Annotated in this window: 49 protein-coding genes and 3 pseudogenes (2 of these 52 running past the window's edge); 30 read left to right on the forward strand and 22 right to left on the reverse strand. The window is 72.6% G+C overall.

Features of this window, described 5'->3' with window-relative positions; genetic code table 11:
- A protein-coding gene (locus MOTC310_RS26645; RefSeq protein WP_331289365.1) for an aldo/keto reductase crosses the window boundary here: on the forward strand, window positions 1–750 show its 3' portion. It extends 294 nt beyond the left edge of the window; only the last 750 of its 1,044 coding nucleotides appear in the window; the start codon falls outside the window, past its left edge; the stop codon is at window positions 748–750.
- Between the two features lie 187 nt (window positions 751–937).
- Here MOTC310_RS26645 and mtnA read toward each other — a convergent pair whose 3' ends face one another.
- A complete protein-coding gene (gene mtnA, locus MOTC310_RS26650) occupies window positions 938–2,041 on the reverse strand; it encodes an S-methyl-5-thioribose-1-phosphate isomerase (protein WP_331303923.1) in 1,104 nt (367 codons plus the stop codon).
- 168 nt (window positions 2,042–2,209) lie between these two features.
- Here mtnA and MOTC310_RS26655 point away from each other — a divergent pair.
- The 7 genes and pseudogenes from MOTC310_RS26655 to MOTC310_RS26680 form a co-directional block, all read left to right on the forward strand.
- Window positions 2,210–4,372: pseudogene (locus MOTC310_RS26655) on the forward strand (DNA translocase FtsK); the annotation flags it as partial.
- Window positions 4,373–4,388: 16 nt separating this feature from the next.
- Window positions 4,389–4,985 (forward strand): annotated as a pseudogene (locus MOTC310_RS32930) (DNA translocase FtsK); the annotation flags it as partial.
- A 481-nt stretch (window positions 4,986–5,466) separates the two neighbouring features.
- Window positions 5,467–5,949, forward strand: a complete 483-nt coding sequence (locus MOTC310_RS26660; protein ID WP_331289367.1) for an Hsp20 family protein — start codon at window positions 5,467–5,469, stop codon at window positions 5,947–5,949.
- Window positions 5,950–6,066: 117 nt separating this feature from the next.
- A complete protein-coding gene (locus tag MOTC310_RS26665) occupies window positions 6,067–6,582 on the forward strand; it encodes an Hsp20/alpha crystallin family protein (RefSeq protein WP_331303924.1) in 516 nt (171 codons plus the stop codon).
- A gap of 129 nt (window positions 6,583–6,711) precedes the next feature.
- A complete protein-coding gene (locus MOTC310_RS26670) occupies window positions 6,712–7,131 on the forward strand; it encodes a hypothetical protein (protein ID WP_331303925.1) in 420 nt (139 codons plus the stop codon).
- 16 nt (window positions 7,132–7,147) lie between these two features.
- Window positions 7,148–7,492, forward strand: a complete 345-nt coding sequence (locus MOTC310_RS26675) for a hypothetical protein (RefSeq protein WP_331303926.1) — start codon at window positions 7,148–7,150, stop codon at window positions 7,490–7,492.
- Window positions 7,493–7,528: 36 nt separating this feature from the next.
- Complete coding sequence (locus MOTC310_RS26680; RefSeq protein WP_331303927.1) at window positions 7,529–8,245, forward strand: NADH dehydrogenase ubiquinone Fe-S protein 4; 717 nt, start codon at window positions 7,529–7,531, stop codon at window positions 8,243–8,245.
- A 117-nt stretch (window positions 8,246–8,362) separates the two neighbouring features.
- On the opposite strand, the gene MOTC310_RS26685 is transcribed toward MOTC310_RS26680, so the two are convergent.
- On the reverse strand, window positions 8,363–9,403 hold the full coding sequence (locus tag MOTC310_RS26685) for an aldose epimerase family protein (RefSeq protein ID WP_331303928.1): 1,041 nt from the start codon (window positions 9,401–9,403) through the stop codon (window positions 8,363–8,365).
- A 4-nt stretch (window positions 9,404–9,407) separates the two neighbouring features.
- Window positions 9,408–9,779, reverse strand: a complete 372-nt coding sequence (locus MOTC310_RS26690) for a thermonuclease family protein (protein WP_331303929.1) — start codon at window positions 9,777–9,779, stop codon at window positions 9,408–9,410.
- Between the two features lie 358 nt (window positions 9,780–10,137).
- On the opposite strand from MOTC310_RS26690, the gene MOTC310_RS26695 reads away from it, so the two are divergent.
- Window positions 10,138–10,419: a hypothetical protein gene (locus tag MOTC310_RS26695; RefSeq protein ID WP_331303930.1), complete on the forward strand. Its 282-nt coding sequence runs from the start codon at window positions 10,138–10,140 to the stop codon at window positions 10,417–10,419.
- 193 nt (window positions 10,420–10,612) lie between these two features.
- On the opposite strand, the gene MOTC310_RS26700 is transcribed toward MOTC310_RS26695, so the two are convergent.
- Window positions 10,613–11,485, reverse strand: coding sequence for a hypothetical protein (locus tag MOTC310_RS26700; RefSeq protein ID WP_331303931.1), 873 nt, complete (start codon window positions 11,483–11,485; stop codon window positions 10,613–10,615).
- A 298-nt stretch (window positions 11,486–11,783) separates the two neighbouring features.
- On the opposite strand from MOTC310_RS26700, the gene MOTC310_RS26705 reads away from it, so the two are divergent.
- The 3 genes from MOTC310_RS26705 to MOTC310_RS26715 are packed head-to-tail and all read left to right on the forward strand — an operon-like array spanning window position 11,784 to window position 14,306.
- Window positions 11,784–12,737, forward strand: coding sequence for a lipid kinase (locus MOTC310_RS26705; protein WP_331303932.1), 954 nt, complete (start codon window positions 11,784–11,786; stop codon window positions 12,735–12,737).
- A complete protein-coding gene (locus MOTC310_RS26710; protein ID WP_331303933.1) occupies window positions 12,734–13,504 on the forward strand; it encodes a TerC family protein in 771 nt (256 codons plus the stop codon). Before MOTC310_RS26705 ends, MOTC310_RS26710 begins: the two co-directional genes overlap by 4 nt.
- Before the next feature lie 16 nt (window positions 13,505–13,520).
- Window positions 13,521–14,306, forward strand: a complete 786-nt coding sequence (locus MOTC310_RS26715) for an ABC transporter substrate-binding protein (RefSeq protein ID WP_331303934.1) — start codon at window positions 13,521–13,523, stop codon at window positions 14,304–14,306.
- Window positions 14,307–14,666: 360 nt separating this feature from the next.
- Here the strand turns inward: MOTC310_RS26715 and leuS are convergent, their stop codons facing one another.
- Entirely contained in the window at window positions 14,667–17,252 is a 2,586-nt protein-coding gene (gene leuS, locus MOTC310_RS26720; protein WP_331303935.1) for a leucine--tRNA ligase, read from the reverse strand.
- A 452-nt stretch (window positions 17,253–17,704) separates the two neighbouring features.
- Here leuS and MOTC310_RS26725 point away from each other — a divergent pair, with 452 nt between their 5' ends.
- Complete coding sequence (locus MOTC310_RS26725; protein WP_331304121.1) at window positions 17,705–18,412, forward strand: YggS family pyridoxal phosphate-dependent enzyme; 708 nt, start codon at window positions 17,705–17,707, stop codon at window positions 18,410–18,412.
- 3 nt (window positions 18,413–18,415) lie between these two features.
- On the opposite strand, the gene MOTC310_RS26730 is transcribed toward MOTC310_RS26725, so the two are convergent.
- Window positions 18,416–18,973 (reverse strand): L,D-transpeptidase family protein, encoded by a 558-nt coding sequence (locus MOTC310_RS26730; protein ID WP_331289375.1) that lies wholly within the window; start codon window positions 18,971–18,973, stop codon window positions 18,416–18,418.
- A 373-nt stretch (window positions 18,974–19,346) separates the two neighbouring features.
- On the opposite strand from MOTC310_RS26730, the gene MOTC310_RS26735 reads away from it, so the two are divergent.
- From MOTC310_RS26735 to MOTC310_RS26780, 10 genes are all read left to right on the forward strand, one after another.
- Window positions 19,347–20,033, forward strand: a complete 687-nt coding sequence (locus MOTC310_RS26735; protein ID WP_012321031.1) for a response regulator transcription factor — start codon at window positions 19,347–19,349, stop codon at window positions 20,031–20,033.
- 65 nt (window positions 20,034–20,098) lie between these two features.
- Window positions 20,099–20,590 (forward strand): cyclic nucleotide-binding domain-containing protein, encoded by a 492-nt coding sequence (locus tag MOTC310_RS26740; RefSeq protein WP_331303936.1) that lies wholly within the window; start codon window positions 20,099–20,101, stop codon window positions 20,588–20,590.
- Between the two features lie 51 nt (window positions 20,591–20,641).
- The gene (gene dapD, locus MOTC310_RS26745; protein WP_331289549.1) at window positions 20,642–21,487 is read left to right on the forward strand and encodes a 2,3,4,5-tetrahydropyridine-2,6-dicarboxylate N-succinyltransferase; all 846 of its coding nucleotides are present in this window, start codon (window positions 20,642–20,644) and stop codon (window positions 21,485–21,487) included.
- A 26-nt stretch (window positions 21,488–21,513) separates the two neighbouring features.
- Window positions 21,514–22,368, forward strand: coding sequence for an alpha/beta fold hydrolase (locus MOTC310_RS26750; protein WP_331303937.1), 855 nt, complete (start codon window positions 21,514–21,516; stop codon window positions 22,366–22,368).
- A 173-nt stretch (window positions 22,369–22,541) separates the two neighbouring features.
- Complete coding sequence (locus MOTC310_RS26755; protein WP_331303938.1) at window positions 22,542–23,420, forward strand: acid phosphatase; 879 nt, start codon at window positions 22,542–22,544, stop codon at window positions 23,418–23,420.
- 130 nt (window positions 23,421–23,550) lie between these two features.
- On the forward strand, window positions 23,551–25,794 hold the full coding sequence (locus MOTC310_RS26760; protein ID WP_331303939.1) for a TonB-dependent siderophore receptor: 2,244 nt from the start codon (window positions 23,551–23,553) through the stop codon (window positions 25,792–25,794).
- Between the two features lie 107 nt (window positions 25,795–25,901).
- Window positions 25,902–26,861: an AEC family transporter gene (locus tag MOTC310_RS26765; protein WP_331303940.1), complete on the forward strand. Its 960-nt coding sequence runs from the start codon at window positions 25,902–25,904 to the stop codon at window positions 26,859–26,861.
- A gap of 168 nt (window positions 26,862–27,029) precedes the next feature.
- Entirely contained in the window at window positions 27,030–27,575 is a 546-nt protein-coding gene (locus MOTC310_RS26770; protein WP_331289381.1) for an LPS assembly lipoprotein LptE, read from the forward strand.
- Window positions 27,576–27,581: 6 nt separating this feature from the next.
- Window positions 27,582–28,619 carry a DNA polymerase III subunit delta gene (gene holA / locus MOTC310_RS26775; protein ID WP_331303941.1) on the forward strand — a complete coding sequence of 346 codons (1,038 nt, stop codon included), beginning with the start codon at window positions 27,582–27,584 and terminating at the stop codon, window positions 28,617–28,619.
- A gap of 366 nt (window positions 28,620–28,985) precedes the next feature.
- Window positions 28,986–29,297 (forward strand): peptidase associated/transthyretin-like domain-containing protein, encoded by a 312-nt coding sequence (locus MOTC310_RS26780; RefSeq protein ID WP_331303942.1) that lies wholly within the window; start codon window positions 28,986–28,988, stop codon window positions 29,295–29,297.
- Window positions 29,298–29,549: 252 nt separating this feature from the next.
- Here the strand turns inward: MOTC310_RS26780 and MOTC310_RS26785 are convergent, their stop codons facing one another.
- From MOTC310_RS26785 to mnmG, 4 genes are all read right to left on the reverse strand, one after another.
- Complete coding sequence (locus tag MOTC310_RS26785; protein ID WP_331304122.1) at window positions 29,550–30,443, reverse strand: ParB/RepB/Spo0J family partition protein; 894 nt, start codon at window positions 30,441–30,443, stop codon at window positions 29,550–29,552.
- 61 nt (window positions 30,444–30,504) lie between these two features.
- The gene (locus tag MOTC310_RS26790; RefSeq protein WP_012321019.1) at window positions 30,505–31,362 is read right to left on the reverse strand and encodes a ParA family protein; all 858 of its coding nucleotides are present in this window, start codon (window positions 31,360–31,362) and stop codon (window positions 30,505–30,507) included.
- Window positions 31,359–31,994, reverse strand: coding sequence for a 16S rRNA (guanine(527)-N(7))-methyltransferase RsmG (gene rsmG / locus MOTC310_RS26795; protein WP_331303943.1), 636 nt, complete (start codon window positions 31,992–31,994; stop codon window positions 31,359–31,361). Before rsmG ends, MOTC310_RS26790 begins: the two co-directional genes overlap by 4 nt.
- On the reverse strand, window positions 31,991–33,892 hold the full coding sequence (gene mnmG, locus MOTC310_RS26800) for a tRNA uridine-5-carboxymethylaminomethyl(34) synthesis enzyme MnmG (RefSeq protein WP_331303944.1): 1,902 nt from the start codon (window positions 33,890–33,892) through the stop codon (window positions 31,991–31,993). The genes rsmG and mnmG overlap by 4 nt, the downstream gene beginning before the upstream one ends.
- A 419-nt stretch (window positions 33,893–34,311) precedes the next feature.
- Between mnmG and MOTC310_RS26805 the strand changes: the two genes are divergently transcribed.
- On the forward strand, window positions 34,312–34,461 hold the full coding sequence (locus tag MOTC310_RS26805) for a hypothetical protein (protein ID WP_331289385.1): 150 nt from the start codon (window positions 34,312–34,314) through the stop codon (window positions 34,459–34,461).
- 149 nt (window positions 34,462–34,610) lie between these two features.
- Here MOTC310_RS26805 and MOTC310_RS26810 read toward each other — a convergent pair whose 3' ends face one another.
- Together MOTC310_RS26810 and MOTC310_RS26815 are read right to left on the reverse strand one after the other, a co-directional pair.
- Complete coding sequence (locus MOTC310_RS26810) at window positions 34,611–34,832, reverse strand: heavy-metal-associated domain-containing protein (protein ID WP_331303945.1); 222 nt, start codon at window positions 34,830–34,832, stop codon at window positions 34,611–34,613.
- Window positions 34,833–34,899: 67 nt separating this feature from the next.
- A complete protein-coding gene (locus MOTC310_RS26815) occupies window positions 34,900–35,772 on the reverse strand; it encodes a MipA/OmpV family protein (protein ID WP_419539070.1) in 873 nt (290 codons plus the stop codon).
- Between the two features lie 240 nt (window positions 35,773–36,012).
- On the opposite strand from MOTC310_RS26815, the pseudogene MOTC310_RS32935 reads away from it, so the two are divergent.
- Window positions 36,013–37,507, forward strand: a pseudogene (locus tag MOTC310_RS32935) (EAL domain-containing protein).
- Window positions 37,508–37,534: 27 nt separating this feature from the next.
- Here MOTC310_RS32935 and MOTC310_RS26825 read toward each other — a convergent pair.
- The 5 genes from MOTC310_RS26825 to bla form a co-directional block, all read right to left on the reverse strand.
- Entirely contained in the window at window positions 37,535–38,821 is a 1,287-nt protein-coding gene (locus MOTC310_RS26825; protein WP_331303946.1) for an OprO/OprP family phosphate-selective porin, read from the reverse strand.
- A 174-nt stretch (window positions 38,822–38,995) separates the two neighbouring features.
- Window positions 38,996–39,844, reverse strand: a complete 849-nt coding sequence (panC, locus tag MOTC310_RS26830; RefSeq protein ID WP_331303947.1) for a pantoate--beta-alanine ligase — start codon at window positions 39,842–39,844, stop codon at window positions 38,996–38,998.
- A gap of 122 nt (window positions 39,845–39,966) precedes the next feature.
- Window positions 39,967–40,323: a hypothetical protein gene (locus tag MOTC310_RS26835; RefSeq protein ID WP_331289391.1), complete on the reverse strand. Its 357-nt coding sequence runs from the start codon at window positions 40,321–40,323 to the stop codon at window positions 39,967–39,969.
- A 67-nt stretch (window positions 40,324–40,390) separates the two neighbouring features.
- Window positions 40,391–40,876, reverse strand: coding sequence for a YbaK/EbsC family protein (locus MOTC310_RS26840; RefSeq protein WP_331303948.1), 486 nt, complete (start codon window positions 40,874–40,876; stop codon window positions 40,391–40,393).
- 11 nt (window positions 40,877–40,887) lie between these two features.
- Window positions 40,888–41,766, reverse strand: a complete 879-nt coding sequence (gene bla / locus MOTC310_RS26845; RefSeq protein WP_331303949.1) for a class A beta-lactamase — start codon at window positions 41,764–41,766, stop codon at window positions 40,888–40,890.
- Between the two features lie 123 nt (window positions 41,767–41,889).
- Here bla and mnmE point away from each other — a divergent pair, with 123 nt between their 5' ends.
- The gene (mnmE, locus tag MOTC310_RS26850; protein ID WP_331303950.1) at window positions 41,890–43,215 is read left to right on the forward strand and encodes a tRNA uridine-5-carboxymethylaminomethyl(34) synthesis GTPase MnmE; all 1,326 of its coding nucleotides are present in this window, start codon (window positions 41,890–41,892) and stop codon (window positions 43,213–43,215) included.
- A gap of 78 nt (window positions 43,216–43,293) precedes the next feature.
- Here the strand turns inward: mnmE and MOTC310_RS26855 are convergent, their stop codons facing one another.
- Both MOTC310_RS26855 and MOTC310_RS26860 read right to left on the reverse strand, forming a co-directional pair.
- A complete protein-coding gene (locus MOTC310_RS26855) occupies window positions 43,294–43,773 on the reverse strand; it encodes a hypothetical protein (RefSeq protein ID WP_331303951.1) in 480 nt (159 codons plus the stop codon).
- Window positions 43,774–43,968: 195 nt separating this feature from the next.
- Complete coding sequence (locus MOTC310_RS26860) at window positions 43,969–45,591, reverse strand: ABC-F family ATP-binding cassette domain-containing protein (RefSeq protein ID WP_331303952.1); 1,623 nt, start codon at window positions 45,589–45,591, stop codon at window positions 43,969–43,971.
- A 195-nt stretch (window positions 45,592–45,786) separates the two neighbouring features.
- On the opposite strand from MOTC310_RS26860, the gene MOTC310_RS26865 reads away from it, so the two are divergent.
- A complete protein-coding gene (locus MOTC310_RS26865) occupies window positions 45,787–46,047 on the forward strand; it encodes a hypothetical protein (protein WP_331289397.1) in 261 nt (86 codons plus the stop codon).
- 361 nt (window positions 46,048–46,408) lie between these two features.
- Here MOTC310_RS26865 and ypfJ read toward each other — a convergent pair whose 3' ends face one another.
- Together ypfJ and MOTC310_RS26875 are read right to left on the reverse strand one after the other, a co-directional pair.
- A complete protein-coding gene (ypfJ, locus tag MOTC310_RS26870; protein WP_331289398.1) occupies window positions 46,409–47,320 on the reverse strand; it encodes a KPN_02809 family neutral zinc metallopeptidase in 912 nt (303 codons plus the stop codon).
- A gap of 155 nt (window positions 47,321–47,475) precedes the next feature.
- Window positions 47,476–48,240, reverse strand: coding sequence for a uracil-DNA glycosylase (locus MOTC310_RS26875; RefSeq protein WP_331303953.1), 765 nt, complete (start codon window positions 48,238–48,240; stop codon window positions 47,476–47,478).
- Window positions 48,241–48,510: 270 nt separating this feature from the next.
- On the opposite strand from MOTC310_RS26875, the gene MOTC310_RS26880 reads away from it, so the two are divergent.
- The 3 genes from MOTC310_RS26880 (at window position 48,511) to MOTC310_RS26890 (ending at window position 54,332) form a co-directional block, all read left to right on the forward strand.
- Window positions 48,511–50,184, forward strand: coding sequence for an electron transfer flavoprotein-ubiquinone oxidoreductase (locus MOTC310_RS26880; protein WP_331289399.1), 1,674 nt, complete (start codon window positions 48,511–48,513; stop codon window positions 50,182–50,184).
- Window positions 50,185–50,370: 186 nt separating this feature from the next.
- Window positions 50,371–52,239: a tetratricopeptide repeat protein gene (locus MOTC310_RS26885; RefSeq protein WP_331289400.1), complete on the forward strand. Its 1,869-nt coding sequence runs from the start codon at window positions 50,371–50,373 to the stop codon at window positions 52,237–52,239.
- A gap of 419 nt (window positions 52,240–52,658) precedes the next feature.
- On the forward strand, window positions 52,659–54,332 hold the full coding sequence (locus MOTC310_RS26890) for a formate--tetrahydrofolate ligase (RefSeq protein WP_331289401.1): 1,674 nt from the start codon (window positions 52,659–52,661) through the stop codon (window positions 54,330–54,332).
- Between the two features lie 171 nt (window positions 54,333–54,503).
- Here the strand turns inward: MOTC310_RS26890 and MOTC310_RS26895 are convergent, their stop codons facing one another.
- Window positions 54,504–55,587: the 3' portion of an 8-oxoguanine deaminase gene (locus tag MOTC310_RS26895; RefSeq protein ID WP_331303954.1), read on the reverse strand. It continues 287 nt past the right edge of the window; the window shows 1,084 of its 1,371 coding nt (coding positions 288–1,371); its start codon lies off the right edge, out of view; the stop codon is at window positions 54,504–54,506.

The following is a 55,587-nucleotide window of genomic DNA, read 5'->3' on the forward strand; positions in this document are numbered from 1 at the left end:
GCCAACGCCAAGGGCGCCTCGCGCCTGCACCTGATCGACGCCTGCAAGGCGAGCCTCAAGCGGCTCCAGCTCGACCATATCGACCTCTACCAGATCCACGGCTTCGACCCGGCGACGCCGATCGAGGAGCAGGTGCGGGCGCTCGACATCCTCGTCCAGCACGGCCACGTCCGCTACGTCGGCGTCTCGAACTGGGCGGCGTGGCAGGTCGTGAAGGCGCTGGGCATCAGCGCGCGGGCCGGGCTCGCCCGCTTCGAGACCCTGCAGGCCTACTACTCCATCGCCGGCCGCGACCTGGAGCGGGAGATCGTCCCGATGCTGCGCTCGGAGGGGCTCGGCCTCCTGGTCTGGAGCCCGCTCGCCGGCGGCCTGCTCAGCGGCAAGTATTCCGGCGGCGCGGGCGAGGGCCGGCGGGCGAGCTTCGACTTCCCGCCGGTCGACCGCCCCCGGGCCGAATCCTGCATCGACGCCATGCGGAGTGTCGCGGAGGCGCGCGGCGTCTCGGTGGCCCAGGTGGCCCTCGCCTGGCTCCTGCACCGCAGGGCGGTGACCAGCGTCATCGTCGGGGCCAAGCGCCTCGATCAGCTGGAGGACAACATCGCGGCGACCGCGCTCAGCCTCACCGGCGACGAGCTCGACGCCCTCGACGCGGTGAGCGCGCTCCCGGCCGAGTATCCGGGCTGGATGTTCGAGCGCCAGGGCGCCCGGGCGCAGCAGCTCGCGGAATCCGGCCGGCCCGGCGTGCGCTGAGGCGGCCGGCTCGCGCGAGACCCTCCGACTCGCATCCTCATCCTAGGTGCCCGCGCCGGCGGGCCTCGCAGGCGGGTTCCAGGGATCGCGCGGCCGGCTGGAGCCCTCCTACGAGGCCTCCGCCGCGCTCCGGGGCCTCAGGATGAGGGTTCGGGTCGGAGGTCCGGACCAGCGCCGGACCGGACCCTCACGCGGCGTTCCGGCGCTCCGGGTAGAGCCCGTACAGGCCCTCGGGGCTCGCGTCGCAGACGCCGCGCTCGGTGATGATCCCGGTCATCAGCCGGGCCGGCGTCACGTCGAAGGCGGGGTTGGCCACGGGGCTGCCGGGCGAGACGACCTCGATCGTGGCGAAGCCGCCGTCGGCGAGCCGCCCGGTCATGTGGGTGACTTCGCGCCCGTCGCGCTCCTCGATCGGGATCTCCTTCACCCCGTCGTCGAGCGTCCAGTCGATCGTCGAGAACGGCAGGGCGGCGTAGAACGGCACGCCGTTGTCGTGCGCGGCCAGCGCCTTCAGGTAGGTGCCGATCTTGTTGCAGACGTCGCCGCTCGCCGTGGTCCGGTCGGAGCCGACGATGCAGAGATCGACTTCGCCGTGCTGCATCAGGTGGCCGCCGGCATTGTCGGCGATGACCGTGTGCGGCACGCCGTGGCCCTTCAGCTCGAAGGCCGTGAGCGCGGCGCCCTGGCTGCGCGGCCGGGTCTCGTCGACCAGGACGTGGACCGGCACGCCCCGCTCGTGGGCGGCGTAGATCGGCGCCAGCGCCGTGCCCCAGTCCACCGTGGCCAGCCAGCCGGCGTTGCAGTGGGTCAGCACGGTGACCGGCCGGTCGCCGCCCCTTGCCGCGTGGAGGTCGGCGATGATCCGGCCGCCATGGGCGCCGATCGCGCGGCAGCTCGCCACGTCCTCCTCGGCGATGCGGCCGGCCTCCGCGAAGGCGCGGGCGAAGCGCTCGTCCGGCGCGGTCTGGCGCAGGTTGGCGGAGACCCGGTCCAGCGCCCAGCGCAGGTTGATCGCGGTCGGGCGCGTCGCCGCGAGCGTCGCCGCCGCCCGGTCGATGCCGTCGTGGGAGGCGTCGGCCCGCATGGCGAGCGCCAGCCCGTAGGCGGCCGTGACGCCGATCAGGGGCGCGCCCCGCACGATCATCGTGCGGATCGCCACCGCGGCATCCTCCAGCGTCGCGAGCCGCTTCAGCTCGAACGCGAAGGGCAGGCGGGTCTGGTCGATCACCTGGACGCTGACGCCGTCCGGGTCCGGGAAGATCGTGCGGTAGGGCTGGCCGTCGATGTTCATGGCCGCTCCTGTGCCACAGCGGGGCGGCTTTTGCATCCTCCCGCGCGGGACCGCGACGGGCCGGGGAGGCCCGACCGGAGGCCGGTGAGCCTTCCTCAACCTTAGCGGGTCGTTAAGAGGGTCGTGCCTAGCCTCGGGGGTAAGTTCCCGTTCCGCGTCCGGTCCCGCATGCGCTCGCTTCGCCGTCCCGCATCGCCCTACGAGACATTCGTCGACAGCGTTCGCCCCTTCCTGGGCAAGCGCCTGACGGAGCTCGGCGGCTTCGTGCTGTTCACCGGCGCGGTCGCCCTGACCGTGGCCCTGGCCACGTGGTCGATCGACGACCCGAGCCTGAACCACGCCACCGACCACGCCGCCCACAACGTCCTCGGCCAGCCGGGCGCCGTCGTGGCCGATCTCGCCATGCAGATCCTGGGCCTGGGCTCCCTGGCCTTCGTGCTGCCGCCGGTCCTCTGGGGCATCCGGCTGATGCGGGAGCGCGATCTGCCCGAGGGCGGCCTGCGCATCGCGCTCTGGATCATCGGCTTCTGCGCCGCCAGCGCGGTGGCGAGCGCGCTCCCGCCGACGACCCGCTGGCCGCTGCCCACCGGCCTCGGCGGCGTGGCCGGCGACGGCCTGCTGTCGATGGCGCGGGTGATCGTCGGCGCGGTCTCGTCGGCGGCGGCCCACCTGGTCGGCTTCGGCTACGCCGCGGTGGCGATCCTCAGCCTGACCGGCGCCTGCCGGTTCGGTGCCGTCGAGGAGGAATCCCCCCACGACGACCCCTACCCCGTCCGCCGCGCCCCGGCGCGCGGCCGGGATTCGGGCCGCGACGAGCGCGAGGATGCCGACGACGAGCCGAGCCTCGGCCTCGTGGGTGTCGGCGCCCTGGCGCAGGGGCTGATGGGTCTGCGCGTCGCCGCGGCGGACCGAATCGCGGCGTGGCGCGCGGGCCGGGCCGAGCCGATCGACAGCGCGTCGCCCGCGCTCGCGGCCCGGCGGGCCTTCACGGACGCGGATCTCCCCTGGGCCGACCACCTGCCCGAGGGGCGGCCGACCGGCGCGAGCCGGCGCGAGCCCGTCTTCGACGCGGGCGACGAATCCCCCGCGGCCCCGGACCGCCGTGCGGTGTCCCCGCAGGCCGATGCCGAGGATGATCCGGAGGATCTCGCGGCGCCGCAGCGTCCGGTCCCGCCGCGGTCCGAGCCGACCGCGTCCCGGGTCGCCCCGCCGCCCGCCGCGCCTGTGCCGGCCCGCCGCGCGCCCGCGCAGCCCGTCCGCCCGGAAGATTACGCCCTGCCCGCCCTCGACCTGCTGGCGGCCCCCCGCGGCCCATCCCAGGCGAGCCTGATCTCGGCCGACGCCCTGGAGCAGAACGCCACGCTGCTGGAGGCGACGCTCGGCGATTTCGGCGTGCGCGGCGACATCCTGGCGGTGCGGCCGGGCCCGGTCGTGACCCTCTACGAGCTCGAGCCCGCCCCCGGCACCAAGTCCAGCCGCGTGATCGCGCTGGCGGACGACATCGCCCGGTCCATGTCGGCGGTCTCGGCCCGCGTCGCGGTCGTGCCCGGCCGGAACGCCATCGGCATCGAGCTGCCGAACGCCAAGCGCGAGACGGTGTACCTGCGCGAGCTCCTGGCCTCCACGGATTTCGCGGAGAGCAAGCACAAGCTGGCTTTGTGCCTGGGCAAGAACATCGGCGGCGAGCCGATCATCGCCGACCTCGCGCGCATGCCGCACCTCTTGGTCGCCGGCACCACCGGCTCGGGCAAGTCGGTGGCGATCAACACCATGATCCTCAGCCTGCTCTACCGGCTGAAGCCGGAGGAGTGCCGCCTGATCATGGTCGACCCCAAGATGCTGGAGCTGTCGGTCTACGACGGCATCCCGCACCTGCTCTCCCCCGTGGTCACCGACCCCAAGAAGGCGGTCATCGCCCTCAAATGGGCCGTGCGCGAGATGGAGGAGCGCTACAAGAAGATGGCCAAGATCGCCGTCCGGAACATCGACGGCTACAACGCCCGGGTCGCCGAGGCCGCGGCGCGCGGCGAGGTGCTGACCCGGACCGTCCAGACCGGCTTCGACCGCCACACCGGCGAGGCGGTGTACGAGGACGAGGCGATGGACCTGGCGCCTCTGCCGTACATCGTGATCGTGGTCGACGAGATGGCCGACCTGATGATGGTGGCCGGCAAGGACATCGAGGGGGCGATCCAGCGGCTGGCGCAGATGGCGCGGGCGGCGGGCATCCACCTGATCATGGCGACGCAGCGGCCGTCGGTGGACGTGATCACCGGCACGATCAAGGCGAACTTCCCGACCCGGATCAGCTTCCAGGTGACGAGCAAGATCGACTCGCGCACCATTNATCCACCTGATCATGGCGACGCAGCGGCCGTCGGTGGACGTGATCACCGGCACGATCAAGGCGAACTTCCCGACCCGGATCAGCTTCCAGGTGACGAGCAAGATCGACTCGCGCACCATTCTCGGCGAGATGGGCGCCGAGCAGCTTCTGGGCCAGGGCGACATGCTGTTCATGGCCGGCGGCGGGCGCACGACGCGCGTGCACGGGCCGTTCTGCTCGGACAGCGAGGTCGAGACGGTGGTCGCCCACCTCAAGCGCCAGGGCCGGCCCAGCTACCTCGACGCCGTCACCGCCGACGACGAGGAGGGCGCGCCCGAGAAGGGCGCGAAGGGCAAGGCCGGCGCCGCGGAACTCGAGCTCGACGGCGCGGTGTTCGACCAGGGCTCCTTCGGCGAGGCCGGCGGCGACCTCTACGATCAGGCCGTGCAGGTGGTGCTGCGCGACCAGAAGGCCTCGACCAGCTACATCCAGCGCCGGCTGCAGATCGGCTACAACCGCGCCGCCTCCATCATGGAGCGGATGGAGATCGAGGGCATCGTCGGCCCGGCCAACCACGCCGGCAAGCGCGAGATCCTCGTGGAGGAGGCGGTCGGCTGAGAGCGGGGCCTGCCGCGTCCGCGGCACCGCCTTCCCCCTTGCGGCCGACACGTGTCCGCGGTGCGGCCTGCGACGGAGCGCGACGCGCCCCCTCTCCCGAGCGGGAGAGGTTCGGAGTGAGGGATGGGAAGTCTCCGGACAGGGCCCGCGTTTGACGCGCAGGGGGGGCACGCCGTGTTCTGAACGTTCGCGTCCCTCACCCTGTCCCCATCCCGCATGGGAGAGGGGACCCGCGCTCTCAATCGGATGGACGGACCGAAACCGCGAGCGCGTGCAGCCGGCAGCTCAGTGGGAGAGGCCGCGCGGGTCGGATCACCGCAGCCGGCCCGCGGCCCATCCCGAAAAAATTTCGCTCGTCGCGGAACGCCCTCTTCGCCCGCGCGTTACGCGCGTGCGAGGCCCGGGAAGGGCTCGCGGTGAGGGCGCCGGACACGGTGTCCGGCGTCGCTTGTAGTCACGTTGCTCGTCGGAGGATGTGGTTATGAGGACGTACGACGTTTCGCCCCTGTTCCGGTCGTCCATCGGGTTCGACCGTCTGTTCGAGCTGCTCAACCAGGCCGACCGCGTCGAGCCGTCGGCTGCCTGGCCGCCCTACAACATCGAGAAGGTGGCCGAGGATCAGTACCGCATCACCATGGCGGTCGCGGGCTTCACGCCCGACGAGATCGAGCTGACCCAGCAGGACACCACGCTCCTCGTCTCGGGCCAGAAGGCCGCCCAGGAGGGCGAGAAGCACTACCTTTACCGCGGCATCGCGGCCCGCACCTTCCGCCAGACCTTCAATCTGGCCGAGCACGTGAAGGTTGTGGGCGCGTCCCTGGAGAACGGCCTGCTCACCGTCGCGCTGAAGCGCGAGGTGCCGGAGGCGCTGAAGCCCCGCCGCATCGCGATCGGCGGCACGACGGCCACGTCCGGTCAGGACAACGCCCCGGCGCAGATCGCCCGCGAGGCCAAGGCGGCCTGATCGGCGGCCCGGGCGAGCGGCCCGGGCACCCCTGTCGACACGGATGACATCCCTCGCAGGTCCGCGGACCCGCGGGCCTGTTCCCACGACTGCACCGCACTCGATGGAGCGAGGACCATGAGCGTGAGAGATCTGATTCCCTGGAACCGCACCGCCGCGGCGCCGGCCGCCCTCCCGCAGGAGCCGGCCAGTCCCTTCCTGACGCTGCACCGGGAGATGAACCGCCTGTTCGAAGACGTGTTCAGCGGGCTCGGCGGCGCGCCGAGCCTGGCGAGCTGCGGCTTCGGCTGGCCGCAGGTCGAGCTGGTCGAGTCGGACGGCGCGCTGCGCGTCTCCGCGGAGCTTCCCGGGCTCGACGAGGAGGACGTCGAACTCCTCATCGCGGACGGCGTCCTGACCCTGAAGGGCGAGAAGCGCGCGGAGACCACCGACAAGGGCCGCGGCTATTCCGAGCGCAGCTACGGCCGGTTCGAGCGGTCGATCGCCCTCCCCGTGCCGGTGGAGGAGGACAGGGCCGAGGCGACGTTCCGCAACGGCGTCCTCACCGTGACGCTGCCACGCGCCGCCGAGGCGCCGGAACGCCGCCGGCGCATCGCCATCAACGGCGACGGCGCGCCGGCCGCCAAGCACTGAGCCGGGTCTGAGCGGGCAACCGCGCGGCCGCCTCCGCGGCCGCGGACCTGAACGCATGACGCGGCGGCCGGCGCGGCCCGACCGGGCGTGCCGGCCGCCCCAGCCTTTGCTCACGATGAGGAGGGTCGCATGCCGCCGATCGATACGAACCACGTCCACCCTGAGATCGAGCGCCTCGGTCCGGTGGCGACCGCCAGCCTGAGGCCGCAGGCGGTCGAGCCGTTCGAGGCCTTCGTGGCGCCGGGCGACGTCTTCCGGCATCCCCGGGAGGTGCTGCGCTATCCGGGCCTGTCGCGGGCCGAGAAACGGGCCATCCTGGCCTCCTGGGCCTCGGACGCCCGCGCGGTCGATTCCTGCCCGACGCTGCGCTGCCTGCCGGGCTGCCGGGCCGAGCCCGTGCCGCTGAGCGCGATCCTGGAGGCGCTCCAGGCTCTCGATGAAGGCTCGGCGGCGCCCGCGGCCCCGGCGCCGCGCAGGCCGCCTTTCCCGGCGGCGTTCATCCGCCGCTGGCGGCGCGGCCCGGCCGCCCCGGAGCCCCTGCTGAACTGAGCCGGGGAGGCGCGCGATGGCGACCTTCGACCTGCGGGGCGACTCCAGGATCCCGGCCCGGTCGCGGCGCGGCCGGCGCGGATGGCCTGCGCGGACCACCGACGGCACCGTGCTGGGCCGCTGGCTCCTGTCCGCCGCGCTGTGCCTGGCCCTGGCGGCGCCCTGCCCGGCGCCCGCCCTGCCCTGGGTGCTGGCCGCTCTGCTGAGCCTCTCGGGCATCGCGTGGCTCGGCCTGGCGATCACGCAGGCCGGACCGCCGGCCGATGCCCCGCACCTGACCGCCTGGGACGCGGCCCTGCTCTCCTTCGCGGCGAGCTTCGGCGTGCAATCGGCGGCGCGTCTCGGCCTCTTCGGCGGCTGAGCGCGCCCCTACAGGGAGGCAACCATGCAGGATTGGATGATCGGAATCGGACACAACAACCCGCCCGGTCCGGCGGGCGCGCCGTGTCTCGCGGGCCACCGGGCACGGATCCGTCGCCGCGGGCGCTCCGTCGACACCGCCGGCCGCGCCCGGGCCGGGACGTGGGATCTCACCTTCGAGCGCGAGACACCGCCGGAGATCGAGCCGCTGATGGGCTGGACCGGCGGGACCGACACCCTCGCCACGGAGGTGGCGCTGACGTTCCCGACGCGGGCGCAGGCGGTGGCGTATGCCGAGCGCCAGGGCCTCGCCTACAGGGTCGAGCCCGACCCGGCCGACCGCGCGCGGCCGGGGACCCTGCGGGTCCGGCGCTCGGACCGGGCGCCCCGCGCGGAGCCCCCGCGCCCCTCCGCGCCGGCGCAGGATCGGGGCGCGGAGGCTCCGCGCTCCGCGCACCTGCCCGACCTGGAGCGCGCCCTGGTCAACCCGGCGGCGGTGTTCGACACCCCGGCCGCGGTGCGCGATCATCCCCGGCTGCTGCCGAGCTGCAAGCGCGAGATCCTGCGGCGCTGGGCCTGGGACGAGTACCTGAAGGAGGTCGCCGCCGCCGAGGGCATGGCCGAGGGCGAGCCGTCGCGGCTCGACGCCGTGAAAGCCGCCCTTCTCTCCCTCGGCGAGACGTGGCGTCCCCATCCCGCCGCGCCGGCGGCCGCGATCCCGGCTCCGCGGGCGGTCGAGCGCGCGGCCGCGTGAGGGAGCGCGCGAGGGCGGGTGACCGGGCCGGCCCTCCTCCGGGGCCGGCCTCCGCCGGACCGGAGGCCGGCCCGGCTCCCGACCCTGACGGCTCCGCGACCTCGGGGCGGTGCAGTCTCACACGACCGAGAACCGGAACTCCGTGGCGGCCGCGAAGGTCTCGCCGGGCCGCAGGACCGCGGAGGGGAAGCTCGGCCGGTTCGGCGCGTCCGGAAAGGCCTGCGTCTCGAAGCAGACGCCGTCGCCCGAGCGGTAGATCCGCCTGGACGGCCCGATCAGTCGCCCGTCCAGGTTGTTGCCGCTGTAGAGCTGCAGCGCCGGCTGCGTGGTCCAGACGTCGAGCCGCCGCCCGCTGCCGGGATCGACGCAGCTGGCGGCCGGCCGCAGCGTCCCGGCGGGGCCGCGCAGCGCGAAGGTGTGGTCGTAGCCCTTGGCGTAGGCGAGCTGGGGATCCCCCGCGCGGATCCGCGCCTCCAGGGCCCGGGGCGTGCGGAAGTCGAACGGCGTCCCGGCGACCGGCAGGAGCGCGCCGGTGGGGATCTGGGTCGCGTCGGTCGGCGCGAAGGTGTCCGCCTCGACCTGCACGACGTGGCCGAGGACGCTGCCCGCCCCCTCGCCGGCGAGGTTGAAGTAGCTGTGGTTCGTCAGGTTCAGGACCGTGGGCCGGTCGGTCACCGCGGCGTAGTCGATGCGCAGCACGCCGTCCTCCGGCAGGCTGTAGGAGACGCGGACGTCGAGATTGCCCGGAAACCCCTCCTCCCCGTCCGGGGAGCGGCGGCTCAGGACGACGCGCGCCGCGTCGGAGAGCTCCGCCCGCCACAGGCGCTTGCCGAAATTCTCCGGGCCGCCGTGGAGGGTGTTGGGCGGCTCGTTCACCGGCAGGCGGTAGGTGTGGCCGTCGAGGCTGAAACGGCCGCCCGCGATGCGGTTCGCGTAGCGGCCGACGGTCGCGCCGAAGCTTGGGCTCACGGTCTCGTAGCCCGCCAGCGTCTCGAGGCCGAGCACGACATTGGCCGGATGGCCGGCGCGGTCGGGCACCTCGATCGCCGTGACGGCCGCGCCGTAATCGATCACGACGACGCGCAGGCGGCCCCGGCTCAAGGTGTGGCGGCTGACCGATCGGCCGTCCGCCGTCGTGCCGAACGCTGCGGCCGGCATCCGGCTAGCGCTTCCAGACGCCGAGCCGCTCGCTCCGGGCGTGATCCTCGGCCGCGACGAGTTCGGGGCTCGCCTCCGGAGAGGCGCGACCGCCGCCGTTGAACAGCACCACCTCGGACAGGTCCCGACCGTCCACGAGGCAGTTCATGGTCGCGCTGCCGGGGGCCGGCTGGCAGGTCACCGGCCGGCTGCCGATGTACCGGGCCAGCTCCTCCGCCTGACCGCCCCGCACCCACTCGACGCCGAACAGGTGCACGACCTTGCCGCCGACCTTGAGGGTCGCGGTATCGATCACCTGGGCCTGCCCCGTCACCGCGTTCGGCGGCAGCGGCGCGTCGGGCTCGGAATCGCCGCCGGTCTCGGGCGGCGGCGTCACCGTGTCGGGGGCTGAGGCCGGCGGGCTCGCGGGCGGCGTGTTCGGCGCGGCGCCGCTCGGGGCCTNCCGGGCCCGGCGCGGCTTCCGCCTCGGCGGGGGCGCCCGCCGGGCGGGCAAAGCGGCCGCGCAGGTTCGTCCGCAGGTTGGCGAACCGGCCGGCGGCGTTCTGCGCCAGCACCCGACCCTGCTCGGAGGAGCGCTCCGCCAGGGAGCGCGCCCGCTCGGACTGGGTTCCGACGAAGCGGGCGGTCGCGGCCTTCATCTCGTAGGCGCCGCTGAGCAGCGACGAATCCCGGGCCTCCTCGGCGGTCCGGGGCACCGGTTCGGCCTCGGGCTCCGGCGGCAGGAACAGGGCGGGATGGCGCGCGCGCAGCTCCGCGACCAGGTCGGCGAGGGTCATCGGCTCGGCCGTGTCGTCCCGCCGGCGCACGGCTCCCTGGCGGTCGACGACGCGGAGACCGGTCCCGGCCTCGTCGGGGGCGCAGGCAGCCTCGGCCAGGAGCTCGAGGGTCCGGACCGCGACGGGGCGCGGCCGCGCGCGCGCGATCTCGGCCCGGACCGTCTCGCGCAGGGCGAGGCGGTCGGGACTGTCGAGGACCGGCCGGGCCGGCTCCGCCTCCTGTTTCTCCATCACCGTTGAAGACGTCATTCACCCGATCCCGGCATCACCGACGCGCGGCGCGGAGGAGGCCGAACAAGCCTCCCGACGAAGCCCGCCCGCGGGCGCCGCACGGAACGCCCGATCGCCGGGATCGATCCCACGACACGCCCCCGCGCGCCTCTCGCACACCCCGTCCACGCCCCTGCCCGTTGCGGGACGTGACGTGGGGCTCTTACGCCTTGCCGGGCGAGGCGGCCAGGGTTCCGGCCTGGATGCTGCGCCGCAGGACACGGCCGGTCTCGCCGAGGATGTAAGGCCGCGTGCCGGCGAAGCCCACCTCCAGGATCAGCTCGGCCTCGCCGCTGGAGACGGCGCCCCGGCCCGGATTGGCGGTGCGGAAATCGACGATCGTGCGGATCGTGCAGGTCTCGACATCGCAGGCGGCGCGCATCGACCGCGGCTCGTAGCGCCGCTCGGGCCAGCGCTGGACGAAGCTGCGCTTCTCGGCGACGAGGGCCGCGGTGGTGATCGGCCGCCCGTAGAAACGCACGCGGGTCGCGTAGAACTGCGTCGCGGCCCCGACCATGGTGTCGCTCGAGCCCGAGACGGTGGCGAGGTAGCTCGCGGTCAGCGCCCGGGCGGCGGCGGCGCGCTCCGCCGACGCGCCCGGCGCCGGGGCGATGGCGGCCGGCGTCTCGGCGAGCCGGTGCGGGTGGCGCACGGTGTGGTGCAGGGGCTCCCGGACCGGCGGACGCTCCAGGGCGGCCGGCACCCGCGTCGCCGCCGCCTTCGGCAGGGCATCCTCGCCCGGTTCGGGCCTGGCGGCCTGCCGGACCGGCCCGGCGGCGCGCCCGCCCTCGGGCTGCGCCTTCGCCTGGGCGGCCACCGTGTCCTGCCCCCGCGGCTCGGCGGCCTTCGCGGGCGCCTTCGCCGCCTCCTTCGTGGAGTCCTTCCCCGTAGACTGCGCCGAACCCTGCGCCGGTGCGGCGGCCCGGGGCGGCGGGTCCACCCAGGCGCTCTGGGCGGCGGCACCGCCCGCGAGGGCGAGCGGCAGGATCACGCCGAGGGCGAGGGCCTGGGGACGGACGGGACGTGTGGCGGACATCGGTGCCTTCCTGGCGGCCGGGGCGGGCATCATGGAGAACGCGCCTGCGCGGGTTCGGGGTTCCACGAAGGTCTCGGGCGCGCCCACATCCTGCCGAACTCTGCGGCGCCGACCAGCCCGGGATTGCGGGGATGATGGGGTTGCGTTCGTGCGTTTGGGTACCAAGTCGGGGACAGTCTTGGCCTTTGGCCAGTCCCGGGTTCCGATACCGCGTTCCAGCCCCCCCGCCGTGCACCGAGGATCCCTTGGCCCGACCTCAGACCGCGTCGCCCTCCCGCCCGCTTTCCGGGAGCGCGCGATGAGCACGCACCCGCGCCGGGCCCTGCTGATCTGCAACGCCAAGGCGCGCAACGGCGCCCTGGATCTCGAGGAGGTGCGGGGAATCCTGCGGGCGGGCGGCATCGAGCCGGAGGAGCCGCCGCCGGAGGCCGATTGCCGCGACGTGATCCGGGACCGGGCCGGTGCGGTCGACCTCGTGATCCTCGGCGGCGGCGACGGCACCATGAACTACGCCGCGCCCGCCCTGGTGGAGAGCGGCCTGCCCTTCGCGATCCTGCCGCTCGGCACGGCCAACGACCTCGCCCGCTCCCTCAACCTGCCGCTCGACCCGCTGGCGGCGGCCCGCTTCATCCCGACCGCGCAGGCGCGGCCGGTGGATCTCGGCTGGGTCAACGGCCACTACTATTTCAACGTGGCGAGCATCGGCTTCTCGGCGGAACTCGCGGGCGAGCTGACCGCCGAATCGAAGAAGACCTGGGGCGTCCTCGGTTACGCGGTGGCGGCGGTGCGCGTGCTGCGCCGGGTCCGGCCCTTCACGGTGACGATCGAGCACGACGGGGTGGTGGAGAAGGTCACCACCATCCAGGTCTCGGTGGGCAACGGCCGGCACTACGGCGGCGGCATGACCGTGGCCGAGAGCGCCTCGGTCGATGACGGCAAGCTCGATTTCTACAGCCTCGAGATCAATCACTGGTGGCGGCTCCTCGCGCTGCTGCCCGCCCTGCGGCGCGGCACTCAGGGGCGGGCGGCCGACGTGCGGGCGTTCCACGCGCAGGAGATCCGGCTCTCGACCCGCAGGCCGCGGCCGGTGAACACCGACGGCGAGTTGACCACGCACACGCCCGCCCATTTCAAGGTCTTCCCGAAGATCCTGCAGGTCCTGGCCCCCGAGCCAGTGCGCGGTCCGAGCCCCTTCGACCTCACGTCCCTGGGGAGCCGCCTGTTCCCGACCAGCGAGGCGCCCCGCCCGTGACCGACCTGATCCAGCTCGCCAGTCAGCCCGCCGTCTGGGCCGCGCTCGCCACCCTGGTGGTGATGGAGGTGGTGCTCGGCATCGACAACCTGATCTTCATCTCGATCCTGACCAACAAGCTGCCGGCGGAGCAGCAGACCCGGGCGCGGCGCATCGGGATCGGGCTCGCGCTGATCCTGCGGCTGGGGCTGCTCGGCACCGTGGCGTTCATCGTGCACCTGACCGAGCCGGTCTTCTCGGTGCTGGGCCAGTCCTTCTCGTGGCGCGACCTGATCCTGATCGGCGGCGGCCTGTTCCTGCTCTGGAAGGCCACCAAGGAGATCCACCACACGGTGGATCCGGAGCCCGCGGCCGAGGGGGTGACCGGGGGCACGATCGGTTTCGGCGCGGCGATCGGCCAGATCCTGCTCCTCGACCTCGTCTTCTCCATCGACTCGATCATCACGGCGGTCGGCATGACCGAGCACGTGCCGGTCATGATGGTGGCGGTGGTGGTCGCGGTGGTGGTGATGCTGGTCGCCGCCGAGCCGCTCTCGGCCTTCATCGCCCGCAACCCGACCGTCGTGATGCTGGCCCTCGGCTTCCTGATCATGATCGGCATGACGCTGATCGCCGAAGGGTTCGGCGCGCACGTGCCGAAGGGCTACATCTACACCGCCATGGCGTTCTCGGCGGGCGTCGAGGGCCTCAACATGCTGGCCCGTCGGCGCCGCCGCACCAACCGGGACGGTGCCCCCGTGCCGGGCGGGCCGGCGCGGCGCGCCTGAGGGCGGAGCGACCGCCATGCGGGTCCGCGCGGCCCTCCTCCTCCTGCTCCTCCCCGCCGCCGCATACGCGGAGCCGAACGCGATGGCGCCCGACCCGAAGGTCCTGCACGACCTCGCCCCCACCGGCACGCTCCGGGCGGCGATCAACCTCGGCAACCCGGTCCTGGCCCAGGGCGGCGCCGGCAGCCCGGCGGGCGTGTCGGTGGATCTCGCGCGGGCTCTGGCGACGCGGCTCGGCGTGCCGGTGGCGTTCGTGACCTTCCCGGGGGCCGGCGCGGTCTCGGGCTCGGCGGGCGCCGGGACCTGGGACATCTGCTTCCTGGCGATCGACCCGAAGCGGGCCGAAGGGATCGCCTTCACGGAGCCCTACGTGCTGATCGCCGGCAGCTACCTCGTGCCGGCCACCTCGCCGATCCGATCTCCGGAGGCGGTGGACCGCGACGGCGTGCGCGTCTCGGTGGGGCGCGGGAGCGCCTACGACCTGTTCCTGAGCCGCGCCCTGACGCGCGCGACCCTGGTGCGGGCGCCGACCTCGGCCGAGGCGGTGGCGGTCTTCGCCCGCGACGGGCTCGACGTCGCGGCCGGGGTGCACCAGCCGCTCGCGGCCTACGCGGCGGCGCATCCGGAGGTGCGGCTGCTGCCGGGGCATTTCATGGCGATCCCGCAGGCGATGGGAATGCCGGTCGGGCGTCCGGCCGGGGCCGCCTACCTCGCCGATTTCGTCGCGCAGGCGAAGCGGGACGGCTTGGTGCGGCGCGGCCTGAAGGCCAGCGGGCAGGATCCGGATCTGGCGGCGCCGTAGGTCGGCGGCGGATCTCCGAGGCCCCCCTCATCCTGAGGTGACCGCGTGCGCGGGCGTCGAAGGAGGGCTCCAGCCGGCCGCGCGCTCCCTGGAGGGCTCCTTCGAGGCCTGCGCTGCGCGCCGGCACCTCAGGATGAGGGCGGAGGGTGGGACGGGTGGCACCACACGGGCCCTGCGCGTCGCACCGGACCGGAACCAGCCCCGTCCGGCCTTCGCGGGGCCGTCCTCCGATCCACGCCCTCATCCTGAGGTGACCGCGAAGTGGGCCTCGAAGGAGGGCTCCGCTGCGCGCCGGCACCTCAGGATGAGGGCCGAAGGTGGGCTGGCGTGAATTTCGAGTGGTGTGAGCCGATCGACGCCTCACACCACCAGGTTCACGATCCGCCCCGGCACGACGATCACCTTGCGGGGCGCCTTGCCCTCCAGAATCTTCTGGACGGCCTCCAGCGCCAGGGTCGCGGCCTCGACGGCCTCGGCGTCGGCGTCCCGCGGCACCGTGACGTCCGCGCGCTTCTTGCCGTTGATCTGGACCGGCAGGGTGATCTCGTCCTCGACGAGGAGCCCCGCCTCGGTCTCGGGCCAGGGTGCCTGCGCCACGAGCCCGCCGCGGCCGAGGACGGACCAGCACTCCTCGGCGAGGTGCGGCATCATCGGGGCGATGAGCTGCACCAGGATGCCGGCCGCCTCCTTGGCGGCACCGGAGGAGACCGGCCCGCGCAGGCCGTCCTCCAGGGCGTTGGCCAGGGTGTAGATGTGGGCGACGCAGCGGTTGAAGCGCAGGCGCTCGATATCGTCCTGCACGGAGGCCAGGGCCCGGTGGGCGGCCTTGCGCAGGGGCAGGTCCGCGGCGCCGTCGCCCGCGGCGTGGCACGCGGCGTTGACGAGGCGCCAGACCTTCTGGACGAACCGGGCCGCGCCCTGCACGCCCTCCTCGGTCCAGATCACGTCGCGCTCGGGCGGCGAGTCGGACAGCATGAACCAGCGCGCCGTGTCGGCCCCGTAGCTCGCGATGATGTCGTCGGGGTCGACCACGTTCTTCTTCGACTTCGACATCTTCTCGATCGCGCCGATCGCGATCGGCGCCTGAGTTTTCACGTGAAACGCGCGGCGCTCGCCCTCCTCGGTGGCGAAGCGGATCTCGGCCGGGGGCACCCAGGCGCCGGCCGCGTCCTTGTAGGTCTCGTGAACGACCATGCCCTGCGTGAACAGGCCGGCGAAGGGCTCGGCGACGCCGGCCCAGCCGGTCTCGCGCATCGCCCGCATGAAGAACCGGGCGTAGAGCAGGTGCAGGATCGCGTGCTCGATGCCGCCGATATACTGGTCCACCGCCAGCCAGTGATCGACCACAGCGCGGTCGGTGGGCGCGTCCGCCAGCCAGGGCGCGGTGAAGCGGGCGTAGTACCAGGACGAGTCGACGAACGTGTCCATCGTGTCGGTCTCGCGCCGGGCCGGCGCGCCGCATTGCGGGCAGGGCACGTTGCGCCACGCCGCGTCGCGCTCCAGCGGGTTGCCGGGCTGGTCGAACGACACCTCCTCCGGCAGCTTCACCGGCAGGTCGGCCACCGGCACCGGGACCGGGCCGCAGCTGTCGCAGTGGATGATCGGGATCGGGCAGCCCCAGTAGCGCTGCCGGGAGACGCCCCAGTCGCGCAGGCGGAACTGCACCTTGCGGCTGGCGACCCCCTCCCCTTCGAGGCGCCGGGCCACGGCCTCGAAGGCCTCGTCCGTGCTCATCCCGTCGAGGAAGCGCGAGTTGATCATCCGCCCGTCCTCGACATAGGCGGTGTCGGTGATCACGAAGGTCGCCGGATCCTGGCCCTCCGGGCAGACGACGGGCGTGTTGCCGAGCCCGTACTTGTTGGCGAAATCGAGGTCGCGCTGGTCGTGCGCCGGGCAGCCGAACACCGCGCCGGTGCCGTACTCCATCAGCACGAAATTCGCCACGTAGACCGGCAATTCCCAGGACGGGTCGAGCGGATGGCGCACGGTGAGGCCGGTGTCGAAGCCGTGCTTCTCGGCGGTGTCGATCGCCGCCTGGGCGGTGCCGGTGCGGCGGCACTCCTCGATGAAGGTCTGCAGGTCCGGGCGGTCCGCGGCGAGCGCGGCGGCGAGCGGATGGTCGGCCGCGATCGCCAGGAACTTGGCGCCGAACAGCGTGTCGGGCCGGGTCGTGTAGACGGTGACCGAATCGGCGGCGTCGGCCACCGGCCGGGCGAGGCCGAACCGGACCTCCAGGCCCTCCGAGCGGCCGATCCAGTTCTTCTGCATCAGCCGGACCTTCTCGGGCCAGCGGTCCAGCCCGTCGAGGGCGGTCAGCAGGTCCTCGGCGAAGTCGGTGATCTTGAAGAACCACTGGGTCAGCTCGCGCTGCTCCACCAGGGCGCCGGAGCGCCAGCCGCGGCCGTCGATCACCTGCTCGTTGGCCAGCACCGTGTGGTCGACCGGGTCCCAGTTCACCTTCGCGGTGCGGCGGGTGACGAGGCCCTTGGCCAGGAAGTCCAGGAACATGCGCTGCTGGTGCTTGTAGTAGTCGGGATCGCAGGTCGCGATCTCCCGGCTCCAGTCGAGCGACAGGCCCATGGCCTTCAGCTGGTCGCGCATCGACGCGATGTTGGCGTAGGTCCAGTCCCGCGGGTTGACCTTGCGCTCCATGGCGGCGTTCTCGGCCGGCAACCCGAAGGCGTCCCAGCCCATCGGGTGCAGCACGTTGAAGCCGCGGGCGCGCTTGTAGCGGGCGACCACGTCGCCCATCGCGTAGTTGCGAACGTGGCCCATGTGGATGCGCCCCGACGGGTAGGGGAACATCTCCAGCACGTAGTATTTCGGGCGGGGGTCGGAATTGTCGGTCTCGAACAGCCGCTGCTCGGCCCACGCCTCCTGCCAGCGCGGCTCGGCATCCTTGGCGTTGTAGCGCTCGACGGGCTGGGGGGCGGTGCTGGTGGTCATGGATCCGGCTGGGTCAGGGGCTCGTCGGTCATTTTGAAGGATGACCACGGCACGGTCGCGCCGCGATAGCATATCTGCGCCGCAGCCGGTCAACGCGGCGCGCGATTCGGGCTTGCGCGGGGCGCGCGAACGCATAGGTCCTTTGGCAGCAGACACGGTACAGGGGAGCGGCCAGCTCTGGCTGATCCCACCCCCCTCATCCTGAGGTGCCCGCGTCAGCGGGCCTCGAAGGAGGGCTCCAGGGATCGAAGCGCTTTCTGGAGGGCTCCTTCGAGGCCTGCGCTGCGCTCCGGCACCTCAGGATGAGGGGTTTGGATTGGACAGCCGGTCGCCGGGAAGGTGCCGCCAAGGTGTCATGGACCGCGGGGCGCCGGGTTCGGCGTCCGGCAGCGATAGGACGGGCCGCTATGGACGACGCGATCACCGACCCGAACCCGCCCGCGACGGACGGGATGGGCCAGCGGACTGACAAGCTCCCCGTGGGCCAGGCCGACGTCGCCGCCGGCCTCGCCGAGGTGCGGGCGGCCATCGCCCGCGCGGCCGAGGATTCGGAGCGCGACCCGGCCGAGATCCAGCTCGTCGCGGTCTCCAAGACCGTGCCGGCCGCGGGCATCCTGCCCGCGCTCAAGGCCGGCCACCGGGTCTTCGGCGAGAACTACGTCCAGGAATCCGTGGCGAAGTGGCCCGACCTGCGGGCCCGCTACCCGGACGTGGAACTGCACCTCGTCGGGCCGCTGCAGTCGAACAAGGCCCGGGAGGCGGTGGCGCTGTTCGACGTGATCCACTCCCTCGACCGGCTGTCGCTCGCGGCAGCTTTGGCCAAGGAGATCGAGCGGTCCGGCCGGACCCCGAAGCTGCTGATCCAGGTCAATACCGGCGCCGAGCCCCAGAAGGGCGGCGTCCTGCCGGACCAGCTCGAGACCCTGCTGTCCGAGTGCCGCGAGACCCACGGGCTCGCCATCCAGGGGCTGATGTGCATCCCCCCGGCCGACGACCCGCCCTCGGCCCATTTCGCCCTGCTGGCCCGGCTGGCGAAGGCGCACAACCTGCCGATCCTCTCCATGGGCATGAGCGCCGACTTCCCGGCGGCCATCCAGCTCGGGGCCACCCATGTCCGGGTCGGGACCGCGATCTTCGGGGCGCGGACCCGGAAGGCCTGAGCCTCAGCCGATCCGCAGATGCGTCCGCGGCCCGAGGCGGCGGAGCAGCCGCAGCAGGTCGGCCCGGGCCAGGGCGACGCAGCCCTCCGTGGGGCGGTAGCCGTCCCGGGCGATGTGCAGGAAGATCGCCGAGCCCCGCCCCTTCCGGATCGGGGCGCGGTTGTAGTCGAGGTCGATCACCACGTCGTAGAGCCCGTCGCCCCGCCACATCGACTCGGCGCTGACCCCCGGGGCCGGCAGGCGGATCGGCCGGTTGTAGCGGCGGTCCCGGCTCTCGTCGCACCAGCCGTCATCGGGCCGTGTCGCCCGCAGGGGGAGCAGCGTGCGCGGCCGGATCTTGAGATGATCGGGCCGGTAGGCGCCGCCGCGCAGGCGGAAGCGGCCGCGCGGCGAGCCGCCGTCGCCCTCGCGCTTGTCGCCGACGATCCCGCCCGCCCCGAGGGCGCAGGGAATGACCGCCGGACCAACGAGGAGCTGTCCGCGCCGCCGGTCCCCGACGAGGGCGCGCACGCGGATATCCCCCAGCGTCAGGCGGACGGGTCCCCTGCTCGGCCGCCCCATCTCCGTCCTCCCGATTCCGTCCGGTCCGGCGCGCCTTATGCCCGAGATCCGCACTCCGAACCGGGAAAAATTGCGCACAAGGCAACTTCCGGCCACAAAGCGCGCCCTATCTCCTGCGCGAACCCGGGCCGCCGAGCCGGGATTCGGGAGCCAGCCCACCGCCTCGCCGCGGGGTCCGACGCCCTGATCCTGGAGCGGCGCGCCCCGATCGCGCAGCCCGTTCGTCGGCGTGCTTGTCACGGCGGCGAAAGGATGCGGAAACACAAGCCTGGGTAGGGTCGTCGCGCGATCCTGCCGCGATCTGACATTATCGCATGCTGCACCCGGCAGGCGGCCCCTCGCCCCTCCCGCAGCACGCACTGGGGCCCGGACGATGCCGAACGCCTACCGCCTGCTGATCTGCGACGACGACGCGATCCTGCGCGATACCCTGACCGAGCAGCTCGACCTCTGCGACGAGTTCACCGTCTTCACCGAGGCGAACGCCGCGGACGCGATCCGGCGGGTCGCCGCTGAGCGGATCGACCTCGCCGTGATGGATGTCGGCCTGCCCGACCTCGACGGGCGCGAGGCCGTGCGCCGGATGCGCGCCGGCGGCTTCCGCGGCCCGGTGATCATGCTGACCGCCCAGGATTCCGAGGCGGACCACGTCGAGGGGCTGGAGGCCGGCGCCAACGACTACGTCACCAAGCCGTTCAAGTTCGGCATCCTGCTGGCCCGGATCCGCGCGCACCTGCGCAGCCACGAGGCCTCCGAGGACGCGGTGTTCCAGATCGGGCCCTACACGTTCCGCCCGGGGGCCAAGCTCCTCGTCGGCGAGCGCGGCTCCAAGCTGAAGCTCACCGAGAAGGAGACCGCGATCCTGCGCTTCCTCTACCGGGCGGGCCGGGCCGTGGTGAACCGCGACACGCTGCTGGCCGAGGTCTGGGGCTACAATGCCCAGGTGACCACGCACACGCTGGAGACGCATATCTACCGGCTGCGCCAGAAGATCGAGCCGAACCCCGCCACGGCGGCGATCCTCGTGACCGAGGGCGGCGGATACAAGTTGCTGCCCTGACGAATTGAAGCTTTACGTGTAGGCGATCCGGCGGGTTCGCGTATGCGCAGGGTGGTGAGGCGTTCTTGGGGCTCGACGACGACATCGCGATCCTCGCGGCCGCGCCGCTGTTCGGCTTTCTCGACCGGGACGCCCTGCGCCTGCTGACCTTCGCGGCCGAGCGGCGCGACTTCGCGGACGGTGACCTGCTCTTCGCCCGCGGCGACCCGGCCGATGGCGGCTTCGTGGTGATGGCCGGAACGATCCGGCTGGCCCCCCGGGTCCCGGGGGCCGAGCCGGTCCGGGCCGGGCGCTCGGCCCTGATCGGCCAGCTCGCCCTGTTCGTGCGCGGGACGCGCCCGACCGAGGCCCGGGCCGAGGGGAGCGCCGCGGTGATGCGCATCACGCCGATGCTGATGCGCCGCGTGCTGGAGGAATTTCCGGCGGCCGCGCGGGCGGTCCACGACACCCTGGCCGACGACCTCGCCGGGCTGGTGGCCGATCTCGATCAGGTGCGTGAACTCCTCGAGGTCATCGACGGCATCTCCTCAGGTGACAGCTCCGGTGGCCGCTTGTAAGCACGGTCTCCCGCCGCAAGAGTTCTGACCCGTTCCATGTCCCAGGCCGGCCTGCCCCATTCCGATCTCGCCCAGACCATCGAAGCGGCCTGGGACGACCGCGCCAACGTGTCGACCGCCACCAAGGGCGCGGTGCGCGAGGCGGTCGAGGCGGCCCTGGATCTGCTCGATTCGGGCGAGGCCCGCGTCGCCGAGAAATCCGGAGGCCACGATTGGGTGGTCAACCAGTGGCTTAAGAAGGCGGTGCTGCTCTCCTTCCGCCTCAACGACATGGCGACGATCGAGGGTGGCCCCGGCGGCGCGCCCTGGTGGGACAAGGTCGCCTCCAAGTTCGCCGGCTGGGGTGAGGCCGAGTTCCGCGCCGCGGGCCTGCGCGCGGTGCCGGGCTGCTTCGTCCGCCGGGGGTCCTACATCGCCCCCGGCGCCGTGCTGATGCCGAGCTTCGTCAATCTGGGCGCCCATGTCGGCGAGGGCACGATGGTCGACACCTGGGTGACGATCGGCTCCTGCGCGCAGGTCGGGAAGAACTGCCACATCTCGGGCGGTGCCGGTATCGCGGGCGTGCTGGAGCCGCTCCAGGCCAACCCGGTGATCATCGAGGATGACTGCTTCATCGGCGCCCGCGCCGAGGTGGCGGAGGGCGTGATCGTCGGCCAGGGCAGCGTCCTGTCGATGGGCGTCTATATCGGCGCCTCCACCAAGATCGTCGACCGGACCACCGGCGAGGTCATGTACGGCCGGGTGCCGCCCTACTCGGTGGTCGTCTCGGGCACGATGCCCGGCAAGGCGCTGCCGGACGGCACGCCGGGCCCGGGCCTCTACTGCGCGGTGATCGTCAAGCGCGTCGATGCCGGCACGCGGTCCAAGACCGCCATCAACGAGCTGCTGCGCACCTGATTCGGCCGGGACTTGGTGGGAGCGCGATGGAGACGCCGGAGCTGAACCTCACCGTGGCGGGCCGGCCGGTGCCGACCGCCTGCGACAGGATCGGGGCGGGGCCGGACGCGCTCCTGCTCCCGGCCCTGTCGACCATCTCGGCGCGGGCCGAGATGCGGGCCCTCGCCGCTTCTCTCGGGACGGAGTATCGCTGCCTCGTCCCCGACTGGCCGGGCTTCGGCGCCCGGCCCCGGGTGCGGGTGCCGCTCGCCCCGGAGACCCTCCACGCCTTCCTGGATGCCCTGCTCGCCGCCGCGCCCGGCCCCTACGCCCTCGGCGTCGCGGCCGGTCACGCCGCCGGCTACCTGGTCGCGGCGGCGCGGCGCCGTCCCCGGGCCTTCGAGCGGCTGGTCCTGGTGGCGCCGACCTGGCGGGGGCCGCTGCCCACGGCGATGCCGGGACGGGCCCACTGGTTTCCCCGCATCCGCCGGGCCGTGGAGGCCCCGATCCTCGGCGAGGCGCTCTACCGGATCAACATCAGCCCGCCGATCATCGGCCGGATGATGCGCGCCCATGTCTACGCCGACGCGGCCCGCGTCACCCCGGCGATGATCCGCGACAAGCACGCGATCACCCGCCAGCGCAACGGCCGCTTCGGCACCGCCGCCTTCGTCACCGGCGGCCTCGACCCGGTCGGCAGCCGCGAGGCCTTCCTGGCCCTGTTCGGCGACGGCCTGCCGCCCACCCTGGTGCTGCGCCCCGCGGGCGCGCCGCGGCGCTCGGGCGCCGAGATGGACGCCCTCATCGCCGCCGGCCCCGTGACCGGTGCCACGATCCCCGGCGCCCTGAGCCCGCACGAGGAGTATCCGGACGCCGTGGCCGCGGCGATCCGGGCGGCGTGACCGCGGCGCGCGACCGGCGCGCGGACCGGCGCACGCGTGACACGCGGGCCGGATTGCCGCCCGCACCCTGGACAGGAGATTGCGCCTGTGCAGGGACTGGACGGGCCGGCTGAGCCGTTCGTCCGGCAGCGGGCCGCGCCCCGCAGATTCCGTCCGACAGAGCCCCGGATCCGATGCTGCGCACGCCGTCCCTGCCCTTCCTCGCCCCGGCCGCCCTCGCCCTCCTCCTGACCGTCGCGGCCCGCGCCGAGGAGCCCGCCCGCCCGGTCCCCCCCGGAACGCCCGCGGCCCCGTCCCTCGGCGCCGACACGCTGAAGCCCGGCAAGCCGGCCGTGAAGCCCTACCTGGCGGACGCGGCGGTACCGGACGCCGTCCAGATCCTGCCCTCCCCGCCGGCCCACGACGCGCCCCTCGACAAGGCCGACCGGGCGGCCTTCAACAGCACCCGTGCCCTCAAGGGGACGCCCCGCTGGGAGCTCGCCGCCAACGACGTGTCGGAGGGCGCCGCCGCCGTGCTGGAGAATTTCGCCTGCGTGCTCGGCACCCGGATCGATCAGGCGCGGGTACCGGCGGTGATCAACCTCCTCGAGCGCGCCCGCCTCGATCTCGCCCGGGCGACGCGGGGGCCCAAGGTCCATTACCGCCGCCTGCGCCCCTTCGTGGGCAACGAGGCGCCGATCTGCGTGCAGCGCAGCCAAGCCCTGGCCGACAGCTTCAGCTATCCGTCCGGCCACGCGACCCAGGGCTGGGCCTACGCGCTGATCCTCGCCTCCCTGGTTCCCGAGAAGGCGACCCCGATCCTGGCCCGCGGCCGCGCCTACGGCGAGAGCCGGATCGTCTGCGGCGTCCACTGGCTCAGCGACGTGGCGGCGGGACGCCTGACCGGTACCGCGGTCTTCGCCGCCCTGATGGGCGACGCGACCTTCCGCGCCGATCTCGACAGGGCCCGGACCGAGCTTCGCGGCGCCCTCTCAGGCCCCGGGACAGCCCCCGATCAGGCCGCCTGCACCCGGGAGGCCACCGCCCTGCGGGAGCCGCCGCTGGAGTTCTAGGCTCGAACCGTTCCAGATTTGAACACTTCTAAGTGTGTGATTTACAACACGTTTTCGGCTTGATCGAGGGACCGTGAACGGTGGTACCTGAGCCCCAGGCGCCGCGTCGAGGCGCGTTTCGGGGTCTCCGATGTCGTCTCGTTCCGCCCAGTCCGGCCTGCTCCTCGCCACCACCGCTCTGACCACCGTCGCCTTGGTTCAGGCCGCCGCCGCGCAGGGCGCCGCCGTCCAGCTCAACGAGATCTCCGTGGAGGCTTCCCGGCCGGCCGTCGCGGCCCCGACAGGCTCCGGCAGCGGCGGCGGCAATGTCAGCGGCGGCGACGGCGGCACCGCGGCCACCAGCGGCGGCGGCGGCGGGCCCTCCGGCGTCACCGGCTACGTGGCGCGGGTGAGCCCCACCGCGACGAAGACCAACACGCCCCTGCTCGAGACCCCGCAATCGGTCTCCGTGGTCACCCGCGAGCAGCTCAACGACCGCAACGTGCAGAGCCTCAACGAGGCGGTGGCGTACACGCCCGGCGTGTCGAGCAACGTGTTCGGCTTCGACCCGCGGGCCGACGCGTTCTACATCCGCGGCTTCGCCGAGACCTATGACGGCATCTTCCGCGACGGACTGCGCCAGACCGGCGTCGGCTTCGCGGTGCCGCGAATCGAACCCTACGGAACGGAAGCCCTGACGATCCTGCGCGGGCCGGCCTCGGGCCTCTACGGCCTGGGCTCGCCCGGCGGCATCGTCGACGTGACCAGCAAGCGGCCGGTCTTCGCCCAGTTCGGCGAGGTCTGGTTCCAGGGCGGCAACTTCGACCGCTACCAGGGCAATTTCGACATCGGCGCCCCGGTGGAGGGATCCGACGGCACCATGGCCTTCCGGCTGACCGGCGTGGCCCGGCAATCCGACACGTTCCTGCCCGGCCCCGGCGTCCGGGACGACCGCTTCACGATCGCGCCCGCCTTCACGTGGCGCCCCACGGCCGACACGACCTTCACGCTGCTGACCGAGTTCCAAGAGTCGAACGTCCCGGGCAACGCGAGCTTCTACAATTTCCCGGGCTTCCGTGTGTCGCGGATCTACTCGGGCGACGGCGCGCTCAACACCTACCGGACGGACCAGCACCGGATCGGCTACGCCTTCGAGCACCGCTTCTCGCCGGACCTGATCCTGCGGCAGAACTTCCGCTACTCCGGCGTCGACGCCAATTTCTCGTACACGCAGGTCGACGGGGTGACGGGGCTGAGCGCGCAGCGCTCCACAGGCCTGTTCAAGCAGTCGCTGGCCTCCTTCGCGGTCGACACCCAGCTCGAGGGCCACCTCTACACCGGCCCGGTCGCCCACACGCTGCTGGCGGGCATCGACTACTACCACTACGACTTCTCGAGCGTCGCCGGTTTCGGCGTCGCGCCCGACCTCAACCTGCTCACCTTGAACTACGGTCGCCAGCCGATCGCGCGCCCCAGCATCGATCGCTCCTCGCGGCAGGCGCAGGATCAGGTCGGCGTCTATTTCCAGGAACAGGCGAAGTGGGGGAAGTTCGTCCTGACGCTGACCGGGCGGCAGGACTGGGTCGCCTCCGACACGGCGAGCGTTACCCGGGGCGTGGTCGCCGGTCCGCAGAGCCAGAACGACAGCGCCTTCACCTACCGGGCGGGCCTGAACTACGAGCTCGCGCCCGGCCTCGTGCCCTACGCGAGCTACGCGACGACCTTCACCCCCCAGGTCGGCGTCAACACCGTCACCGGCCGCCCCTATCGCCCGGCCACCGGCGACCAGATCGAGGCGGGTGTGAAGTACCTGATCCCGGGCACGAACATCAGCGCCGGTATCGCCGGGTTCGACATCAATCAGACCAGCATCCTGCGCCAGGATCCGACCAACTTCGCCAACCAAGTCGCGACCGGCGAGGTCAACTCGCGCGGCTTCGAGATGGAGGCGACGGCGAATTTCGCGCCGGGGACCAACCTGACGGTCGCCTACACCCATCTCGACTTCCGCTTCGTGAAGCAGACCTCGGCCGTCACCGGCGCGGCGATCGACGGGAACCAGCTCTCCGGCATCCCGGGCGACACCTTCGCGTCGTTCCTGACCTACCTGTTCCCGCCCTCCTCCGCGCTGCGCGGCCTGACGATCGGCGGCGGCATCCGGTTCAACGCCAACAGCTTCGCCGACGACGAGAACACGGTGCGCAACCCGACCGTGACGCTGTTCGACGCCCTCGTCGCCTACGACTTCGCGGCGCTCGACCCGAAGTACAAAGGCTTCCGGGCGCAGATCAACGCGTTCAACATCTTCGATCGTGACTACTACAATTGCCAGGCCGGCTTCTGCTATCGCGGCGCCCCCGCGACCGTCATCGGCAGCCTGATCTACCGCTGGTAGTTTCCGGGCCGGGGGGCCGCGGCATGGCAGGTCCCCGCCCCGAACACTGGAGCCGGGATCGGAAACCGTCCTAAGGCCGGAGGATCGTCCTCCGACCCGGACCCGCCATGCTCTCGACCCTGCTGGTCGTGCTGCCGATCTTCGCGCTGATATTCGCCGGATGGCTCGCCCGGCGGATCGGCGTGCTCGGGGCTGCCGCCACCACCGAACTCAACCGGTTCGTGGTCTTCCTGGCGCTGCCGGCGCTCCTGTTCGACGTGACCGCGCACGCCCACTGGAGCGCCATCTGGAAGCCCGGCTTCATCGGCGCCTTCGGCCTCAGCAGCCTCGCGGTCTTCGTCCTCACCGTGCTGATCCGGCGCGGGGCGGGGCGAGCGCTGGCCGATGCCGCGGTCGACGGGCTCAACGCCGGTTACGCCAATACCGGCTTCATGGGCTTCCCCCTGGCGCTGGTCGCCTTCGGGCCGGAGGCGCTCGCGCCCACCACGGTGGCGGCGATCCTCACGGTCTGCGGCGTGTTCGCGGTGGCCATCGTGCTGATCGAGACCGGCCTGCGGCGCGAGGCGGTCGCGTCGGGCCGGGGCGGCGAGAGCCGCAGGCCCGTCTGGTGGACGGTCGCCCGCTCGCTCGTGCGCAACCCGCTGCTGGTGGCGCCGGCGCTCGGCGCCCTGGTGCCGAGTGCCGGGCTGACCGTGCCGGAGGCGGTGGCCACGTTCCTGAAGCTCCTCGGCGGCGCGGCGGCACCCTGCGCCCTGGTGGCGCTCGGCCTGTTCCTGGCCCAGACCCGCCACACGGGAGGCGGGCAGGGGCGGACCGCCGCGCTGCTCGTGGGCCTCAAGCTCGCGCTCCATCCGCTGCTGGCCTACGGGCTCGGCCACTACCTGTTCGACCTGCCCCCGCTCCTGCTGCACACCGCGGTGCTGATGGCCGCCCTCCCCACCGGTACCGGGCCGTTCATGCTGGCGGAATTCTACCGGCGCGAGGCCGACCTGACCGCCACCGTGGTGCTGGCCTCGACGGTGCTGGCGGTGGTCACGGTCTCGGCCTACCTCGCGGTGATCGCTTGAGCGCGCGGCCGGTCATCGGGCACCCCTCCGGCCGCCGCCCAACATCCGGAAACCGGACGACCACGCTCTCGCCGCAGAGGAATCGTAACGTTTGATCCGTAGCGTCGTGGCGCGGCGGGCCGTGTCCGCGCTAGAACGATCCGGCAGGTGAGGGCGGAACGACGGCGGATGGTGGGTTCGGGAGTTTCCATCGCGGGGCGGATCGCCCGCCTCGCCTGCGCGACCGGCCTGGCGCTGAGCCTCTCGGCCTGCTTCCGGCCGCTCTACGGGCCGACCGCGTCGGGGCAGTCCGTCCAGGCGCTGCTCGCCTCGGTCCAGGTCGACGACGTGGCGATGGCCCAGGGGCAGGAACGCCTCGGCCACTACCTGCGCAGCGAGCTGGTCTTCGACCTCGACGGGTCCGGTCATCCGGCGACCAAGCAGTACCGGCTGAAGCTGTCGGGCTCCGAGATCGTGCAGACCCCGATCGTCTCCTCGACCACTGGCCGCGCCGAGGCCGGCACGCTGGTGGCCAACATCAAGTACAGCCTCGAGGATATGGGCGGCACCAAGGTCTACACCGAGGGCGTCGCCACCTCGACCGCGACCTACGACCGCTCGGTCCAGCGCTTCGCCAGCCAGCGGGCGGCGCGGGACGCCGAGATCCGGCTGGCCAGCGTCCTGTCCGATCAGATCAAGAGCCGCCTCGCCGCCGTGCTCTCGACGAAGCCGTAACCCGACGTGACGGCAGTCAAGGCCGGCGAGATCGAGGGGCTGATCCGGCGCGGACCCGATCCGCGCATTCCCGTCATCCTGGTCTTCGGGCCGGATACCGGTCTGGTGACCGAGCGGGCCCGGAAACTCGCCGAGGATTTCGTCGACGACCCGGCCGACCCCTTCGCGCTGGTGCGGATCGACGGCGACGCCCTGGCGGCCGATCCGGGCCGGCTGTGCGACGAGGCCGGGACGATGGGCCTGTTCGGCGGCCGCCGATCGATCTGGGTGCGGCCCGGCACCCGCAACTACGCGCCCGCCGTCGAGGCGGTGCTGGGCGCGACCGTCGCCGACGCCCGCATCGTGGTGGAGGCCGGCGACCTCGCCAAGAGCAACCCGCTCCGCACCCTGTGCGAGCGGTCGCCCAAGGCGCTGGCGATCCCCTGCTACGCCGACGACGAGCGGACCCTCTCGGACCTGATCGAGCGCACCCTCCAGGAGCGCGGCCTGCGCATCGACCGCGCCGCCCGGGAGGTTCTGGCCCGCAGCCTCGGCGGCGACCGCCGGGCGAGCCTGATGGAGATCGAGAAGCTCGCCCTCTACGCCGCGGGGGAGGGGGACAAGATCGTGACCCTCGAGCACGTGGAGGCCGTCACCAGCGACGTCGCGGCGAGCGTGCTCAACACCCTGATCGACGCCGCCTTCGACGGTCGCCGCGACGCGGTGGAGCGCGACTACCGCCGCTTCCGGCACGAGGGTCTCGACCCGGGGGTGGTTCTGGGCTCGGCGCTGCGGCACGCCCTGACGCTGCTCACCACCCGCCTCGACAATCCCGAGAAGACGCCCGCCATGATGGTCGCGACGTGGCGGGGCCTGCATTTCAAGCGCAGGGCCAGCATCGAGGGCCAGCTCGGCGCGTGGCCGCCCGGCACCCTCCGGCAGGCCGTGGCGGCCCTGCAGGAGGGCGTCCTCGCCTGCCGGCGGGCCGAGCCCGACCTGGCCCACGCGCTGGCCTCGGCGGCCCTCCTGCGGGTCGCGGAGGCGGGGGCGCGGCGGCGGCGCTAGGTCGCCTCGTCGGGGAGGGCAGCCGCACATTGCCCGCTGGCCGCGGATACAGGGCGAGATGGCGCGAGGCTCTATCGCCAGGTCCGGACCGTCGGCCCTCATCGAGAGACCGGCCCTTTCCCACCTCGCGCGGCGGCATGCTGGCCGTCCCCGGCGCTTCCACGAGGATGGGCCTCGTACCGGCCCGCGCCGCGCTTCGCCCGGGACAGACCCGGCGCTCGCCTGCCGAGGCCGCAGGCAGTCGAGGACCCGTTCTCCCGGGACCCGAAGCCCGCGCGCCGAGACCCGCGCGAATTGCCCCGGCATCCCGCTGCTGCTCGCCCTGCGGATGGTTGAGGCGGGGCCTGCGCACCCTTGCCGAGACGCATGTTGACTTCGTTTGGCACCGCGACGCTCAGGGCGGTATCCCGGCTGCCCGGGGCAGGGGCGGCGGGAAACGTCGACACGACCGGCCGGACCGTCCTGCGCGGCAGCCAGACGACCGGCCCGGAGGGATGGGTCCGGCTCGAGACGATCTATCCCGGCCGTTACGCGGCTTGCGCCACGCATGTCCCCGTCAAGGCGTTCCTGGACGGGCGCACAATGCTCACCGGGCAGATCGACCTCCCCGACGCGCCGAGGAGTTCCGCTCCACGCAGGTCCCGGCCGATCGCGGTCGCAGCGGCGAACGCCTCGTGATCAACGCCGACGCCCCTCGCGGCCGAGGATCCCGACCGGAGGGCCTTCTGCGCCGTTCAGGAGAAGCGCGACCGGTACCGCACCGCGCTGGTGCTCGGAGTCGATCCCGGCCGGGACGCGGCGGGGCCGGGGCCCGGCGGCCCGCCGCCGGGATCGTCCAGACCGGATAGCCTCCGCCGGGCGGCCGGCCTCCCGGTCTGTCGCCCTCGTGCCGGGCCCGCCGAGGCGGCCCCTTCGGCCGGAGGCGGTTCTTCAGGCGTCCGAGACCTTGAAGCGGTTGAGCAGGGCCTGCAGCTCGTCCTGCGTCTCGTAGCGGATGCGGATCTCACCGGAATCGGCGTCCTTGGGCTTGTAGGAGACCGGGACGCCGAGCGCCCGGTGGATCCGCAGCTCCAGGTCGCGCACCGTCGCGGGGCGCTCGGCCGAGAGGCGGGGCCGCCCCGGGCGCGGCGTCTCGGCCGGCGCGGCCTCGGCGGAGGCGATGGCCTCCACGTCGCGGACCGACAGGCTCTCGGCCACGACCCGACGCGCCGTCGCCTCGGGGTCGCGCACGGCCAGCAGCGCGCGGGCGTGACCGGCGGTCAGCTCGCCGGCGGTGACCCGCTCCTGCACGGACAGCGGCAGGTTGAGCAGCCGGAGCGTGTTGGCGAGGTGGCTCCGGCTCTTGCCGAGGATCTCGGCCAGTTCCTTCTGCGTGTACGAGAAATCCTTCATCAGGCGCTCGTAGCCGGACGCCTCCTCGATCGCGTTGAGGTCGGTGCGCTGGACATTCTCCAGGATGGCGAATTCCAGGGAGCCCCGGTCGTCGATCTCGACCACCACCACCGGCACCTCGTCGAGGCCGGCGCGCTGGGCGGCCCGCCAGCGCCGCTCGCCGGCGACGATCTCGAAGGTCCCGGGCACGTCGCCGATCGGGCGGACCACGATCGGCTGGATGATGCCCCGCTGGCCGATCGAGGCCGCCAGCTCGGACAGCTCCGTCTCGGCGAAGCTCCGGCGCGGGTTGCGCGGGTTGGCGCGCAGAAACTCGATCTGGACCCTGCGCTGCTCCTCGGCCTTGGCCGAGGCCTTCCCGGCCTCGTTGAAATCACCGATCAGCGCCGCGAGCCCGCGCCCCAGTCGAGGCTTCGCCCCCTCCTCCGCCATGATCGCCACCCGTGTCACGCTCCACACTCGCCCCTCGAACCGGGAGGGGGACTCAAACCCGTCAGGCCGCGGCCGGTACTCGGCCCTCGCGCTGGATCACTTCCGAGGCGAGGCGCAGGTAGGCCTGACTGCCGGCGCATTTCAGGTCGTACAGCAGCGCCGGCTTGCCGTGCGAGGGCGCCTCGGAGATCCGGACGTTGCGGGGGATCACGGTCTCGTAGACCTTGTCGCCCATGAACCCGCGCACGTCCGCCACGACCTGGGCGGAGAGGTTGTTGCGCGGGTCGAACATCGTCAGAACGATGCCCTGGATCGTCAGCTTCGGGTTCAGGGCGCCGCGGACCTGCTCGACGGTGCGCAGCAGCTGGCTGAGACCTTCCAGGGCGAAGAACTCGCACTGCAGCGGCACCAGCACCGCGTCGGCCGCCGCCAGCGCGTTGATGGTCAGCAGGTTGAGCGAGGGCGGGCAGTCGATCAGGACGTAGCTGATCCGGCTCAGGCTCGGCGCCTGGGTCAGGCTCTTCAGCACGCCGCGCAGCCGGTGCGCCCGGTCGGGGAGGGTGGCCAACTCCAGCTCGAGGCCGAGGAGGTCCATGGTCGAGGGCGCCAGCGACAGCCGCGGCACGGCGGTGGGGACCACGGCCTGCGCCAGCGAGGCCTCGCCGGCCATGACTTCGTAGGTCGAGACCCGGCGCTTGGCGCGGTCGATCCCGAGACCGGTGGAGGCGTTGCCCTGCGGGTCGAGGTCGATCACCAGCACGTCCTCGCCGATCGCCGCCAGGGCGGTGCCGAGGTTGATCGCCGTCGTGGTCTTGCCGACGCCGCCCTTCTGGTTGGCGAGCGCCAGAACGCGCAGAGGGCGTCGCATGGATGAATCCATGGACCGGTCGGCGGGATCGCCGAGGATCGCTTCGCTCATCGGTGGCTCGGGGCGGCGAGGGCAGTGACGCGCACGATCCGGGCATCGGAATCGGTCCGGCTCGGCACGAGGTCGTTAACGACTCTCCACTGCGCGCCGGCCTGGGTCAATTCGGCTTGTACGTCCCGGCCCTTCGGAAACAGGCCGGTGGTGCCCGTTTTCAACAGAGGCTCGGTCCAGGCGAGGAGCTGCGCCATCGGGGCGAGGGCGCGGGCGCAGACCACGTCGGTCCCGGCGTAGTCGCCGATCACCGCCTCGATCCGGGCATTGCGCACCCGGGCCTGAGCCCCGGTCAGCCGGGCGGTCTCGGTGAGGAAGGCGCATTTGCGCGCGTTGCTCTCCACGAGGTCGACCCGGACGCCGCGCTCCCGGCCGGCGATGGCCAGGATCAGGCCCGGGATGCCGGCCCCGGAGCCGAGATCGAGCCAGGTGCGGGCCTCCGGCGCGAGGTCGAGGAGCTGCAGCGCGTCGTCGATATGGCGGCTCCAGACCTCGGTCAGCGTGGCGGGGCCGACGAGGTTCTTGATCGGCTGCCAGCGCCGCAGCTGCGCCACGTAGAGGTCGAGCCGCTCGGCTGTTTCACGTGAAACACCGGAAGCCGCGAGGATTCGGGCGCGATCCGGATCGCTCATGCCGGGATCTGGTCCGCGGGAGCGGACACGGCGCGCGCGCCGCGGCGCGCGTGGGCCGCCAGCAGGGTGAGGGCCGCGGGGGTCACGCCCTCGATCCGCGCCGCCTGCCCCAGGGTCCCGGGGCGCACGGTCTCGAGCTTCGCCCGCATCTCGTTCGAGAGGCCGCTGATCGCCGCGTAGTCCAGCCCCGCCGGCAGGCGCACCGCCTCGTCCCGGCGGAAGGCCGCGATGTCGGCGTTCTGGCGGTCGAGATAGACCGCGTAGGTCGCGTCGGTCTTCATCCGGTCGGCGATCCGCGGGGCGACCTCCGCGAGGTCCGGCCACACCGCCGCCAGGTCGGACCACCCGATCTCGGGATAGGCGAGGAGCTGGAAACCGGTGCGGCGGATGCCGTCGCGGTTCAGGCTGATCCCGTGGGAGGCGGCCTGGCTCGGCGTCAGGCTCACGGATTCGAGCCGGGCGCGGGCCGCGTCCAGCGCCGCCTGCCCGGCCGCGAAATGGGCCGCCCGGTGCCCTCCGACGCAGCCCAGCGCGATCCCGCGCGGGGTGAGCCGGGCGTCGGCATTGTCGACCCGCAGGGACAGCCGATACTCCGAGCGCGAGGTGAACATCCGGTAGGGCTCGCTCACCCCCTGGGTCACGAGATCGTCGATCATCACGCCGAGATACGACTCGGCCCGGTCGAAGCCCGCGATACCGAGTCCGCCCGCGTGCCGGGCGGCGTTGACGCCGGCCACCAGACCCTGGCCCGCGGCCTCCTCGTAGCCCGTCGTCCCGTTGATCTGGCCGGCCAGGAACAGGCCCGGCAGGCGCTGCACCTGAAGGCCGGCATCGAGTTCCCGGGGATCGACGTAGTCGTACTCGATGGCGTAGCCCGGGCGCAGGATCGCGGCCCGCTCCAGCCCGGGGATCAGGCGGACGAGGTCGCCCTGCACATCTTCCGGCAGCGCCGTGGAGATGCCGTTCGGGTAGATCGTCGGGTCGTCGAGACCCTCGGGCTCCAGGAAGATCTGGTGCCCCTCCCGGTCGCCGAAGCGCACGACCTTGTCCTCGATCGACGGGCAGTAGCGCGGACCCCGGCTGGCGATGCCGCCGGAATACATCGGCGAGCGGTGCAGGTTGGCGCGGATCAGGTCGTGGACGGCCTGGGTGGTCCGGGTGATGCCGCAGCGGATCTGCGGCGTCGTGATCCGCTCGGTCAGCGTCGAGAACGGCACCGGCTCGGGGTCGGCCTCCTGCATCTCCAGGCCGGCCCAGTCGATGGTCCGCCCGTCGAGGCGCGGCGGCGTGCCGGTCTTCAGGCGCCCGAGGCGGAGGCCGAGCCGGTCGAGGGTCCGCGCCAGCCCGATCGCCGGCGCCTCGCCCACGCGGCCCGCCGGGATCTGCCGCTCGCCGATATGGATCAGGCCGCGCAGGAAGGTGCCGGTGGTCAGCACCACCGCGGCGCAGGCGAGGGTGCGCCCGTCCGCCAGGACGAGGCCGCTGAGCCGGCCGTCCGCGTCGAAGGCCAGATCCTCGCAGGCGCCCGCGACGACCGTCAGCCCCTCGGTCTCGGCCACGGCTGCCTGCATGGCCGCCGCGTAGAGCTTGCGGTCGGCCTGGGTCCGGGGACCGCGCACCGCCGGCCCCTTGCGGCGGTTGAGCAGGCGGAACTGGATGCCGGCCGCATCGGCGACCCGGCCCATCAGCCCGTCCAGGGCATCGACCTCGCGGACGAGGTGGCCCTTGCCGAGGCCGCCGATGGCCGGGTTGCAGGACATCGCCCCGATGGTCGCCGGATCGTGGGTGACCAGCGCGGTGCGGGCGCCGCAGCGCGCCGCCGCCGCGGCAGCCTCGACGCCGGCATGGCCGCCGCCGACGACCGCGACGTCGAACCGGACGGAGGAGGGGGTGAGCATCGGGTACCGAGCAGCCTTTCGCAGACGTCCCGCCGCGGGTGCGGCGGGCGCGTACGCGCCGACCCCGGCGCTGGGCGCGGGGGACCGGCGGATCTGCCGGGAGGTCTAAGCGCGCGCGGGCGCGGCGGTCAACGCGTCCTCGCCCTCGTCCGGCCGGAACGGTATCCCGCCCGCGTCGCCGCCCGGCAGGACAATCTGGATGCTGTATTCACTGCCCGCGCGGCGAGAAGATCTGGTATTCCCGCGCGGGTTTCTTGCGGAGGCTGGGCGAGGACTTGGCCGTCATCCTTGCCAGTCTCTCCGGACCGTGCGAATCTCGCGCCGTGACGCGATCCTGACCGGACAGAGCCGTCCGACAGGCCCACGAGGGGAACTGTTTTCGCCGCGCCGCGGAGCGACGCGCGAAGAGGAGACTCGAGATGTCGTCGCTGACAATCGGCCTGGGCGCCGCCTGTTGCGCGGCCGGCGCCGCCGCCCATTTCCTCGACCACACCCAGCGCAAGGAGGGCCTGTTCGGCCTCGCGGGCTTCGCCCTGCTCCTGACCGGGATGTTCCTGAGCCGCTCCTGAGAGCGCTCCCTCGGGGACGGCAACCCGGCCCCGGAGCAGCCTCGGCCGGCGCGCCCCGCGCCTGCCCGCGCGGCAGCGTCACCCAGACGGTGGGGCGCTCCGGCCGCCGCGGCCCTGACAGCGCGCGAATCCGGAACGCCGGGCCGGTCTCAGCCGGTCATGGCCGTCGCGGTGTAGCCGGCCTTGGTCAGGGCCTCGGCGATGGTCAGCGCCTGCGCGGCGGTGCGGATCGCCACGCGCGCCGCGTCCCGGTCGACCTGCACGTCGGCCGCGGGATCGATCCGCCGCACCGTGCGCGTCACCGCGGCGGCGCAACCGTCGCAGGTCATGCCTTCGACCCGCATCAGCAGGTCGGCGCGCGTCTCATCCATCCGGGCCTCCATCGCGTGTCGCCCGAATGTCGGGGGCCGGTGGGGCCGGCGCAAGCCGGGGCGCGGCTCAGAACAGTGCCGGCATGCGGAAGGCGTAGTCGATCCGCAGGCCGAACTGATACTGGTTCGGGTTGCCGAACGGCCGCCGCACCAGCGGGCTGTCGCCCGAAGCGCCCAGGATCCGGGTGTAGCCGGCATAGGCCGAGTAGGCCCAGGTCTCGCTCTGCGTGTAGGTCACGCCGCCGAGAACGCCCGCCGAGTAGAAGCTGCGCGGGTCGTAGGGGGTGACGCGCCCGTTCAGCGCCGCCTCGATCGGGGAGACGCCGAAATACTTCCGGGCGTAGCTGGCATCGCCGATGTTGAAGCGCGGTCCGATGGAGAACAGGAACTTCTCCGCCGGGATCAGGTAGTCGGCCGCCACCGAGCCGACGGTGCCGTGATGGCCGTAGATGCCCTGACGCGCCTCGACGCGGGTCCGGATGAACGAGACCGGGTAGAACTCGGCGAACACGCCCGGCTCGACGGCGAAGCGCGCGTCGCGGAAGCCGAACAGGTGGCGCCGGTCGTCGCCGTAATAGCGCCCCGGCACGAAGCGCGCGGTCGGGCCGATCCGGAAGGATTCGGTGTCGAACAGGGACAGGCTGAACCCGTCATCCGGCGTCGAGAAGCGGCGCGGCTCGCCCACCCGGCGGATATCGATCGAGGGGTAGCCGACGGCCGTGTAGTCGCTGGCGCCGGGATAACGGGGCACGGCTTGGATCGAGCCGCTCAGCGTGACGATCCAAGTGTTGGGATCGATCATCGCGAAGGTCGGTGTGGTGCGCGGAAGATCCGCGCCGAGATCCGCGGCCCGCGGCGCCGTCGTGCCGAAAGTCGCGAGGAGGGCGCCGGCGCCGAGAACGGCGCGAAGTCGGGGAGTACGCGGGGGCACGGACGTCATGGCCACGCTTTATGATCCTTTTTCATCCCGTCCGCATTCGCAAGCCGCGCAACCCTCCCCGGAACGCCCCGCAATCGGGGCCGCCGTGATGATTCCGCAACGTTCCAGCGGGCGCCGGCGTCACACCACCCGGAATTAACAGGCGTCGGCGCACCATCGGGGTCCCTGAGCCTTGCCGGACGGGGTGCGCGCGGCCAATGATCCTGCGATTCGGTTCGCGCCCGGTGGGGTTCGCTCGGGATGTCCCCCGGCGGCCGGCGCGCGTTCCTGGCAGGTGTTCAGACGATGGTCCCGGTCCTTGGCCGGTACGCGGGGCTGTTGACGGTCGGCCTTCTCGGGCTCGTCGTGTTCGGGCCGCTCGCGGTGTTCCTGCCGCTCTGGAGCGCCCTGACGCTCGGTGCCGTGGCCGCCGCGGCGGGCGGTCTCGCCCTGACCCGTATCGCCACCCTCAAGGCGCGCTGCGAGAAGCTGTCCGGCGAGGTCGATCTCCTGTCCCGGCGCCTGCTCAAGGTCGAGACGGCCGCCGCCGCCCCGGCCGCCCAGCCGCGACCCGAGACCGCCGAGGCCGCGCTGCGGGCGCAGATCGAGGAGCTGACCGTCGAGTTCGGCCTCCTCAGCGGGATCGTCCGTGACCTCACCACGGTGGTGAGCGCCCAGGATTCCGAGATCGCGGGCCTCAAGGCCCGGCCCGCGGCCCGCGCCGCGGAGACGCTCCGGCTCCCGCCCGAGCCCGAGCCGGCCCCGCCGCCCGTGCCGGAGCCNGGAGCCGGCCGCCCCCATCGAGCGAAGCCCGCCCCGACCGCAGCCGGTTCCGGCGGACCGCCAACCCGCGCCGAACCCGGCACCGTCCGTCCCGGCGCGGTCGATCCCCCCGCGGCCGATCCCGCCCCGGCCGGCGGTCGCGCCCGCCGACGAGGCCGCGATCATCGAGGCCTTCGAGGGGGAGGGCCTGGAGATCCACCTGCAGCCGGTCGTCACCCTGCCGCAGCGAAAGGTCGTGGCCTACGAGGCGCTGGCCCGGCTGCGGATCGGCGGCCCCGGCGCGCCGCCGGCCGAGCCCGAGGTCTTCCTCCCGGTGCTGGAGCGCTACGGCCGCACCACCGAACTCGACCGCCGGATGCTGCAGCGGGCCACCATCGTGGCGCGCCACCTCGCCCGGCGCGGCAGCGAGACCCTGCTGACCTACGGGCTGTCGCCGCTGTCGCTGTTCGAGCCCGGCCTGCTGCGCGAGCTGGCCCGCACGGCCGCCGACGATCCGGCCCTGGCCGGCCTGACCATCGCGCTGCCGCAGGAGAGCTGGCGCCGCCTCGATAGCGGCCAGCGGGGCCTGCTCGCGCCCCTCAAGGGCCGGGTCGGGTTCAGCCTCGACCGCCCCGACGACCTGCGCTTCGACGCGGCCGAACTCGCGGCGCTCGGCATCGCGCAGGTCAAGGTGCCGGCGGAGATGCTGCTGCGGCCCGGCGCGCATCGCGGCAGCCTGGCGGACATCGCCGTCGAGGACACCGCACCGGCCCTGGCCCGGGCCGGGATCCGCGTCATCGCCACGGGCGTCGCCGACGAGGCCGACGTCCCGGACCTGATCGACCTCGACGTGCCGTTCGCGCAGGGGACGGCCTTCGCGGCCCCGCGCCCGGTGCGCGCGGAGGTCCTGGCGACCCAGGCCGCCGAGGAGCCGACGCCGCCCCCGGAGCCCGAGCGGCGCCCGTTCCGGTCGGTCCTGCGCCGGGCCGTGTGAGGGCTTCGGCCGGTCCGCCGAGCCGCGTCACCAGTAGATCTGCAGGCGCGCGATCACCGTGTCGACTGAGAACGGGCGGGTGCCCAGGGTCTCGGATTGCGCCGTTCCCGGCTGCACCCGTCCGTGAACGACGTTCCCGATCAGCCGGAGATTCGGCTCGGGATACCAGCTCAGACCGAGGGTCACGTCCCGCTCCATGCCGCCGCGGAAGCCGCGGGCGTCCAGGTCGACGGCGCTGTAGCGCGCCGCCACCTCGAACACGCCGATCCCGCCCCGGGAGAGCCGCTGCGCTTCCGGAACGGCCACACCCTGGAAGGTCGCGTAGGTGGTGCCGCTCTGCGGCGCCAGCGCGTAGGCCCGGCCCTCGCCGTTGAGCACCAGGGCCGCCTCGACATAGCCCCCCTGGAAACCGAGCGCGGCGCCGGGCTGGCCGGGTGTGCGGAACGGCTGCAGCTCGGCCCTGATATACTCCGCCTGCACCAGGAACGGGCCGCGGCGATAGGCCAGCTCGGCCCCGAGGCGCGACACGCCGGCGGCGTCCGGGAGATCGCCGGTATCCACCAGGGGACGCTCGAACAGGAAGGCGCCCGCGGGGCTGGAGAAGCTGAAGGCCCCGTCGGACCGGGACCGGCGGCGGACGACCCCGGCGAGGCCGAGATGCAGGGTCTCGCCGACGGTCATGATCGGCGCCAGGGTGGCGCGGGCCGCCACCGCGACGCCGTCCCCGTCGATGCCGCTGCTGGCGGCGTTGCCGAACACGCCGGCCACCGCGGTCAAGTTCTCCCCGTGATGTCCGGCCGCGAAGCCGAAGCGGCGCTCCGGCACGAGGGCGTTGGCCACCGAGCGCTCGGCGAACAGGGTGTCGTTGTTGCTCTGCAGCCATTCCAGGCTGAAGGGCTCCTTCATGTTGCCGAGCGTCAGGATCGTGTCCGGCAGCCCCTTCCAGGCGACCAGCGCGTCGTTGATCGGCAGCATCGGGTCGGCGAAATCGTACTGGAAGGCGATCACCCAGTCGCGGCCGACGGTGAGCGTCGGCTCGATCCAGCCGCGGCGCACCGCGAGGTTGTCGGGAAAGGCCTCGGGCAAATCCGGTCGGTTGAAACCCGCCGCGCCGCCGTCGATGTGCAGCCGGCCGCCGATCTGGAGCTTCACGTCGGGCTCGGGGAATGTGAGGGTCAGCCCCTTCGCGTCGTAGCGCAGGCGCTCGCCGTAAGGGCCGGCCATCCCCTCGACCGTGTCCTCTCCGGCGCCGGCAGGGGCCGCCAGGGCGAGGGACACGGCCAGGACGGCCGGTGCGGTGCGCGTTCCGATCACGGTGCCAGCAGAGAACAGGTCGACCGTGCGGCGCCAGTCACTTGGCGCAGCGAAACCCCAGAACCTCGCGGGCCGTGGCCGGGCGGCCACGCTCCCGCCGGTCGGCGGGGTGAGGGGCGAGGGGGATCGACGCGCCTCCGGGCGCGCCGCCCGCCGCGCCCGTGCGCGCCCGGCCTAGACGGCGCGATTGTCGATCAGCCGTGTCCGACCCAGGAAGGCGGCGACGAGCACGCGGGCCGGGCCGTCCACCCGCTCCACCGGCACCAGGGTCCGGGCGTCGCAGACCGCGAGATACTGGACGCGGAACCCCGCCGCTTCCAGCGCCGCCCGCCCGGCGGCGATCCGGCCGGCCACGGGGGTGCCGTTGCGGGAGGCGGCCGCGATCTCGGTCAGGACGGCCTGGAGCTTCGGGGCGACGGCGCGCTCCTCGGCCGAGAGGTAGCGGTTGCGCGACGACAGCGCGAGGCCGTCTGGCTCGCGCACGGTCGGCACCCCGCGGATCTCCACCGGGAGGTCGAGATCCGCCACCGCCTGCTGGATCACGCGCAGCTGCTGAAAGTCCTTCTCGCCGAACAGGGCGACGTCGGGACGGACTTGGTTGAGCAGCTTGGTCACCACCGTGGCGACGCCGGCGAAGTGACCGGGCCGGAACGGCCCGCACAGCCCGTCGGTCAGGCCCGCGACCTCGATCCGGGTGGCGAAGCCCGGCGGGTACATGGTCTCGACGCCGGGCGTCCACGCGGCGTCCGCGCCGCCCTGCGCGAGCAGCGCGAGGTCGGAGTCCAGGTCGCGCGGGTAGCGGGAGAAATCCTCGCTCGGGCCGAACTGGGTCGGATTGACGAAGATGCTGGCCACGGCCCGGCGGCCGATCCGCCGCGCCTCGGCCACGAGGGCGAGGTGCCCGTCGTGCAGGGCACCCATGGTCGGGATCAGGACGACGCGCTCGCCCGCCGCGCGCCACGCGGCCACGCATCCGCGCAGGGCTGCGAGGTCACGGAAAGACTGGAAGGTCGGCTCAGGCACGGGACGGGCTCCGGGGGAGGGCAGGGCCGGTCTAGAGCATGATGCGGAGCGGTGGAATCCGGCAGCCCGGTTCCGGCCCGCGCCGGCAGCGCTCGAGATCCGCCCCGCCGTCCCGGCCGACGTCAGGGGCAGTAGGGCAGGAGGGAGCGCCCGAACGGGTCGTCCACGCCGGGCGGCGGCGTGAAGCCGTAGAAGCTCGGATGCCCCAGGCCGTACTCGGAGCCGACATAGCTCGGGTCATCCGGCGCGTTGGTGGGCACCGGCGCCCGCCGGGGCGTGCAGCCCACCGGCACGGGACGGGACCGGGCCGCGTAGACCGGGCGACGATCGAGGCCGTCGTTGCGCGGGAAGAAGCGGGGGCTGCCGCCCACGCCCGTCTCGGCGCCGCCGCGGATGTCGAGGTCGGCGGCCCGGGCCGATCCCGCGAGCAGCAGGACCAATCCGAGCGCCGTCACCGCCCTGCGCGTCCTCGCCCGCATGCCGCTTTCGTCTCCGCCGGTAGGCGGTACCGTGCGACGGCAGGGTAAATGGATGATTACCCCGGGATCACGTGAGCGGCACGACGAGGGCCTTCAGGACGGCGACGAGATCGCCCTCGGTGAGACGGATCTGCAATCCCCGGCCGCCGCCGTTGACGTGGATCTCGGCCGCCGGGTCGGTCAGCGATCCGGCATCGATCGCCGTCGGGAAGGGCCGCTTCTGCCCCAGGGGGCTGATCCCGCCGACATGGTAGCCGGTCAGCCGCTCGGCCTCCGCGGGTCTGAGCATGGCCGCCGCCTTGCCCGCGAAGGCCGCGGCGACCCGCTTCATCGACACCTCCCTGTCGGAGGCCACGAGCAGGCAGACCGCCCGGCCGTCCACCGCCGCCATGAGGGTTTTCAGGACGCGTCCGGGCGCCACCCCGAGTGCCTCCGCGGCCTGGAGGCCGATGCGCGGGGCATCCGGATCGTACGCGTAGACGTGGAGGCTGTGGCGGATCGCGGCCTTGTCGAGGGCGAGCGTCGCGCGGGTCGTTTTGGAGGGCGTCTTCATGGTCCGTCCGGTCAGGCGGAATGGGCTCGCGCGGCGATGAGGCGGCCGATCTCCGCGTAGGCCGCCGCGCACGTCTCGGCGGAGGCCGTGGACGCCGTGACGTAGACCGCCACGAGGATCGGCGCATGTCCCGGCGGCCGCAGGATCGCCACGTCGTTGACCGAGCCGTTGTCGCCGCTCCCGGTCTTGTCGCCCGCGATCCAGTCCGGCGGCAGGCCGGCCCGCAGACGCTTCCGGCCGGTCTCGCAAGCGATCATCCAGGCCTCCAGCCGGCCGCGCGAGGCCGGCGACAGGACGGGGCCGAGGAGGATCCGGCCCAAGGTCGCCCGCATCGCGCCCGGCGTGGTCGTGTCGCGAAGGTCGCCGGGGAGGGCGGTGTTGAGGGTCGGCTCGGTTCGGTCGAGACGGGTGACCGGATCGCCCGTGCTTCGCAGCCACGCGGTCAGCCCCTCGGGTCCGCCGAGAGGCGCCAGGAGCAGGTTGGCGGCGGTGTTGTCGCTCCAGATCAGCGTGGCCGCGCAGAGATCGGCGACGCTCATCCGCCCGGTTCCGGCGCCCGCCTCGAGTGTCTTCCGCGTCACCGGCGCGTAGCCAAGGAGGTCGCCGGGACCGTAGGTGAGGATCCGGTCGAGGGTCTCGCGACCGGCATCGACCCGCGCCAGCACCGCCGCGACCGCCAGCACCTTGAAGGTGCTGCACATCGGGAAGCGCTCCTCAGCGCGGTGGGCGGCGAGGACGCGGTCCGCCGTCGCGGCCGAGATCCCGAGGCGGCCGCCGAGCTGGCGCTCAATGGCGGCCCAGTCCGGCTCGGCCTCCGCGGCGCGCGCCGGGCGGGCGAAGGGAGCGGCGAGCAGGCCGAGGCCGACGGCGCGGCGGGTCCAGACGATCATGGCGCATTCCGATTCGAGATCGCGACCCCGCATTCGGGTGCGGCACCGCAACGCCGAGATGGTATAGAGCGGCCGCGCCTGTTTCACGTGAAACTCCGCCCCGCCGCGCGGCCCTGTGGGACCATGACCGAGACCGACACCCTCTTCGCGCCGGCCAGCGGTTTCGGCCGGGCCGCCGTCGCGGTGATCCGCATCAGCGGTCCGGGCGCGCGCGACGCGCTCGTCACCCTGGCCGGACACCTGCCGGCCCCGCGCCGCCTGTCGCTGCGGAGCCTCAGAGACCCGGCCGACGGGACCGAACTCGACCGGGCCCTGGTCGCTTGGTTTCCCGGGCCGGACACCTACAGCGGCGAGGATATGGTCGAGCTGCACCTGCACGGCGGTGCGGCGGTGCGGATGCGCGTGCTCGCAACCCTCGCCCGCCTGCCAGGGTGCCGGGCGGCCGAGCCCGGTGCCTTCACGCGGCGCGCCGTTCTCAACGGCCGGATGGATCTCGCCGAGGCGGAGGCCGTCGCCGACCTGATCGACGCCGAGACCGAGGGCCAGCGCCGTCAGGCCCTGCGCCAGCTCGACGGCGTGCTCAGCCGGCAGGTGGCCGCTTGGCGCACGGAGGCGATCGACTGCCTCGCCGCCGCGGAGGCCGCGCTGGACTTCTCCGACGAGGGGGACGTGGACGATGTCGGGCTCGACGCCGCGCTGTTCGACCGCGCGGCGCGCCTGCGGGACGCGATCGCCGCGACGCTGCGCGACGGTCACCGCGGCGAGCGCCTGCGCGAGGGATTCACCGTGGTGCTGGCGGGGGTGCCCAACAGCGGGAAATCGACCCTGCTGAACGCTCTGAGCCGGCGCGATGTGGCCATCGTGTCGGACAGCCCGGGCACGACCCGCGACGCCATCGAGGTGCGGCTCGACCTCGACGGCCTGCCCGTCCTCCTGGTCGACACGGCCGGGCTCCGCGACACCGCGGAGCCGGTCGAGGCCGAGGGCATCGTGCGGACGCGGGCGCGGATCGACACCGCCGATCTCGTGATCGTCCTCGTGCCGCCCGACGGCACGGTCCCGGATCTCGGGCCGAGCCGCAGCCCGGTCCTGACCGTCCGCACGAAGGCCGATCTGTTTGCCGGCTCAGGGATTGAGGAAACCCCCGCGACGGTGACAGTCTCCGCCCGCACCGGGGCCGGCATGGGCGCCCTGCTCGACGCTATCCGGGCCGCGGCCGAGGCCGGCCTCGGCACCGGCGACGCCCTGATCACCCGCGCCCGGCACAGGGCCGCGCTCGAGGCCTGCGTGACTCATCTCGACCGCCTCTCCGCGAGCCCCCACGGCCTGCCGGAACTGGCCGCGGAGGATCTGCGTCTCGCGGTCCGGGCGCTGGGCGCGGTCGCGGGCCATGTCGGCGTCGAGGACGTTCTCGACCGGCTATTCAGCGGGTTCTGTATCGGAAAGTAGATTGCTAGCTGGCAAATAATTGGCGCGCGCGCCGGACCGGCCGGGGGCCGTCGGCTGCGCGGTCGTCCCGGCGCGGCGCTACTGCGGGATCCGCAGGATCCGCGGCCGCCAGATCCCGAGCGCGACATTTGCGGTCGCGACCGCCAGAAGGACCCAGAGGGTGCCGCGCTCGCCGGTCAGCGAGACGGTCAGCACCGCGGGATCGACGAGGCCCGCCAGCGCGCGGGCGCTCCGCTCCGCCTCCTGCTTCATCGGGCCCTGGACGTAGACCAGGCCGCCCTCGAACATGAGGACTCCGGTGGCGAGCTTCACCCACGCCCATCCGGCATTGAGGAAGGCGCGGTTCAGCGCCATGGCCAGCAGGCCCGACATCAGCGTCACCGCCAGGGCGGGCAGGAAGATCCAGGTGGCGACGGCGCCCATCGCGCCCCGCGTCGCCGCGTAGCCCGCCAGGGCGGACGGCGCCGGCGACAGGCTCAGCAGGACGACCAGGGAGGCCATGGCCCCCAGCAGCCCCGCGGATCCCATCGTGTGGAGAAACTTCAGCAGGCGTCGCACGGCGTCTCACCCGGGCCGTTTCGGCGCAGCCTAGCGCGGGGCATCCCGGGGAGATAGCGGCGCGCCGGTCGCAGGGCTTCCGGTCGAAACCCTCCGCCGTCCGTGTGAGCGCAGCGAAGCAATCCAGCAGTGCCACGCTGATCCAGGTCGCGCTACCCTGGGCCGCTTCGCGGCGCGCGATGACGGCGTGGCCCCTCAGCTCCGCAGGCCGGGCGCCTCCTGGCCGGTGCGGGCCACGTACTCGGTGTAGCCGCCGCCGTACTGGTGGATCCCCTCGGGCGTGACTTCGAGCACCCGGTTCGAGAGAGCGGCCAGGAAGTGCCGGTCGTGGGACACGAACAGCATCGTGCCCTCGTAATTGGCCAGCGCCTCGATCAGCATCTCCTTGGTGCCCATGTCGAGGTGGTTGGTCGGCTCGTCGAGCACCAGGAAATTCGGCGGGTCGTAGAGCATCAGCGCCATGACCAGCCGCGCCTTCTCGCCGCCCGAGAGCACCCGGCAGCGCTTCTCGACGTCGTCCCCCGAGAAGCCGAAGCAGCCGGCCAGCGCCCGCAGCGAGCCCTGGCCGGCCTGCGGGAAGGAATCCTCCAGGGTCTGGAACACGGTGCGGTCGCCGTCGAGCAGGTCCATGGCGTGCTGGGCGAAGTAGCCGAGCTTGACGCTGCCGCCGACCGTGACCGAGCCGTCGTCGGGCGCGGTGGTGCCGGTCACGAGCTTCAGGAGCGTCGACTTGCCGGCGCCGTTGATGCCCATCACGCACCAGCGCTCCCGGCGCCGCACCGAGAAGTCGAGCCCCTCGTAGATCGTGCGGCTGCCGTAGCGCTTGTGCACGCCTTTCAGCATCACGACGTCGTCGCCGGAGCGGGGCGCCGGCTGGAACTCGAAGGCCACCGATTGCCGCCGCCGGGGCGGCTCCACGCGCTCGATCTTGTCGAGCTTCTTCACCCGGCTCTGCACCTGGGCGGCGTGCGAGGCCCGGGCCTTGAAGCGCTCGATGAAGGCGATCTCCTTGGCGAGCATGGCCTGCTGGCGCTCGAACTGCGCCTGCTGCTGCGCCTCGTTCAGCTTCCGCTGCCCCTCGTAGAAGGCGTAGTCGCCCGAGTAGGTGGTGAGCGCGCCGGCATCGATCTCGATCACCTTGGTGACGATGCGGTTCATGAACTCGCGGTCGTGCGAGGTCATCAGCAGGGCGCCGTCATAGGCCTTCAGGAACGATTCGAGCCAGATCAGGCTCTCGAGGTCGAGGTGGTTCGACGGCTCGTCGAGGAGCATCACGTCCGGGCGCATCAGCAGGATGCGGGCGAGCGCCACGCGCATCTTCCAGCCGCCCGAGAGGGCGCCGACATCGCCGTCCATCATCTCCTGGCTGAAGCTGAGGCCGTCGAGCACCTCGCGGGCCCGGCCCTCCAGGGCGTAGCCGTCGAGCTCCTCGAACCGGGCCTGGACCTCGCCGTAGCGCTCGACCAGGGCGTCCATCTCGTCGGCCCGGTCCGGGTCGGCGAGCGCGGCGCCGAGCTCGGCGAGCTCGGCCGCCACCGCGCTCACGGGACCGGCCCCGTCCATCACCTCGGTGACGACGCTGCGGCCCGACATCTCGCCGACATCCTGGCTGAAATAGCCGATGGTGATGCCCCGGTCGGCCGCGACCTGCCCCTCGTCGGGCTGCTCCTGGCCGATGATCATCCGGAACAGGGTGGTCTTGCCGGCCCCGTTCGGTCCGACCAGCCCGACCTTCTCGCCGCGCTGAAGCGCGGCCGAGGCCTCGATGAAGACGAGCTGCCGCCCGTTCTGCTTGGTGATCTTGTCCAGGCGTATCATGGCGGCGGGCGCTGTCCGGGAGGTCGCTGTCCGGAAGGTGTCCGGGAGTATCCCGGGCGCTTACGGCATCGGCCGACGCGGCGCAAAGGCGGGCTGCCGCAGTGCGGGATAACGCTTGCGTCCGGCGCAGACCTGGGCGCATCCCGGGACCCAGGATCAGGCTCGGCCGTTGCCACAGGCAACAAGAGGATCGCGATGCTGTTCGGTTGGTGGATGACGGGCATGGACATGGCCATGCTGGGGCTGGAGGCGCAGGGCGTCATCGCGCAGCGCATGGCGATGTTCGCCCTCGGCGGCCCCGCGGCCCAGGCCGAGGCGCAGCTCATGGTAACCGAGAAGATGCTGGCCGCCGGCGAGGCGGCGCTCATGCTGGCCGCCGGCGCCTCGAACGGCAAGGTGATCCGCAGCTACCGGCGGAAGGTCCAGGCCAACGCGAGGCGGTTGAGCAAGGGCTGACCTGCCGCGGTCGGACGGGCTCCAGCCGGATCTGCGATCAGGCGCGACGAGCCCCCTCACCCGCGCGGGAGAGGGGACCCGCGCTCAAGCTTGAACCGGTGTTGCTGGACCGAAGTGTCAACCTGCAAGGCTCCCACGGCAGGCCGGCCCACGACGAGGGTCCTCAGATTGAGCACCGCGCCCTCTCGCCGCCACCGCAAGACACGCCGTCGCGACCTTCGCTGAGTGAGGGGGCGGAGCAGGAATGGGAAGCTCCATCCCCCTCAAGGGGCGCGCAACAGAGCAATCCAGTGTCGCGCCGCCCTCGGGTCGCTTCGCTCCGCGCGATGACGGGGTCAGCGCGTGAAACCGCGATCCGCCCTCAGTTGTTGGCCGTCCGGAACGTGTCGCAGGCCTTGGTCTGGCCGCTCTTGTAGCCGGCCATGAACCAGCGCTGGCGCTGCGCCGAGGAGCCGTGGGTGAAGGAATCCGGCACCACGTAGCCCCGCGAGCGCTGCTGGAGCGCGTCGTCGCCGATCTGCGCGGCGGCGTTGAGCGCCTCGTCGATGTCGCCCTGATCCAGCTCGGCGTACTTGTCGTTGGAGTTCTTGGCCCACACGCCGGCGAGGCAGTCGGCCATCAGCTCGATCCGCACCGAGAGGGCGTTCGCCTCGGTCTTGCTGGAGGCCTGCTGCTGGCGGGCCTGGACCTTGCCGAGGATGCCGAGCACGTCCTGGACGTGGTGGCCTACCTCGTGGGCGATCACGTAGGCGTAGGCGAAATCGCCCTTCACGCCGAACTTCGAGGCCATCTCCTTGAAGAAGCCCGTGTCGAGATAGACCTTCTTGTCGAGCGGGCAGTAGAACGGGCCCATCGCGGCCTGGGCCGAGCCGCAGCCGGAGCGGGTGCCGCCGGTGTAGAGCACCAGCGTCGTCGGCGTGTACTGCTTGCCGGTCTGCTGCGGCAGGATCTGGCTCCACACGTCCTCGGTGTTGCCCAGGATCTTCGAGGCGAAGCGCCCGCTCTCGTCGGTCGGCGCCTGGCGGCGCTTGGCCTGGGTCTGCGGGTCGGCGGGCTGCTCCTGCTGGCCGCGGCCGCCGCCGATCCGCTCGGCGCCGCCGATCAGGATCGCCGGGTTGATGCCCGTGAAGTAGCTGACGATCAGCAGCACCACGATGGTGCCGATGCCGAGCCCGCCGGCACCGCCGCCGGGAAAGCCCATGCCGCCCCCGCCGCCGCCTTCACCGCGCCGATCCTCGACGTTGTCCGAGCTGCGTAGATCTTCCCAGCGCATGGTTGGGTCCCGCCATCGATGCTGCGCCGGCCGCCCCGGGCAGCCCACGGTTTGCTGTGCGTCGTCGTGTCCGGCCGCCGGGGCACCGGCAGCGGGAACGAAGCTCTAATGGCGGGAGGGGAGAGCCGGTTCCGTCACTCCGGTCAAGCTCGCGGTCAAGCTTTCCCGTCGAGCAGGGCGCGCAGGGACCGGAAATCGCGCCACGCGAGGCGCTTCTGGACCGGCTGACGCAGCAGGAAGGCCGGGTGGAGGGTGGCGAGCAGCTTCACCTCGCGGTTCGGCAACTTGTACGGGAAGAGGCGGCCGCGGGTCCGCAGGATGCCGTCCTTGGTGCCGGTCAGCGTCTGGGTCGCGGGCGCGCCGAGGCAGACGATAATGTCCGGATCGACGAGCTCGATCTGGCGCTCCACGAACGGCCGGCACACCGCCACCTCCTGCGGGGTCGGGTTGCGGTTGCCCGGTGGCCGCCAGGGCACGATGTTGCCGATATAGGCGCTCGTCCGGTCGAGCCCGACCGCCTTCATCATCTTGTCGAGGAGCTGGCCCGAGCGGCCCATGAAGGGCTTGCCGATCCGATCCTCGTCGGCGCCGGGCGCCTCGCCGAGAAACATCACCCGCGCCTCGGGATTGCCGTCGGCGAAGACGAGGTTCTTGGCGGTGAAGCGCAGCGGGCAGGCGTCGAACTCGGCCAGGATCCGCTCGAGCTCGTCCAGGCTCTTGGCCTGTCGCGCCCGGGCGCGGGCGTCGCTCGCGGCCTCGTCGGGCTGGGCGCTGGCGGCGCGGCCGAAGGTCGGCGCGGGCGCGTCCGCCTCGGTGAAGCGGTCGTGCGGGCGCTCGTCGAGCACCGCGTCGGCGCCGGCCTCCACGTGGAAGTCGAGATAGGCGATCAGGTCGGCTTGCGCGTCGGAGGGGCTCGGCATGTGGACAAGTATGTGGGGTGGCCGAGGCCTGTGGACAACGTCGGAAAACCCGCTCCCGCGCAGAGACTTGCGTGACGGAACGGCGCGCCCCGGGCGGCGCTCCCGGCGGCGCTCCCGGCGGCGGGGCCGCCGCCCGTGCGGCAAAGGGAACTTTGCCTTAAGTCTGGGCGTCGGCAACTTGCCTTTCTAGCTTGGAATCGCTTGAGACGGCAGCAGGGATGCCGGCCCGTCGACAAATCGGGCGCGGGAAGAAGAAAAGGAGAGGCGAGAATGGCGCTGCCCGAACGCGAGAGCATGGATTTCGACGTGGTCGTGGTGGGCGCCGGCCCGGCCGGCCTCGCCACCGCGATCCGCCTGAAGCAGCGCGCCGCCGAGATCGGCGAGGAGATCTCGGTCGTCGTCGTCGAGAAGGGCTCGGAGGTCGGCGCCCACATCCTGTCGGGGGCGGTGATCGACCCGATCGGCCTCGACCGGCTCCTGCCGGAGTGGCGCCAGGACCCGGAGCGGCCGCTCAAGACGGAGGTGCAGCGCGACGAGTTCATGATGCTCACCAAGAACAGCGGCATCACCCTGCCGAACGTGTTCTTCCCCAAGCTCATGTCGAACCACGGCAATTTCGTCGGCTCGCTGTCGAACGTCTGCAAGTATCTCGGGGTCCAGGCCGAGGCGCTCGGCGTCGAGATCTATCCGGGCTTCCCGGCCTCCGAGGTGCTGTTCGACGAGAACGGCGCCGTGGCTGGGGTCGCCACGGGCGACCTCGGCATCGGCAAGTCCGGCGAGCCGCGCGCGGACTACACCCGCGGCATGGAGCTGCGCGCCAAGTACACGGTGTTCGGTGAGGGCGCCCGGGGCAACCTGACCAAGGGCCTGATCCGGCGCTTCGAGCTCAACCGGCACAGCGACGTGTTCAAGTACGGGCTCGGCGTGAAGGAGCTCTGGCAGCTCGCGCCCGGCAAGTTCGAGCCGGGGCTGGTGCGCCACACGATGGGCTGGCCGCTGCCCAACAGGGCCGGCGGCGGCTCCTGGCTCTACCATTTCGACGACAACCTGCTCTCGGTCGGCTTCGTCACGCACCTGAACTACGAGAACCCGACCCTGTCGCCGTTCGAGGAGTTCCAGCGGTTCAAGACCCACCCGCTGATCGCCGAGACCTTCGAGGGCGCCAAGCGCATCGGCTACGGCGCGCGCGCCATCATGGAGGGCGGCTGGCAGTCGGTGCCGAAGCTGGTCTTCCCCGGCGGCTGCCTGGTCGGCTGCTCGGCGGGCTTCGTGAACGTGCCGCGGATCAAGGGCTCGCACAACGCGATCCTCTCGGGCATGCAGGCGGCCGACGCCATCGCGGACGCCCTGAAGGCGGGCCGCGCCGGGGACGAGCTCACCGCCTACGAGGCCGGCTGGCGCGACAGCCCGATCGGGCAGGACCTGAAGGCGGTGCGCAACGTCAAGCCGCTCTGGTCGCGCTACGGCACGCTTGTCGGCGTCGGCCTCGGCGGCATCGACATGTGGGCGACCAGCATCCTGGGCGCCTCGCCGTTCGGCACGCTCAAGCACGGCAAGCCGGATCACGCCTGCCTCAAGCCGCTCTCCGAGGTGACGCCGATCGTCTACCCGAAGCCCGACGGCAAGCTGACCTTCGACCGGCTCTCCTCGGTCTACCTGTCGAACACCAACCACGAGGAGGACCAGCCGCCCCACCTCAAGGTCCGCGACCTGGAGCTGCAGAAGCGCTCCGAGCACGACGTCTACGGCGGACCCTCGGGGCGCTACTGCCCGGCGGGCGTCTACGAGTGGGTGGAGGACGCGTCCGCCAGCGACGGCGTGCGCTACCAGATCAACGCCCAGAACTGCGTCCACTGCAAGACCTGCGACATCAAGGATCCGAACCAGAACATCGACTGGGTGACGCCGGAGGGGCCGGGCGGGCCGAACTACCCGAACATGTGAGGGCCGCCCTCGGCCGAGGAGCCGAGGACGGGAAGGCGGACGACCCGGGCATCCGCCCCCGCGCCATCCTTTCGCCTTGCGGGGCTGGCGGGATGGGTTCAGTGTCCCCAGCGTTTTTTCGGGGATGCCCCGCCATTCTCGCGCCCGGCCCCCGACGGGCCGGCGCCCAGGAGCCGCGATCGGTTCATGATGATGACACGCGCCCGCCGGAGCGTTTCGGCGCTCGCCCTGCTGCTCGCCGCCGGGCTCCCGCAGACCGTGCTCGCCGCGCAGCCGAAGGAATCGACCCCGGTGCTCGATTACGAGCCCGCGGACTCGCTGGAGGGCAACTTCCTCTCCGCCTACATCGCGGGCGCGTCCCGGGACACGGCGGCGGCGGCGACCTTCTACCGCGAGGCGGTCAAGGCCGACCCGCGCAACGCCGAGCTGGTCGAGCGCGCCTTCATCTCGCTGCTGGCCGACGGCGCCCTGCCGGACGCGTTCCGCACCGCCGAGAAGCTGATCGCCCGCGATCCGACCAACGGGCTCGCCAACCTCTCCCTCGGGGTGCGCCAGATCAAGGCCGGCCAGTGGGCCGCCGCCCGCCAGAACTTCGCGCGCAGCGGCCGCGGGGCGGCCACCGACCTCACCGCGACGCTGCTGACCGCCTGGTCCTACGCGGGCGCCGGCGACGGCAAGAAGGCGCTGGAGACGGTCAACAAGCTCCGGGGCGAGCGCTACTACAACACCTTCCGGGACTACCATGCCGGCCTGATCGCGTCGGTGACCGGCGACAACGCCGAGGCCGAGCGCCGCCTCAAGGCCGCCTACGACGCCGACCACAACACCCTGCGGATCGTCGACGCCTACGCCCGGATGGAGGCCAGCCTCGGCCGCACCGACCTGGCGATCCAGGCCTATTCCGACTTCGACCAGCTCTCGCCGCGCCACCCGCTGGTGCGCGACGCCCTCGAGAAGCTGAAGGAGGGCAAGCCGCTCACGCGGCTGATCGGCACCGCCCAGGAGGGCGCCGCCGAGGTGCTGTACGGGCTCGGCTCCGCCGGCTCGACCCAGGGCGACGAGCTGCCCGCCGTGATCTACCTGCGGCTGGCCCTCTACCTCGCCCCCGACCACGCGCTCGCCCGGCTGACGCTGGCCGACACGCTCGACCGGATGAAGCAGCCCGAGCGCGCCAACGAGGCCTACGCGCAGATCCCGGCCAATTCCCCGCTCAAGCTCAACGCCGACATCCAGATCGGCCTGAACCTGGAGCAGATGGGCAAGGGCGACGAGGCCCTGGCCCATCTCGACGCGGCCATGAAGGCGCACCCGGACGACATCGACGTCATCACGGCGCTGGGCAACGTGCAGCGCGCCCGCAAGAAGTACGAGGAGGCGGCGGCCACCTACACCCGCGCCATCGGCCTGATCGGCGACCGGCCGCAGGCCAGTTACTGGACGACCTACTATTTCCGCGGCACCGCCTACGAGCGCGCCAAGCAGTGGCCGAAGGCCGAGGCCGACCTGAAGAAGGCCCTGTCCCTGGTGCCGGCCAACCAGCCGGCCGCCAAGGCGCAGGTGATGAACTATCTCGGCTATTCCTGGGTCGATCAGAACACCAACATCGACGAGGCGTTCAAGCTGCTGCAGCAGGCCGCCGACGCGAGTCCCCGGGACGGCATGATCGTCGACAGTCTCGGCTGGGCCTATTACCGCCTCGGCCGCTGGGACGACGCGGTGCGCGAGCTGGAGAAGGCGGTCGAGCTGAAGCCCGGCGATCCGACCATCAACGACCACCTCGGCGACGCCTACTGGCGCTCGGGCCGGCGCCTCGAGGGCAAGTTCCAGTGGCAGCACGCCAAGGACCTGAACCCCGAGCCGGACGACCTCGCGCAGATCAACGCGAAGCTGAAGGACGGCCTGCCCGACATCGAGAAGCCGACCGCCACCGCCGAGACCGTGCCGGCCCCGGTGGCGGCCCCGCACAACGCCGAGAACCCGGAACTCCCGAAGGGCGCGCCGCAGCCGCACGAGGCGCCGGGCGCCGCCGACAAGGCCAAGAAGTCGGGGGGCTGACGGGGTCCCGGGCCGCTCCTCCCCTCCGCGGGTCCAGGGATACACGCTGCAGAACCTTCACCCCGGTGCTGAAGATCGACGACCGGGGATCCACGTCGTCGTTCCGGGCTCCGCTGCGCGGCCCCGGGATGACGCGGTCGCGATGGGTCCGCACACGGAGCGGGACTGGGCGACCTAGCCGCCGCGGACTGAGCTCTGCTGGAGAGGGCGCGATGCGGTCGGCGCCGCGGCGACGACTCTCTCCGGATCGACAAGAGTATTTTGTCGGCCACCTCATAAAAATCGACGCGCATTTCCGAGCGGTTTGACGCACAGTGCGCAGCCGTTCGCGGGCGGCCGCGCTGCAGCCCGCACGGCAGGACATTCGCACGGCAAGAGCCGGCGGCGGGCACCGGCCCGCGAGTCAGGGAGGAAGGCCTATGCCGTCAGACATCGAGATCGCCCGCGCCGCGACCCTGAAGCCGATCGCGCAGGTCGCCGAGACGCTCGGCATCCCGGATGACGCGCTCCACAATTACGGCAAGCACATCGCCAAGATCGACCACGGCTACATCGCCGGGCTGGAGAGCCGGAAGCCCGGCAAGCTCGTGCTGGTCACCGCGATTTCCCCGACGCCGGCCGGCGAGGGCAAGACCACCACCACGGTGGGCCTGGGCGACGCCCTGAACCGCATCGGCGAGAAGACCATGATCTGCCTGCGCGAGCCCTCGCTCGGGCCGTGCTTCGGCATGAAGGGGGGCGCGGCCGGCGGCGGCAAGGCGCAGGTCGTGCCGATGGAGCAGATCAACCTGCACTTCACCGGCGACTTCCACGCCATCACGTCGGCCCACAGCCTCGCGGCCGCGCTGATCGACAACCACGTCTACTGGGCGAACGAGCTCAACATCGACGTCCGCCGCATCCACTGGCGCCGCGTCGTCGACATGAACGACCGGGCGCTCCGCCAGATCACCCAGTCGCTGGGCGGCGTCGCCAACGGCTTCCCCCGCGAGGACGGGTTCGACATCACGGTGGCCTCCGAGGTGATGGCGGTGTTCTGCCTCGCCAAGGACCTCGCCGACCTGGAGGAGCGCCTCGGCCGGATCGTCATCGCCGAGACCCGCGACCGCAAGCTCGTGACCCTCAAGGACGTGAAGGCCACCGGCGCCATGACGGTGCTGCTCAAGGACGCCCTGCAGCCGAACCTCGTGCAGACGCTCGAGGGCAACCCGGCGCTGATCCACGGCGGCCCCTTCGCCAACATCGCCCACGGCTGCAACTCGGTGATCGCCACCCGCGCCGGCCTGCGGCTCGCCGACTACACGGTGACGGAGGCCGGCTTCGGCGCCGATCTCGGCGCCGAGAAGTTCCTCGACATCAAGTGCCGGCAGGCGGGCCTGACCCCCTCGGCGGTGGTGGTGGTGGCGACGATCCGCGCCCTCAAGATGCACGGCGGCGTCGACAAGAAGAACCTCGGGGCCGAGAACATCGACGCCCTGGAGAAGGGCTTCGCCAACCTCGCCCGGCACGTGACCAACCTGCGCGGTTTCGGCCTGCCGGTGGTGGTCGGCGTCAACCACTTCCACGCCGACACCGACGCCGAGCACGCCAGGCTCAAGGAGCTGTGCCGCGAGCGCCTCGACGTCGAGGCGATCACCTGCCGCCACTGGGCCGAGGGCGGCGCCGGGGCCGAGGAGCTCGCCCGCGCGGTGGTCAAGCTCAGCCAAGCCGAGCCGGCGCCGATCCGCCACGCCTACGAGACCGAGAGCCGCCTCACCGACAAGATCCGGGCGATCGCCACCAAGCTCTACGGGGCCGCCGACATCCAGATCGAGACGAAGGCCGCCGGCAAGCTCGCCACCTTCGAGAAGGACGGCTACGGCCACCTGCCGATCTGCATGGCCAAGACCCAGTACTCGTTCTCCACCGACCCGACCCTGATGGGCGCCCCCGAGGGCCACATCGTCGGCGTGCGCGACGTCCGGCTCTCGGCCGGCGCCGGCTTCGTGGTGGCGATCTGCGGGGAGATCATGACCATGCCGGGCCTGCCGCGGGTGCCCGCCGCCGACACGATCCGGCTCGACGCCAACGGCCAGATCGACGGGCTGTTCTGAGGGTCGCGCGCGGGGCTCGCCCAGGGACGAGCCCCGCCGTTCAGGCGTGACGGACGCGCGGGCCGGCGCGGACGGGACGATGTCCACCGCGGGTCGCCTCGTCAGTTCGGCGGAGGCAGCGCGAAGTGGGCCGCTCGCGATGACGGAGCGGGTCGGGTCAGGGCTCGCCCTCTACACCGCCCCGAACAAGTCCACCGCCAGCCGCGAATGCGCCTCGCGCAGGAGCCCCGTGTCGACCCCGAGCGGCTGCCCGTCGATCACCCGCCACCGACCCGCGACCATCACCCGGTCGGCCCGGGTGGCGCCGCACAGGACCAGCGCCGCCAGCGGGTCGTGGGCGCCGGAGAAGCGCAGCTCGTCCAGGGTGAACAGCGCGAGGTCGGCCTCGCGGCCCGGGGCGATCCGGCCGATGTCGGCGCGGCCGAGGCAGGCGGCAGAGCCCTCGGTCGCCCAGCGGAGCGCGTCCCGGTGCGTCACCGCCTCGGCCCCGTAGGTCAGCCGGTTGATCATCAGGGCGTGGCGCACGCCCTCCATCAGGTTCGAGCTGTCGTTCGAGGCCGAGCCGTCGACCCCGAGGCCGACGGGCGAGCCCGCCGCCTCCAGTTCGCAGGTGCGGCAGCGGCCCGACGCCAGGGTCATGTTCGAGGTCGGGCAGTGGCAGACGCCCACGCCGGCCTTGCCGAGCCGCGCGACCTCGGCATCGGTGAAGTGGATGCCGTGGGCGAGCCAGACCCGGTCGCTCAGCCAGCCGACCTCCTCCAGGTACTCCACCGGGCGGCAGCCGAACATCTGCTGGCAATAGGCGTCCTCGTCCAGCGTCTCGCCGAGATGGGTGTGGAGCCGGCACCCGTGCCGGGCCGCGAGCGCCGCGCTCTCGCGCATCAGGCGCTCGGTCACCGCGAAGGGCGAGCAGGGGGCGAGCGCGACCTGCACCATCGCGCCGGGAGCGGGGTCGTGGAACAGGTTCAGCACCCGCTCGCAATCGGCGAGGATCGTGTCGTCGTCCTGGGTCAGGCTCTCGGGCGGCAGCCCGCCCTCCCGGTCGGACAGGCTCATGGAGCCGCGGGTGATCGCGGCCCGGATCCCGAGGCTCCGCGCCTCCGCGACCTGGATGTCCATCGCTTCGTCCAGGCCCTTCGGGAACAGGTAGTGGTGGTCGCCCGCCGTGGTGCAGCCCGAGAGCAGCAACTCGGTGAAGGCGACCCGCGTGGCGAGCCGGAACGCCTCCGGGGTGATCCGCCCCCAGACGGTGTAG

The organism is Methylobacterium oryzae (assembly GCF_036441375.1).
GTDB lineage: Bacteria > Pseudomonadota > Alphaproteobacteria > Rhizobiales > Beijerinckiaceae > Methylobacterium > Methylobacterium oryzae_A.

What these genes read in the sequence shown, in the direction of transcription:
- MOTC310_RS26860 (WP_331303952.1), bottom strand. Translation starts at nt 45,591, where the DNA reads ATGATACGCCTGGACAAGATCACCAAGCAGAACGGGCGGCAGCTCGTC.
- MOTC310_RS26875 (WP_331303953.1), bottom strand. Translation starts at nt 48,240, where the DNA reads ATGCCGAGCCCCTCCGACGCGCAAGCCGACCTGATCGCCTATCTCGAC.
- MOTC310_RS26700 (WP_331303931.1), bottom strand. Translation starts at nt 11,485, where the DNA reads ATGTCCGCCACACGTCCCGTCCGTCCCCAGGCCCTCGCCCTCGGCGTG.
- MOTC310_RS26665 (WP_331303924.1), top strand. Translation starts at nt 6,067, where the DNA reads ATGAGCGTGAGAGATCTGATTCCCTGGAACCGCACCGCCGCGGCGCCG.
- MOTC310_RS26725 (WP_331304121.1), top strand. Translation starts at nt 17,705, where the DNA reads ATGGGCCAGCGGACTGACAAGCTCCCCGTGGGCCAGGCCGACGTCGCC.
- MOTC310_RS26810 (WP_331303945.1), bottom strand. Translation starts at nt 34,832, where the DNA reads ATGGATGAGACGCGCGCCGACCTGCTGATGCGGGTCGAAGGCATGACC.
- MOTC310_RS26865 (WP_331289397.1), top strand. Translation starts at nt 45,787, where the DNA reads ATGCTGTTCGGTTGGTGGATGACGGGCATGGACATGGCCATGCTGGGG.
- MOTC310_RS26835 (WP_331289391.1), bottom strand. Translation starts at nt 40,323, where the DNA reads ATGCGGGCGAGGACGCGCAGGGCGGTGACGGCGCTCGGATTGGTCCTG.
- MOTC310_RS26765 (WP_331303940.1), top strand. Translation starts at nt 25,902, where the DNA reads ATGCTCTCGACCCTGCTGGTCGTGCTGCCGATCTTCGCGCTGATATTC.
- rsmG (WP_331303943.1), bottom strand. Translation starts at nt 31,994, where the DNA reads ATGAGCGATCCGGATCGCGCCCGAATCCTCGCGGCTTCCGGTGTTTCA.
- MOTC310_RS26805 (WP_331289385.1), top strand. Translation starts at nt 34,312, where the DNA reads ATGTCGTCGCTGACAATCGGCCTGGGCGCCGCCTGTTGCGCGGCCGGC.
- mnmG (WP_331303944.1), bottom strand. Translation starts at nt 33,892, where the DNA reads ATGCTCACCCCCTCCTCCGTCCGGTTCGACGTCGCGGTCGTCGGCGGC.
- MOTC310_RS26780 (WP_331303942.1), top strand. Translation starts at nt 28,986, where the DNA reads ATGTTGACTTCGTTTGGCACCGCGACGCTCAGGGCGGTATCCCGGCTG.
- MOTC310_RS26660 (WP_331289367.1), top strand. Translation starts at nt 5,467, where the DNA reads ATGAGGACGTACGACGTTTCGCCCCTGTTCCGGTCGTCCATCGGGTTC.
- MOTC310_RS26750 (WP_331303937.1), top strand. Translation starts at nt 21,514, where the DNA reads ATGGAGACGCCGGAGCTGAACCTCACCGTGGCGGGCCGGCCGGTGCCG.
- MOTC310_RS26770 (WP_331289381.1), top strand. Translation starts at nt 27,030, where the DNA reads ATGGTGGGTTCGGGAGTTTCCATCGCGGGGCGGATCGCCCGCCTCGCC.
- mnmE (WP_331303950.1), top strand. Translation starts at nt 41,890, where the DNA reads ATGACCGAGACCGACACCCTCTTCGCGCCGGCCAGCGGTTTCGGCCGG.
- MOTC310_RS26760 (WP_331303939.1), top strand. Translation starts at nt 23,551, where the DNA reads ATGTCGTCTCGTTCCGCCCAGTCCGGCCTGCTCCTCGCCACCACCGCT.
- mtnA (WP_331303923.1), bottom strand. Translation starts at nt 2,041, where the DNA reads ATGAACATCGACGGCCAGCCCTACCGCACGATCTTCCCGGACCCGGAC.
- MOTC310_RS26685 (WP_331303928.1), bottom strand. Translation starts at nt 9,403, where the DNA reads ATGCCGGCCGCAGCGTTCGGCACGACGGCGGACGGCCGATCGGTCAGC.
- MOTC310_RS26675 (WP_331303926.1), top strand. Translation starts at nt 7,148, where the DNA reads ATGGCGACCTTCGACCTGCGGGGCGACTCCAGGATCCCGGCCCGGTCG.
- MOTC310_RS26695 (WP_331303930.1), top strand. Translation starts at nt 10,138, where the DNA reads ATGGCGCGCGCGCAGCTCCGCGACCAGGTCGGCGAGGGTCATCGGCTC.
- MOTC310_RS26755 (WP_331303938.1), top strand. Translation starts at nt 22,542, where the DNA reads ATGCTGCGCACGCCGTCCCTGCCCTTCCTCGCCCCGGCCGCCCTCGCC.
- MOTC310_RS26715 (WP_331303934.1), top strand. Translation starts at nt 13,521, where the DNA reads ATGCGGGTCCGCGCGGCCCTCCTCCTCCTGCTCCTCCCCGCCGCCGCA.
- MOTC310_RS26790 (WP_012321019.1), bottom strand. Translation starts at nt 31,362, where the DNA reads ATGAGCGAAGCGATCCTCGGCGATCCCGCCGACCGGTCCATGGATTCA.
- MOTC310_RS26880 (WP_331289399.1), top strand. Translation starts at nt 48,511, where the DNA reads ATGGCGCTGCCCGAACGCGAGAGCATGGATTTCGACGTGGTCGTGGTG.
- MOTC310_RS26730 (WP_331289375.1), bottom strand. Translation starts at nt 18,973, where the DNA reads ATGGGGCGGCCGAGCAGGGGACCCGTCCGCCTGACGCTGGGGGATATC.
- MOTC310_RS26680 (WP_331303927.1), top strand. Translation starts at nt 7,529, where the DNA reads ATGATCGGAATCGGACACAACAACCCGCCCGGTCCGGCGGGCGCGCCG.
- MOTC310_RS26670 (WP_331303925.1), top strand. Translation starts at nt 6,712, where the DNA reads ATGCCGCCGATCGATACGAACCACGTCCACCCTGAGATCGAGCGCCTC.
- ypfJ (WP_331289398.1), bottom strand. Translation starts at nt 47,320, where the DNA reads ATGCGCTGGGAAGATCTACGCAGCTCGGACAACGTCGAGGATCGGCGC.
- bla (WP_331303949.1), bottom strand. Translation starts at nt 41,766, where the DNA reads ATGATCGTCTGGACCCGCCGCGCCGTCGGCCTCGGCCTGCTCGCCGCT.
- MOTC310_RS26890 (WP_331289401.1), top strand. Translation starts at nt 52,659, where the DNA reads ATGCCGTCAGACATCGAGATCGCCCGCGCCGCGACCCTGAAGCCGATC.
- MOTC310_RS26840 (WP_331303948.1), bottom strand. Translation starts at nt 40,876, where the DNA reads ATGAAGACGCCCTCCAAAACGACCCGCGCGACGCTCGCCCTCGACAAG.
- leuS (WP_331303935.1), bottom strand. Translation starts at nt 17,252, where the DNA reads ATGACCACCAGCACCGCCCCCCAGCCCGTCGAGCGCTACAACGCCAAG.
- MOTC310_RS26735 (WP_012321031.1), top strand. Translation starts at nt 19,347, where the DNA reads ATGCCGAACGCCTACCGCCTGCTGATCTGCGACGACGACGCGATCCTG.
- MOTC310_RS26705 (WP_331303932.1), top strand. Translation starts at nt 11,784, where the DNA reads ATGAGCACGCACCCGCGCCGGGCCCTGCTGATCTGCAACGCCAAGGCG.
- MOTC310_RS26815 (WP_419539070.1), bottom strand. Translation starts at nt 35,772, where the DNA reads ATGACGTCCGTGCCCCCGCGTACTCCCCGACTTCGCGCCGTTCTCGGC.
- MOTC310_RS26785 (WP_331304122.1), bottom strand. Translation starts at nt 30,443, where the DNA reads ATGGCGGAGGAGGGGGCGAAGCCTCGACTGGGGCGCGGGCTCGCGGCG.
- MOTC310_RS26885 (WP_331289400.1), top strand. Translation starts at nt 50,371, where the DNA reads ATGATGATGACACGCGCCCGCCGGAGCGTTTCGGCGCTCGCCCTGCTG.